Source organism: Pseudomonas sp. 05N36, from assembly GCF_056397385.1.
On the sequence record NZ_JBFTNH010000012.1, the window covers coordinates 286567 to 336985 of the forward strand.

At 59.1% G+C, this 50419-nt stretch carries 48 protein-coding genes (1 of these 48 cut by a window edge); 16 read left to right on the forward strand and 32 right to left on the reverse strand.

Annotated features, from left to right (window positions below; all coding sequences use genetic code 11):
* The 3 genes in view from AC1DIH_RS17240 to AC1DIH_RS17250 are tightly spaced (at most 10 nt apart) and all read left to right on the forward strand, a layout consistent with a single transcriptional unit that may run on beyond the window.
* Positions 1 to 93, forward strand: partial view of an FUSC family protein gene (locus tag AC1DIH_RS17240; protein ID WP_477772586.1) — the end only. Its footprint begins 2094 nt before the window's first position; only the last 93 of its 2187 coding nucleotides appear in the window; its start codon lies off the left edge, out of view; it ends in the stop codon at positions 91 to 93.
* Positions 83 to 283 carry a DUF1656 domain-containing protein gene (locus AC1DIH_RS17245; RefSeq protein WP_019691945.1) on the forward strand — a complete coding sequence of 67 codons (201 nt, stop codon included), beginning with the start codon at positions 83 to 85 and terminating at the stop codon, positions 281 to 283. Before AC1DIH_RS17240 ends, AC1DIH_RS17245 begins: the two co-directional genes overlap by 11 nt.
* A 10-nt stretch (positions 284 to 293) precedes the next feature.
* Positions 294 to 1157, forward strand: a complete 864-nt coding sequence (locus tag AC1DIH_RS17250; RefSeq protein ID WP_477772587.1) for an efflux RND transporter periplasmic adaptor subunit — start codon at positions 294 to 296, stop codon at positions 1155 to 1157.
* A 294-nt stretch (positions 1158 to 1451) separates the two neighbouring features.
* Here AC1DIH_RS17250 and AC1DIH_RS17255 read toward each other — a convergent pair whose 3' ends face one another.
* Genes AC1DIH_RS17255 through AC1DIH_RS17265 form a run of 3 tightly spaced genes read right to left on the reverse strand, consistent with a single transcriptional unit; the run spans position 1452 to position 3215 of the window.
* The gene (locus AC1DIH_RS17255; RefSeq protein ID WP_477772588.1) at positions 1452 to 1850 is read right to left on the reverse strand and encodes a DUF4440 domain-containing protein; all 399 of its coding nucleotides are present in this window, start codon (positions 1848 to 1850) and stop codon (positions 1452 to 1454) included.
* 36 nt (positions 1851 to 1886) lie between these two features.
* The gene (locus tag AC1DIH_RS17260) at positions 1887 to 2711 is read right to left on the reverse strand and encodes an SDR family oxidoreductase (protein ID WP_477772589.1); all 825 of its coding nucleotides are present in this window, start codon (positions 2709 to 2711) and stop codon (positions 1887 to 1889) included.
* A gap of 39 nt (positions 2712 to 2750) precedes the next feature.
* Positions 2751 to 3215, reverse strand: coding sequence for a multidrug transporter (locus AC1DIH_RS17265; RefSeq protein ID WP_477772590.1), 465 nt, complete (start codon positions 3213 to 3215; stop codon positions 2751 to 2753).
* Positions 3216 to 4023: 808 nt separating this feature from the next.
* On the opposite strand from AC1DIH_RS17265, the gene AC1DIH_RS17270 reads away from it, so the two are divergent.
* Positions 4024 to 4239 carry a hypothetical protein gene (locus tag AC1DIH_RS17270; RefSeq protein WP_477772591.1) on the forward strand — a complete coding sequence of 72 codons (216 nt, stop codon included), beginning with the start codon at positions 4024 to 4026 and terminating at the stop codon, positions 4237 to 4239.
* Between the two features lie 866 nt (positions 4240 to 5105).
* On the opposite strand, the gene AC1DIH_RS17275 is transcribed toward AC1DIH_RS17270, so the two are convergent.
* The 13 genes from AC1DIH_RS17275 to yaaA form a co-directional block, all read right to left on the reverse strand.
* Complete coding sequence (locus tag AC1DIH_RS17275; protein WP_477772592.1) at positions 5106 to 6557, reverse strand: mannose-1-phosphate guanylyltransferase/mannose-6-phosphate isomerase; 1452 nt, start codon at positions 6555 to 6557, stop codon at positions 5106 to 5108.
* Positions 6558 to 6770: 213 nt separating this feature from the next.
* A complete protein-coding gene (locus AC1DIH_RS17280; RefSeq protein ID WP_477772593.1) occupies positions 6771 to 7424 on the reverse strand; it encodes an alginate O-acetyltransferase AlgF in 654 nt (217 codons plus the stop codon).
* 14 nt (positions 7425 to 7438) lie between these two features.
* Entirely contained in the window at positions 7439 to 8614 is a 1176-nt protein-coding gene (locus AC1DIH_RS17285; protein WP_477772594.1) for an alginate O-acetyltransferase, read from the reverse strand.
* Between the two features lie 11 nt (positions 8615 to 8625).
* The gene (locus AC1DIH_RS17290; RefSeq protein WP_477772595.1) at positions 8626 to 10104 is read right to left on the reverse strand and encodes an MBOAT family O-acyltransferase; all 1479 of its coding nucleotides are present in this window, start codon (positions 10102 to 10104) and stop codon (positions 8626 to 8628) included.
* A gap of 211 nt (positions 10105 to 10315) precedes the next feature.
* Complete coding sequence (locus AC1DIH_RS17295) at positions 10316 to 11440, reverse strand: mannuronate-specific alginate lyase (RefSeq protein WP_477772596.1); 1125 nt, start codon at positions 11438 to 11440, stop codon at positions 10316 to 10318.
* An 8-nt stretch (positions 11441 to 11448) separates the two neighbouring features.
* Complete coding sequence (locus AC1DIH_RS17300) at positions 11449 to 12897, reverse strand: alginate O-acetyltransferase (protein WP_477772597.1); 1449 nt, start codon at positions 12895 to 12897, stop codon at positions 11449 to 11451.
* An 11-nt stretch (positions 12898 to 12908) separates the two neighbouring features.
* On the reverse strand, positions 12909 to 14501 hold the full coding sequence (algG, locus tag AC1DIH_RS17305; protein ID WP_477772598.1) for a mannuronan 5-epimerase AlgG: 1593 nt from the start codon (positions 14499 to 14501) through the stop codon (positions 12909 to 12911).
* Between the two features lie 26 nt (positions 14502 to 14527).
* Entirely contained in the window at positions 14528 to 16012 is a 1485-nt protein-coding gene (locus AC1DIH_RS17310) for an alginate export family protein (RefSeq protein WP_477772599.1), read from the reverse strand.
* Entirely contained in the window at positions 16009 to 17508 is a 1500-nt protein-coding gene (algK, locus tag AC1DIH_RS17315) for an alginate biosynthesis TPR repeat lipoprotein AlgK (RefSeq protein ID WP_477772631.1), read from the reverse strand. The genes AC1DIH_RS17310 and algK overlap by 4 nt, the downstream gene beginning before the upstream one ends.
* Before the next feature lie 18 nt (positions 17509 to 17526).
* On the reverse strand, positions 17527 to 18696 hold the full coding sequence (locus AC1DIH_RS17320) for a PilZ domain-containing protein (RefSeq protein ID WP_477772600.1): 1170 nt from the start codon (positions 18694 to 18696) through the stop codon (positions 17527 to 17529).
* A 35-nt stretch (positions 18697 to 18731) separates the two neighbouring features.
* Entirely contained in the window at positions 18732 to 20213 is a 1482-nt protein-coding gene (alg8, locus tag AC1DIH_RS17325; RefSeq protein WP_477772601.1) for a mannuronan synthase, read from the reverse strand.
* A gap of 75 nt (positions 20214 to 20288) precedes the next feature.
* Complete coding sequence (locus AC1DIH_RS17330) at positions 20289 to 21605, reverse strand: nucleotide sugar dehydrogenase (RefSeq protein ID WP_477772602.1); 1317 nt, start codon at positions 21603 to 21605, stop codon at positions 20289 to 20291.
* An 803-nt stretch (positions 21606 to 22408) separates the two neighbouring features.
* Complete coding sequence (gene yaaA / locus AC1DIH_RS17335) at positions 22409 to 23188, reverse strand: peroxide stress protein YaaA (protein ID WP_054593903.1); 780 nt, start codon at positions 23186 to 23188, stop codon at positions 22409 to 22411.
* A 305-nt stretch (positions 23189 to 23493) separates the two neighbouring features.
* On the opposite strand from yaaA, the gene AC1DIH_RS17340 reads away from it, so the two are divergent.
* From AC1DIH_RS17340 to AC1DIH_RS17365, 6 genes are all read left to right on the forward strand, one after another.
* Complete coding sequence (locus AC1DIH_RS17340) at positions 23494 to 24618, forward strand: polysaccharide deacetylase family protein (RefSeq protein WP_477772603.1); 1125 nt, start codon at positions 23494 to 23496, stop codon at positions 24616 to 24618.
* A gap of 362 nt (positions 24619 to 24980) precedes the next feature.
* Positions 24981 to 26372, forward strand: a complete 1392-nt coding sequence (locus AC1DIH_RS17345; protein ID WP_054593901.1) for a PhoH family protein — start codon at positions 24981 to 24983, stop codon at positions 26370 to 26372.
* Positions 26373 to 26662: 290 nt separating this feature from the next.
* Positions 26663 to 27136 (forward strand): cyclic pyranopterin monophosphate synthase MoaC, encoded by a 474-nt coding sequence (gene moaC, locus AC1DIH_RS17350; RefSeq protein WP_054593900.1) that lies wholly within the window; start codon positions 26663 to 26665, stop codon positions 27134 to 27136.
* Positions 27133 to 27375: a MoaD/ThiS family protein gene (locus AC1DIH_RS17355; protein WP_347927945.1), complete on the forward strand. Its 243-nt coding sequence runs from the start codon at positions 27133 to 27135 to the stop codon at positions 27373 to 27375. The genes moaC and AC1DIH_RS17355 overlap by 4 nt, the downstream gene beginning before the upstream one ends.
* 3 nt (positions 27376 to 27378) lie before the next feature.
* Complete coding sequence (gene moaE / locus AC1DIH_RS17360; RefSeq protein ID WP_071551749.1) at positions 27379 to 27828, forward strand: molybdopterin synthase catalytic subunit MoaE; 450 nt, start codon at positions 27379 to 27381, stop codon at positions 27826 to 27828.
* 319 nt (positions 27829 to 28147) lie between these two features.
* On the forward strand, positions 28148 to 28924 hold the full coding sequence (locus AC1DIH_RS17365) for an ABC transporter substrate-binding protein (RefSeq protein WP_477772604.1): 777 nt from the start codon (positions 28148 to 28150) through the stop codon (positions 28922 to 28924).
* A gap of 153 nt (positions 28925 to 29077) precedes the next feature.
* On the opposite strand, the gene AC1DIH_RS17370 is transcribed toward AC1DIH_RS17365, so the two are convergent.
* The 5 genes from AC1DIH_RS17370 to AC1DIH_RS17390 all read right to left on the reverse strand — a co-directional run bounded on the left by AC1DIH_RS17370 (position 29078) and on the right by AC1DIH_RS17390 (position 34392).
* The gene (locus tag AC1DIH_RS17370) at positions 29078 to 29704 is read right to left on the reverse strand and encodes a helix-turn-helix transcriptional regulator (protein ID WP_477772605.1); all 627 of its coding nucleotides are present in this window, start codon (positions 29702 to 29704) and stop codon (positions 29078 to 29080) included.
* Positions 29705 to 29793: 89 nt separating this feature from the next.
* Positions 29794 to 30921: an NAD(P)/FAD-dependent oxidoreductase gene (locus tag AC1DIH_RS17375; protein WP_477772606.1), complete on the reverse strand. Its 1128-nt coding sequence runs from the start codon at positions 30919 to 30921 to the stop codon at positions 29794 to 29796.
* A 149-nt stretch (positions 30922 to 31070) separates the two neighbouring features.
* Positions 31071 to 32024 (reverse strand): ornithine cyclodeaminase family protein, encoded by a 954-nt coding sequence (locus AC1DIH_RS17380; protein WP_477772607.1) that lies wholly within the window; start codon positions 32022 to 32024, stop codon positions 31071 to 31073.
* 139 nt (positions 32025 to 32163) lie between these two features.
* Positions 32164 to 33639 carry an ATP-dependent RNA helicase RhlB gene (rhlB, locus tag AC1DIH_RS17385; RefSeq protein WP_477772608.1) on the reverse strand — a complete coding sequence of 492 codons (1476 nt, stop codon included), beginning with the start codon at positions 33637 to 33639 and terminating at the stop codon, positions 32164 to 32166.
* Between the two features lie 96 nt (positions 33640 to 33735).
* Complete coding sequence (locus AC1DIH_RS17390; RefSeq protein WP_477772609.1) at positions 33736 to 34392, reverse strand: alpha/beta hydrolase; 657 nt, start codon at positions 34390 to 34392, stop codon at positions 33736 to 33738.
* 466 nt (positions 34393 to 34858) lie between these two features.
* Between AC1DIH_RS17390 and AC1DIH_RS17395 the strand changes: the two genes are divergently transcribed.
* The 4 genes from AC1DIH_RS17395 (at position 34859) to AC1DIH_RS17410 (ending at position 39021) form a co-directional block, all read left to right on the forward strand.
* On the forward strand, positions 34859 to 35890 hold the full coding sequence (locus AC1DIH_RS17395) for an amino acid ABC transporter substrate-binding protein (protein ID WP_216745018.1): 1032 nt from the start codon (positions 34859 to 34861) through the stop codon (positions 35888 to 35890).
* Positions 35891 to 35955: 65 nt separating this feature from the next.
* Positions 35956 to 37137 (forward strand): amino acid ABC transporter permease, encoded by a 1182-nt coding sequence (locus tag AC1DIH_RS17400; protein ID WP_477772610.1) that lies wholly within the window; start codon positions 35956 to 35958, stop codon positions 37135 to 37137.
* Between the two features lie 10 nt (positions 37138 to 37147).
* A complete protein-coding gene (locus AC1DIH_RS17405) occupies positions 37148 to 38245 on the forward strand; it encodes an amino acid ABC transporter permease (protein WP_477772611.1) in 1098 nt (365 codons plus the stop codon).
* 11 nt (positions 38246 to 38256) lie between these two features.
* Positions 38257 to 39021: an amino acid ABC transporter ATP-binding protein gene (locus AC1DIH_RS17410; protein ID WP_003171943.1), complete on the forward strand. Its 765-nt coding sequence runs from the start codon at positions 38257 to 38259 to the stop codon at positions 39019 to 39021.
* A 56-nt stretch (positions 39022 to 39077) separates the two neighbouring features.
* Here AC1DIH_RS17410 and AC1DIH_RS17415 read toward each other — a convergent pair whose 3' ends face one another.
* The gene (locus AC1DIH_RS17415) at positions 39078 to 39560 is read right to left on the reverse strand and encodes a type II toxin-antitoxin system MqsA family antitoxin (protein ID WP_477772612.1); all 483 of its coding nucleotides are present in this window, start codon (positions 39558 to 39560) and stop codon (positions 39078 to 39080) included.
* Positions 39557 to 39868, reverse strand: a complete 312-nt coding sequence (locus AC1DIH_RS17420; protein ID WP_477772613.1) for a type II toxin-antitoxin system MqsR family toxin — start codon at positions 39866 to 39868, stop codon at positions 39557 to 39559. The genes AC1DIH_RS17415 and AC1DIH_RS17420 overlap by 4 nt, the downstream gene beginning before the upstream one ends.
* 167 nt (positions 39869 to 40035) lie before the next feature.
* Here AC1DIH_RS17420 and AC1DIH_RS17425 point away from each other — a divergent pair, with 167 nt between their 5' ends.
* Entirely contained in the window at positions 40036 to 40695 is a 660-nt protein-coding gene (locus AC1DIH_RS17425; protein WP_477772614.1) for a FadR/GntR family transcriptional regulator, read from the forward strand.
* Complete coding sequence (locus AC1DIH_RS17430) at positions 40685 to 42001, forward strand: CynX/NimT family MFS transporter (RefSeq protein ID WP_477772615.1); 1317 nt, start codon at positions 40685 to 40687, stop codon at positions 41999 to 42001. The genes AC1DIH_RS17425 and AC1DIH_RS17430 overlap by 11 nt, the downstream gene beginning before the upstream one ends.
* Here AC1DIH_RS17430 and AC1DIH_RS17435 read toward each other — a convergent pair whose 3' ends face one another.
* From AC1DIH_RS17435 to AC1DIH_RS17475, 9 genes are all read right to left on the reverse strand, one after another.
* A complete protein-coding gene (locus tag AC1DIH_RS17435) occupies positions 42002 to 42652 on the reverse strand; it encodes a DUF1120 domain-containing protein (RefSeq protein WP_477772616.1) in 651 nt (216 codons plus the stop codon).
* Between the two features lie 76 nt (positions 42653 to 42728).
* Complete coding sequence (locus AC1DIH_RS17440) at positions 42729 to 43346, reverse strand: DUF1120 domain-containing protein (RefSeq protein ID WP_477772617.1); 618 nt, start codon at positions 43344 to 43346, stop codon at positions 42729 to 42731.
* 78 nt (positions 43347 to 43424) lie between these two features.
* Entirely contained in the window at positions 43425 to 44048 is a 624-nt protein-coding gene (locus AC1DIH_RS17445; RefSeq protein WP_477772618.1) for a DUF1120 domain-containing protein, read from the reverse strand.
* Positions 44049 to 44137: 89 nt separating this feature from the next.
* Positions 44138 to 44761, reverse strand: a complete 624-nt coding sequence (locus AC1DIH_RS17450) for a DUF1120 domain-containing protein (protein ID WP_477772619.1) — start codon at positions 44759 to 44761, stop codon at positions 44138 to 44140.
* Positions 44762 to 44845: 84 nt separating this feature from the next.
* Positions 44846 to 45976 (reverse strand): DUF1120 domain-containing protein, encoded by a 1131-nt coding sequence (locus AC1DIH_RS17455; protein ID WP_477772620.1) that lies wholly within the window; start codon positions 45974 to 45976, stop codon positions 44846 to 44848.
* Between the two features lie 10 nt (positions 45977 to 45986).
* Entirely contained in the window at positions 45987 to 48452 is a 2466-nt protein-coding gene (locus AC1DIH_RS17460; protein WP_477772621.1) for a fimbria/pilus outer membrane usher protein, read from the reverse strand.
* 132 nt (positions 48453 to 48584) lie between these two features.
* Positions 48585 to 49301: a fimbria/pilus chaperone family protein gene (locus tag AC1DIH_RS17465; RefSeq protein WP_477772622.1), complete on the reverse strand. Its 717-nt coding sequence runs from the start codon at positions 49299 to 49301 to the stop codon at positions 48585 to 48587.
* 55 nt (positions 49302 to 49356) lie between these two features.
* On the reverse strand, positions 49357 to 49977 hold the full coding sequence (locus AC1DIH_RS17470; RefSeq protein ID WP_477772623.1) for a DUF1120 domain-containing protein: 621 nt from the start codon (positions 49975 to 49977) through the stop codon (positions 49357 to 49359).
* Positions 49978 to 50043: 66 nt separating this feature from the next.
* Positions 50044 to 50419 (reverse strand): DUF1120 domain-containing protein (locus tag AC1DIH_RS17475; protein WP_477772624.1); only part of this gene is annotated, 376 nt, incomplete at its 5' end.

Consider the following 50419-nt stretch of genomic DNA (forward strand, 5'->3'; position numbering starts at 1 on the left):
AGCTACCTGCATTTCATCCGCACCTCGTTGCTCGATCCGCAATCACCGTTGGCAGCGCTCGCTGCCCCGCAAGGACCTGACCATGCCTCGTGAAATCGCCTTCCACGGCGTGTACATGCCGACCATGACCCTGATGTTTTTCATCGCTGCGGCAGTGGCCTGGGCACTCGACCGGTTTTTGTCCGGGTTTGATCTGTACCGCTTCTTCTGGCACCCGGCGCTGCTGCGCCTGAGCCTCTTCACCTGTTTGTTCGGCGCCCTCGCGCTGACTGTTTATCCTTGAGACCGATTCGATGAAAAAACTTTTCAGCCTGCTCGCGACCTTGTTGGTACTGGCCCTCGCGCTGTGGATCGGCCGGACCCTCTGGGTGCATTACATGGACACCCCGTGGACCCGCGATGGCCGGGTGCGCGCCGACATCATCAACGTCGCCGCCGACGTCACCGGCGAAGTGGTCGACGTGCCGGTGCGTGACAACCAGTTGGTAAAAAAGGGTGACCTGCTGATGCAGATCGATCCCGAGCACTACCAGATCGCGGTGAAACAGGCGCAATCGCTGGTAGCTTCGCGCAAAGCCACCTGGGAGATGCGCAAGGTCAATGCACACCGCCGCGCCGACCTCGACAACCTGGTGATCTCCAAGGAAAACCGCGACGACGCCAGCAACATCGCCGACTCGGCGCTGGCCGATTATCAACAGGCCCAGGCTCAGCTTGAGGCGGCAGAGCTGAACCTCAAACGCACCAAAGTGCTGGCGGCGGTGGACGGTTATGTCACCAACCTCAACGTCCATCGCGGCGACTACGCGCGCATCGGCGAAGCGAAAATGGCCGTGGTCGACATGAACTCGTTCTGGGTCTACGGCTTCTTCGAAGAAACCAAGTTGCCGCATGTGAAGGTCGGCGATAAGGCCGACATGCAATTGATGAGCGGTGAAGTGCTCAAGGGCCATGTCGAAAGTGTTTCGCGCGGTATCTACGACCGCGATAACCCCGAAAGTCGCGAGCTGATTGCTGACGTGAATCCGACCTTTAACTGGGTGCGTTTGGCACAACGGGTGCCGGTGCGGATTCACATTGATGAAGTGCCGGACGGGGTGCTGTTGGCGGCGGGGATTACGTGCACGGTGGTGGTGAAGCAGGACGGCGTGGAGTAACCCTGTGGCGAGGGAGCTTGCCCTAATGCCTGTCAGTTAACTGAAATCTATCGCCGGGTGATCGATTGTGGCGAGGGAGCTTGCTCCCGCTGGGTCGCGAAGCGGCCCCAAAAGGTCGCAACTCCATTCTGTCAGTTACAACGCGTACCCAGGTTTACGACGGCTTCGCCGCCGAACGGGAGCAAGCTCCCTCGTCACAAAAGTTTGTTGATCGTTCCCACGCGCAGCAAAGGAATGCATCGTGCTACCACGCAGACGGTTCGACGGTTCGACGTGGGAGCGATCCTGCCTTGTTCAACCCTGGCAATATGTCTCATGCAAATGCCGCCACTGCAACGCACCTGACGGCAGCTTTTCAATCACCGCCGTCGCCCGCCGATCGTTCAGCACGCCGCTCGCATCGGACTGCACTTCTCGGTAGCTGACGGTGGCGCCGCCGGCGTGTTGGTCAATCCCGCGCCATTCGCTCAGGCCGATTTTCAAGCCCGGGCGGGCGCCGCCGAGTTTATCGAACAGTTCGCTCAAACCCGGATAATCCAGCACATTGCCGCCGGGCACGATCATCGAAAACTGCGGCGAGAAACGTGCCAGCAACTGCGTCAGTAGGCCTTTGTCGGCGGTGCCGCAAAACCATTGCTCGATGTCGACGAGGGTCTGGGTCACTTCGTTGAAGTAGAGGGTGTAGTCGGTCATATTCGCTCCTTGAAGTATCACTGTTATTTCTATTGATTAAAGGTGCACAGTCAGGCCAAACCGCTTCATCAGCCCGCTTTCCAGCAACCCCTTGGGCAGCAACCCCGCCAGCAATGGCAACGCCCGACTGCCATTGCCCAGACGCAGCAGTCGTGGCGGTTTGCTTTTCTGCACGGCTTTGAGCAGATCCCCGGCAAACGTGCTCGCCGGGGTCGGGTTGTTCTGAGAGGCCTTGGCCCGGGCACGAATTCCCTCGCGCAGCGGCCACCAGGGTGATTGTTCGCTGATCAACAGCTCGGCTTCAACGCCTGCGTTCTTGGCAAAACTGGAGGCAATGGCGCCGGGCTGGACTTCCATCACCCGGATGCCGAACGGCGCCAGTTCCATGCGCAGGGCGTCGCTCAAGGCATGCACGGCGGCTTTCGAGGCGCAATAGGCGCCGGCGAACGGCGTGACCAAAACGCCGGAGACGCTGCCGATATTAATCACTAATCCCTTGGCGCGACGCAGCACGGGAAACAGCGCACGGGTCACACCGACCACGGCGAACACGTTGGTTTCGAATTGACGTTGCATCGCCGCGACACCGCCGTCGAGCAGCGGCCCCATGGCACCGTAACCGGCGTTGTTGATCAGGATGTCGAGGCCGCCGTATTGCTGGTTGATCCGCTCACTCAATTGTTCGAGCGCCGGTTCATCGTTGACGTCCAGTTGCACCGCAGTGAACCCGGCTGCGGCGAGTATCGCCACATCCTCAGCCTTGCGCGCGGTGGCCAGGACCTCGAACCCGGCGTTTTTGAAGGCGTCAGCCAGGGCGCGGCCAATGCCGCTAGAGCAACCGGTGATTAACGCGACGGGCATGGCGCGGTCCTTGTGCAAGTAGAAGGGGGGAGGGAAGGATCAGTCAGAGAAACTACCTTGCAAATGCTCGGCGCGAAACTCCAGGGTTTGCGGGCGATAGCCAGGACGCAGCGGCGGCATCGGCAAGCAGTCTTCCCAATTGGCGCCGGCCTGCAATTCGCCGGGGCCACGGTAGCGTGGCGCGGTGTATTGATTGTCCGCCAGATTGACCGTATCGCCCGGCGCATAGGCGGCGATCCGCCAGCGCAATTCGGTCAGTGGTACGTCGTTGCCGTTGTTCAGCTTCAGTTCCAGCGGACGATCCGCCGGGCAGTGTTCCGGTGCGTAGGTGATGCGCAATTCCAGCCGCGCCAGTTGCTTGGCCTCGCGATTATCCAGCCAGACCACCCACGTCGCTACCATGGCCAATCCGACAGCTGCTGCCAGGGACACCGGCAAGGCTTTGGCCGGGTAGCGCAACAGCAGGAACAGCCAGGTAATGACCAGCAGGACGCCGATGAACATGAAGCGAAACCTCGGGAAGGGAAGACCGTCATGCTACCTAAGCGTAGATGGGATTGGCGATGGGCGGTTCGGTGTCACAGTATCTGGAAGGAGAGCAGGCGGGTGGGGTAACGAGGAACGCCCTTTCCCGTGCGAAAAAGACCGTTGAGTGCTTCAAAAATAGCCCCGATTACCAGGGCGAACTTCCGTCATTTATGTTCTCAGGTAGTCTTGCCTAAGGCATTGCTGACTCTTCCCGGAAAAATACTGCCCCAACCTTCGAGATGGTACATCGTTCCGATGTTTGCTCCAGGCTACAAGGTGCCCTTGATTTTAGTAATTGGATTCGTAACATCTGCTTTAATAAATGGGTGTGTCGGCTATAAATTTGCAGTGGGTGATTTTTATTTAAAAAAGATTTTAGCTTTTGCTATGCAATAGTGATAATTATTTTTGTATTGCCGTTCTCGTTGTTTATGGTTCTAAATATCCGTGGAGTATGATTTGTCGCAGATGGAATCTGCCTGCCTACACAGTGTTTAGTGTGTTGCATCCATCGGCTGAATCGACAGCCGAAAGGGAAACTATTCAGTAGCGCCCCTCGTGTCACCATGAAGGGTTGGTAGGGCTAGCCACTAAAGCCCCATAAATAAAGGCTTCCAGAGTCTCATCCAGTGTCCTGTCCCTCTTTCGTACCAATGCTATTCACATCGCTCTCAGATCCCAGCTTCCGACCTTCGATATAGAAAATTTTAAGCAACCTCCTTCAGGTTCTAGCTGTGGGCACTGTCAATGCTATGCTTGAGTTTTTTCGAAAGGAGGCGACACCATGCCGAACGAATATTCCTTATCGGACTTGCTGAAAAGGATCTATGACAACCAACTGGCTCTGGAAGCGGCCGTGATGGAGCTGACGCTATGGGTAGAACAGCGGGATTCGGCGGACGTGGGTGACAATGTGCGCGAAGCACTTCACATGCTTGAGGAAAATTCAGGTCATATCAATCAGGGCCTGGCTCGACTGAAGCGACTTGACATCGACTAACTGATTTCGCGTCAAACGTCGTTGGCGGCTATGACAGGTTATTAGGAATTTATGAAACCATTTCGTCCCCCCGCTCAAGGCAGTTATCGGCTACAAGCGGAAGCTTGAGGGCGACTTCGGCCTTGATGACCTTGAGTGTTACATCTACGGTGCTATTGCGTGATTCGAATCAATTTAGTCAACCTCCATTATCTAGATGGAAGGCAAAGTAACTGCAAGGGTTTGTTTAAGTATGCGCGCGGCAATCTGATTGTTGGGTTGGCAAGTATGCTGGGTAAAGGCTATTTGAGTTAGTTGGGGGCTGAGCAAACATGGTGATTACTTGGCAAGGTACCTCGATGGGGATGATGTTGGATAACTGGAAGATGATCTAAAATCTAAGCGTGGAAATTATGGATCTATTCAGGGCTTGACTAGGTTTGTGGGGGCGAAAAACAGGGGGGCAAGTTTCAGTAGTAAAGATTTTTGCGCGGAAAAACAAACATCAATTGCCGATCTAATTTTTAGAGCTGAAGAAAAATATCACGAAAATATAAAGGTGAGGTGTGGAAGATGGCTGTCGACCAGTGCTAGCTGGTAATTTTAAAAGAGTTACGCGGCGGAGCTTTCAAGTGGTAAGTATTCTGTACGTAAATCTTTTGGAAAGTATGCTGATGATGAATATGGTCGGAAGTCTATTGGTCGAGTAAGTAAGGCAGGGTGGAGTAGCTACAAGCCAAAAAAAGGCTTTGGGTGTCGCTTCGTTATCCAGTTGATAGTTGTTACGGGAGAGGTGGCAATCAATATTTTGGAAAAAGCCCCCGCCCAACCCACTGCGGATGGGGAGCGCAGCAGGCTGGACGGGGGCTTCTTGTGTTACCGGTTAATCACTGCGCAATAGTCTTCACCGACACCCCTCTTTCAATCGGTGTGGACCGACCATAAATATCCTCAAACCGCTCGATATCGTCCTCACCCAAATAGCTGCCCGATTGCACTTCAATAATTTCCAACGGAATCTTCCCCGGATTACGCAAGCGATGGACCGAGGCGATCGGAATGTAGGTCGACTGGTTTTCACAGAGCAGGAACACGTTTTCGTCGCAGGTCACTTCGGCGGTGCCGCTGACCACGATCCAGTGTTCGGCGCGGTGGTGGTGCATCTGCAATGACAGGCACGCGCCCGGTTTGACCGAGATGTGCTTGACCTGGAAGCGCCCGCCCATGTCCACCGAGTCGTAGGAGCCCCACGGACGGTAGACCTCGCAGTGGTTCTGGGTTTCGCTGCGGCCCTGTTCGTTGAGGGTGTTGACCATCTGCTTGACGCCTTGGACCTTGTCCTTGTGGGCGATCATCATGGCGTCCTTGGTCTCGACCACGACGATGTTCTCAAGGCCGATCACCGACACCAGTTTGCCGTTGCCGTGGATCATGCAGTTGCGACTGTCCTGGATCACCACGTCGCCTTTAGTGACGTTGCCGTTGGCGTCTTTTTCATGCACGTCCCACAGCGACGACCAGCAACCGACATCGCTCCAGCCAGCGGACAGCGGCACTACGCAGGCGCGTCGGGTTTTTTCCATGACCGCGTAGTCGATGGAGTTGTCCGGGCAGCAGGCGAAGGTGGCTTCGTCGAAGGTGATGGTGTCGGCATCCTGTTCACTGCGTTCCAGGGTCAGCAGGCAGGTGTCGTAGATGTCCGGGTCGTGCTTTTTCAGCTCTTCGAGGAAGCGGCTGGCGCGGAACAGGAACATGCCGCTGTTCCAGAAATAACCGCCGGCCTCGACGAACTCGGTGGCGCGTTTCACGTCGGGTTTTTCGACGAAGTGCGAGACCCGGCTGACGCCTTCGGGCAGCAAGGTATCGTTGGTGGACTTGATGTAGCCGTACCCGGTTTCCGGTTTGGTTGCCGGTACGCCGAACAGCACCATTTCACCGCGCTCGGCGGCGATGGTAGCCAAGGCCAGGGCGCGTTGCAGGGCTTTCTGGTCTTCCAGCACGTGGTCGGCCGGCAGCACCAGCATCAGTTCGTCACGACCTTCATTGACCAGCATCATCGCGGTCATGGCCACCGCCGGCGCGGTGTTACGGCCGAAGGGTTCCATGAGGATGCGCTGGGCTTCCAGTTTACGGTTGCTCAGTTGCTCGTTGACGATGAAACGGTGGTCTTTGTTGCAGACCACGATCGGGCTGTCCATGCCGTCGAACACCAGGCGTTCGAGGGTTTGCTGGAACAGTGTTTGTTCCCCCGTCAGGGCGAGGAATTGCTTGGGGAACTGTTTGCGCGAAAGCGGCCAAAGACGTGAGCCGCTACCACCTGACAAGATCACTGGAATCATGGTGTTACTCCTTCAAAATCGTAATGGGTTAGAGCGACGAGGTTTTGTCGTTTCACTCTTGTTCTTATTTCGTGTCCGAATTGACGCATCGGTCCATTGTGGGAGCGAGCCTGCTCGCGATGACGGAGTGCCAGTCAACATCGATGTTGGATGTCAGACCGCAATCGCGAGCAGGCTCGCTCCCACAGGGAATGCGTCAATCTGGAAAATTAATTAGCGCGTCGAGACCGGGCGTTTTACCCAGACTGGCGACAGGCTGCTGCCGTTGCCGGTGACGTAGAGCACTGCCGCTTCACCGCGCTCCAGGGCGACCGGTTTCACGTCGCTGACTTTCTTGTCGCCATCGAACAGCGCCAGGCTGACTTTCACCGGGTTGATTTCACGCTCGCCACGGCTCTTGGCAGCGACGGCCTGGACCACTTCGGTCTTGCCGTCGGCAGTCTTCAGGGTCAGTGCCTTGTCGCTGAGGTTCTGCACGCGGACCAGGGATTTCTGCTTGTTCTTGAACGGTGGTTCTTCGATCAGTAGCGGCTGGCCGCTGGCGTTGTTGACCAGGGTGTAATAGTGGTCGGCGGCGAGTTTCAGCGGCAGGCTCTGGCTACCGACCTTGGCGCTGTAGTCGCCACCGGGCATGAAGCTGAAGTCACTGCTGCCCAGTGGCGCGACATCGCTGATAGCGGTGCTGCCGACACTGGCGCTGACTTCGGCATTACTGGCGTTGTAGATGCGCACAAAGGTTGAGCCTTTCGGCGCGACTGGGCCGTAGAGCGCCGCGTCGCCACCGGCGAAGGCCTGGGACAGCAGACCCATACCGGCTACGAGGACGAAGGTCTTGGCGAGACGACGAGGAGTTTTGGTGAAAGTCATAGGAGTTACCTCTTTCAGTTTTGCGCCCGGTCGGGCGTCTCGGATTTGCGGTTAATTGCTACGTTTTGCTGGCGAGCACCGGCTTGCTTGAGCTCTGCGACCCACTGCGGGTCGGCGTCGCCGATTTCGTTGTTCACAGGCAGATAGCGTTCAGGAAACTCCCAGATCAGCACTTGTGGCGGGCTGTTCTTGAAGGCGTCGCTGTTCAGGTAGCTGAGCATCGGCAGGATCGGGCCATGGCCGTCTTCGGCGTAATTGACCACGTCGCTGTGCAGCGCTTGCTTGAGTGCGCCGACGAAGTTCCAGTTCGGGTTGGCGCTGTAGCTGGTGCCGATCAGCGCCACCGGCACTTCGTTGTTGGCGAACAGCGCGTCGTCACCGGCTGGCGGGTTCTCAACCACGTGGGTGTTGCGCTTTTGCAGGGGCTCTGGCGCCGGCATCAGGTTTTCGAACAGCGGGTCCAGCGGCAGGAACAACCTCAGGTCGCCCTTGTGGATGACTTGCTCTGCCGGCTCGGTGACAAAGCGCTGCGGCTGGCCACTGAGCGGAGTTTTGTCGGCGATGGTTTTGGCCAATTGCTCGGCGGCAATTTGCGCGCCTTCTGGCGTCCAGTGCGTGTCAGTGCGCAGGAACACTTGCTGGCCGTTCTGCTTGGCTTTCTGCAGCGGGCCGAGCAGGTCGGGGGCGAGGATTTTGTCGGCGGCGACACGGGCGTGAAAATCCTTGTAGAGGTCGGCGTGAATGCGCGCCGGTTTCACTTCACCCAGGTGTTCCGGGTACAGGCGAGTCTTGGCCGGGACAATCGCCATCACCAGTTGCACGCCCTTGGCCTTCAAGGTTTGGCGTACGCCTTCGACCAGCGCGTAGTTGCCTTGCAGGTTCAGTTCTTCGTTGACCACCGGGTTGAATTCTTCATCGCTGTACAACCACTGATCGCGACCGAGCACCACGCCCGGACGACCTTCGTTGAACAGTTTGAAATCAAGTAGCGCCCAGAGGTTGGTGCCCAGGCGTTTGATCGGGAAGTGGTCGTCGTAGTGAGTCTCCACAGCTTTGCTCCAGCGACCGTTGAGCACGGTTGCGTCGGCGTTGGTGTTGAAACCAAAGAAGCTGCGCATCGACCACAGGCCCAGGACCAACAGGGTCACCAGGAACAGGGCGATGTAGAACAGACGTAATGAGCGGGTCATGGTCAGATCCCTCAGAACTGGAAGTAAAGGAATGGCGAGAAGCTTTGCGCCGAGAGTTTCAGGATCGACGCGATGAACAGCAGCAGCACCAGCGCACGCGTGGCATAACGCGGCCAGTCCGCGACCCAACTGGTCGCCAACACCTGGGCATCGCCGCTGACAGGGTTGTTCGCCGTTACATCGATCCGCGCCGCAGGCCGGTTGCGGTAAAAGTCCCGCAGGCCGAAGAACGCCAGCGTGACGTACGCCACTGCCAGGGTCGCGACTTGCAGACCGGTGAGGCTGGCGCGGTTGAGTTCCGACAGCGACCACTCGCTGAAGCTGAACATCGCGCCATACATGCGGCCGGCAACGTGCAGGTTTTCCGCACGGAAAATCACCCAGCCCATCACCACCAGCAGGAAGGTCAGCGCCCAGCGGATCGGGTTGAAGCTGCGTGGCGAGGTGTTCAGGCCGATGGCTTTTTCAATCGCCAGCCACATGCCGTGCCACGCACCCCAGACGATGTAGGTGATGTTCGCGCCGTGCCACAGGCCACCGAGCAGCATGGTCAGGAACAGGTTGCGGTAGGTGATCAGCGTACCTTTGCGGTTACCGCCCAAGGTGATGTAGAGGTAGTCGCGCAGCCAGGTCGACAGGCTGATGTGCCAGCGGCGCCAGAACTCGGTGATCGACTGGCTGATGTACGGCTGCTTGAAGTTCTCCATGAAGCGAAACCCCATCATCAGGCCCAAACCAATGGCCATGTCGCTGTAGCCGGAGAAGTCGAAATACAGCTGCGCGGTGTAGGCGAGAGCACCGAGCCAGGCATCGCCGGTGGTCGGGTTTTGCAGGGCGAAGCAATGGTCGGCGACCACCGCCAGGGTGTCGGCGATAAAGACCTTCTTGATGAAACCCTGCATGAACCGCGTCGCGCCCTCGGAGAATTTGTCGAGGGTGTGGGTGCGGTTGTTGAACTGATCGGCCAGGTCGCGAAAGCGCAACACGGGACCGGCGATCAGGTGCGGGAAGATCGCCACGAACGCCGCGAAGTCGATCAGGTTGCGGGTCGCCGGGGTATCGCCGCGGTAGACGTCGATGATGTAGCTGATGGACTCGAAGATGTAGAACGAGATACCGATCGGCAACAGCACGTGGGTCAGGATGAACGGCGACAGGCCCATGGAGGTCATGATCGCGTTGAGGCTGTCGACCCCGAAGTTGGCGTACTTGAAGTAGCCGAGGATGCACAGGTCCACCGCTACGCCGAGCAACAGCCAGCGCTGCGCCGGTTGGGTCCGAACGCCGGCGGCACCGACTTTCAGGCCGATCCAGTAGTTCCACAACGTGACGCCGGCGAACAGTGCCAGGAAGTCCACGCGCCACCAGGCATAAAACACATAGCTGGCGATCAGCAGTAGCAGGTTGCGATAGCGTTGCCCGCTCAAGTAGTACAAGCCGAGAAAGATCGGCAAGAACAAAAACAGGAACACATTGGATGAAAACACCATCCTGATCTCTCCTTGTGTAACCAACAGTCAAGGGCCAACGGCCCCCCCAAACCCCCCGTGAAACTCTGGGGGCATATCACTCGACTCACGTCTTGCACCGAACCTGTGGGAGCGAGCCTGCTCGCGATTGCGGTTCAACATTCAGCGTCGATGTCGACTGACACTCAGTCATCGCGAGCAGGCTCGCTCCCACAGGGGATTTGTGTTCGGCTTATGAACCTTTGTTGCCTTTCTCATGGCTCGGGTCGTAGACCTTGGTCAAATCCCCACCCAGTCGAAAGCTCTTGAACGGCTGCATCGCATGCTTGCGTTCCAGCACATCCGCCGGGCAGGTGTAGAGCGTGCAGAAGGGTTCGAGCCAGGCGAATTTCGAGTCGACTTTGAGGTCGGTCATGTCCTGTTCCTTGCCGTTCTTCTGCTCGAACGTTTGCGGGTCTTTCACCCCGGCGAGCACCCGGTCAGCGAGGCGTTTCAGCGCGCCGTTGTTTTCCTGGCGCAAGTCGACACCGTTGACCTGAGCAAAACTGGCGATCATCGCCAGCGGTGGCAGGGCGTAGTTGTGATAGGCCAGCGCCCGTTGCTGGCGCTTGAGTTCGTTGGGCAAGAAGCCCTGGGCGTCGACCTGATTGGCGCCGACCTTGTATTCCTTCACCGCCCAGTCGAACAGGTCGCGGCGGTTGGTCGCGACCGACGTCGCCATCACCGACCAGGCAGCCCAGTACGAATGGTTGTTGGTTTGCTCAAGCGGCAGGTTGTCCCARTCGCTGACCACCTGATCGGCCATCTTGCTGAACCAGGCCTCGATCACTTGGGCTTCCTGCTGATGCGTTGCCAGCGGATGAGAGTCGGAGAACTTCAGGCGGATGTAGGCCGAGGCCATGCTGCCCAGCGCCCATTTGCGCATCGACTTGCCGGTGTGGTTGAAGTCCCTGGACATCAACGCATCGGCCCTGGCCCAGGCGGTGAGCCAGTTGAGCGTGCATTCCAGCTGTTCCGGGCGACCGTCGCGCATGAACTGCATCACCCGTTTGCTGGTGCCGCGTTCGAGCGTGGTGATGTCGGCGGTGGTGTCGCGAAAGGCTTTTTCCGATGCGACGTTCAGGGTCGACCGGGACTTGTCGGAGCCTTCGTATTTGCTGCGAAATTGCAGGGCGCCGGTGTACGGCGTCGGCGTCGCATCGCAGCCTTCGCTGTTGTCGCCGTTCTTGAATTTATCCACAGGCGCAAAATAACCCTGCGGCGGGCGCAACGGCGTGGCGGCGTGGGTCGCCCCGGCGAACATCGCCAGGCTCAAGAGCGTGGGGGCAAGCAGGGTTTTCAGTTTCTGATTTCGCATAACAGACCTCATTGTCCGACCTGAGCGGTACGTTGCTCGGCGCCCGGGAACACGTTGCGTTTGCAGATTTTCGCTTCGACTTTTTGTGGCGCAGCACCCGCTTCCGGGCCCTGGATTTCGACCGCCAGCAGGTTCTGCGTGGCCCAGTCTTCATCGGTGCGCAACTCAAAGGCGAAACGCCCGTCGGTATCTGCGGTGTGGGGTTTGTCGATCTTGATGTCTTCGTGGCGACCGTTCATGTACCAGAGGGTGGCTTGCAGGGTTTTCACCGAGGGATCGGCGAAACGGATGTCGACCTGATGGTCGCTGTTGCGCAGGTCGATGTTCTTGCTGTTGACCATCAACTCGTTTTTTCCCGGCTTCAACGTGGTGCTGCCGGACATCCGTGCCTCTTTGCCTTCGCAGCCGTTATCGAGCAGCGCCATCATCTGGCGGTAGATGGTTTGCTGGTCGAGGCGATAGAGCGGCGAGAATTCCCAGATGAGGATTTTCGGCGGCTTCTTCTGGAAGTCTTCACTGCCCAGGTACTGCAGCATCGAGCCTTCCAGGCCTCCGCCGGGGAAAGCGACGTTGAGAATGTCAGCGCCGATGGCCTCTTCGAGGAACCCGGCGAAGTTGTAGTTCTTGCCACTGTGGCTGGTGCCGACCAGGGTGATTTGCGGGTTGCCGGAATCGCCGAACAGGTCGCCGTCTGCTGCTTCACCCTTAGGCTCGGTGGTGAACTGGTCCATGTACTGGATCGCGTAACTGGTACCGCAGAGCTGCCCGGCCATGTTGTGCAGGGTGCCGGTCTTGCCCATGCGCCCGGACCTTTTGGTCTCGAATTCGCGCTTGGGAATGCCGGCGAAGGCCGGGAGCTGCTTGACCTTCTCGGCAACGATTTTCGCCGTGCGCTGGGCACCGTAAGGCGTCCAGTGCTGGTCGCCACGGAAGTAGAAATCGTGGGCGGGCAGGGTGTCCGGCAGCGATTCGTTGGTCAGCGGCGACAGGTCCGGCACCACGTAACCCATTTCGGCGAAACGCCCAAGCATGCCCTGGTAGTTTTTAAGCGCCTTGTCGTAGTCGAACGCGGCTTTCTCTTGCGGGTTGAGCTTGTTGCGGTTCACCAGGCCACGGGTCGGCTGATACACCACCACCAGTTCAACACCTTTGCTCTTGAACGCGTCGTGCAACTGCTTGAGCCGGCGATAGCCTTCGGGTGTGGTGTTGAACTCGGTGCGCAAGTCTTCCTGGGTGCGGAATAGCCAGTCGCCTTGCGCTTGCACCAGGGTGGTGAAGTTTTGCTGATAACGTGTGGTGTAGTTCTTCGCGTCGTGCGCTTCCGGGCACAGGTTGCAGCAGGGTTCGGCGCTGAAGCTCGGTGCCTTGGCGTCGTCTGCACTCGCCGTAAAGCTTGCGGCAGACATCGCGGCAGTCAAGCCGGCGAGGCTGAACAGTTTGATCAAATGGGCTTTCATGAAAGTCATCCTCAGTCGCGCATTTCGGTCTGGCGTTCGACGGGGTCGATCAGCACGGCTTTCTGTTGGCGCACCAGCAGGTCGAGGATTTCGTCCTGGCGTTCGCCAAGGATCCCCGAGAAGCTGATGCCGCTGGATTTGGTCGGGGCGAGCATCGACACCCGGTACAGCTCGACGCTCAATGGCGAGTCGATGGACAGCGGTCCACTGCCATTGGCCGCCAGTTCGCCACCGACGACGATCAGCGAGACCTCGGCATCGAACGGGTCGAGCTTGATGTCGCGGTCGGTGTCGGTGAGGTCCTTGATGTGCCCGTAGACCCCGGTCAGGCCGTTGTTCATGGCGACGTTTTCGTAGAGGCGAATGTTCACGCTGTTACGAATGCGGATGCCGTGGCGCTGGTTGCTGATCACCTTGTTGCCCCACAACAGGTTGTCGGCACTCTCGTAGAGGGTGATGCCGTCGGTGTGGTTGCGGTAGATCTCGTTGTAGGCGATCAGGTTGTTGACGCTGTTACGGTCGATCACCAGCCCCGAGAGGTGGTTGTCGTAGCTGCGGTTGTTGAAGATGAAGCTGTCGTTCACTTCGCGGGAAATGATGATGCCGTGCTTCTTCTTCGTTCCATGCACCGTGTTGTCGGCGATGATCAAGCCGTGGGAACGGTCGTGGGGGTCGATGCCGTAGACGATGTTGTCGCGGTAGGTGTTGCCCTTGACCACGAAGTCGCGGGTTTCATAACAGTAGAAGCCGTACCACATGTCCGAGAACTCGGAGCCGATGATCCAGCCGGTCGGTTCCGGGCGCTTGAGTACCTTGGCCATGTTCGGCGTGTACTGGGAAACACTCACCCCGTAGGACTTACTGTTGGAGTAACCGAAACTGGCCAGCCTGCTGTTGACGATGTAGGTCTGGGTACCGCCCCAGGACAGCAGGAACGGACGGAAGTCCTTGGGCGAACGGAAGGTTGCCGGGCCATTGTCCTTCTCGCGCCAGCCGGTGATTTTGCTGTCACGCACAAACAGCTGGCCGTCGTTGACCATGAACGAACCGGCCTCTTCGGACAGACGCAACTCTTGCGTCTGTTGGTCGATTTCGAGGATGCCTTTTTGCCCGACCACGATCGGCAGCCTGGCGAGGAACACACCCGGTGAGGTCTCGCTGAAGTATTGCTTGGGCAGCTTCTGAGTCAGGTCCTTGAGGTTGACGTAACCGTCGTCGATGAAGATCGCCTGGGGAATGCCGTGTTGACGTACCACCCATTCAGCCATCTTGTTATCGCCGCCGATGAAGTCCTTCAAGGCGTCTTCCTGCATCATCCGGCGCACGCTGACCTTGCCGGCCTTGCTGCGCACGATCTTCGCCGCGACGGCTTGCGCGGTGTAGCCGGACAGGTCGGGCAGTTTTGGTGCCACCAGTTCCAGTGATGCGGTCGGCGCGCTGCTGACGGTGTAGGTCTTGGCCTGTTGCAGTCCTTTGGCCACAGTCGCTTGCGGCCCTTTTGGCACCGGTGCTGGCGGCTCGACGTTGGCAAACACCGCTGAGCTCGCCAGCAGCATCGCGCCGACCAACAGGCTGAGCGAGCCTTTGAGCGCTGGGTGGTTCATCTGGGGCACTCCCTTGGCGGCTCGCATCAGAAGCGCCAGATCACGTCGATGAACGCGCGGTGCATGTACGAGTCGACCTGTTTGCCGTAGGCATCGCCCGGCTTGAACACGCCGCCACGAAAGCGCACCAGCGCCGAGGGCTCATCGATCGACTGACTCAAACCGGCCGGCAGCAGGCCTTGCTTGAAGTATTTGGTGACCACCAGATCCACTTCCTGGCCGAGGTCGGTCTTGCCATCCACCAATGGTAACGAGGTGCTGGACAGCAGCGCGCCGGTGACGTCGTCGTAGTTGTTCTCGACTGCATTAATGCCGTTGCTGCCGACCGGTTTGTTGCCGTCGACGCGCCAGAACTTGTGGTAGACCAGGCTGGCGTCGTAATCGTCCTGCAGCATCCAGGAGCCGAACAGCGTGGCGCTCTGCATGTTGTTCATGTCACTACGGAAGGCCTCGCCAAAACGGTGAACCCGCGAGCGCGTACCGGTGTAGTTCGAGCGGTTGCTTTGCAGGCCGTTTTGCTCGTAGTCCGCGCTGGCACGGGCGTAGGCCGCGCCGATTTGCCATTGCGGATCGAGGCGCAGACGCACGCCCAGGTCGGTGGCCCAGCCGCTGACGTCGCCGTTTTTCGAGGCATCGATCGGGCGGCTGCCATCGGCATTCAATGGATTGACGGTGTCACGGTTGCCGCTCATGCCGGTGAGGCTGGCCCAGTAGTTGACGGTGTTGGTGTTGCGCCAGTTGTAGGCGTCACTGTTGGCTTCGACACCGAGCCAGCTCAGGTCGCCGTTCTGTTTCTTGGCGAGCGAGTCGGGGGCTTCGCCGGGTGTCGGGAAGTCGAGCTTGCCGTCATCATGGGTGTGATGGGCACGCAGGCCAACCCACTGACCGGGCGTCCATTGGGTTGCGATATCGCCGAACACGTGCAGGCGATCCTTGTCCTTGGGCGCGAGTTCGGTGAGGTCGGTGCGGTACTCGCTGAAGCGTTCGGCGACGCCGACGTTGGCCCGCAACAGGGTGGTGTCGAAGGTCCAGTTCAACGCTTCGATGTTGGTGTCGCGCCATTGGCCATCGTCGTTGCGCAGGCGTTGGCGACCGAGTTTCAGCTGCTCGCCGGGGTAGGGCGTCAGGCCGCTGTAGCCGATCCAGAACTCACGCATCGCCAGGTAGTTTTTCTTGCTCTGGCGACCGTTGTTGCCGCTGCTCTGGGCGCCTTGCGTATCGGACTGCAAGGTGTCGGTTTCGATGATGTCGGTCGCGGTCACGGCCTGGCCCATCGCGTAGGCACTCCAGTTGCCGCTTTCACCGTAGACCCATGGACGCAGGTCCAGGGCAACGCCATTGACGTCGCCGCCGGGCTTGGTGCCGAGGTCGCTGTCGTCTTCTGACTGGCCGGTGACTTTCACTTCCAGGCCGTAGTTCCTGGTGTCAGTCATCGCGGCCAGTGTCGGGCAGGACCACAACAGGGTGAAGGTCAGGCCGATTCCGGCTTGAACGAATGGATTGAGCTTCATAGGGATTCCTCGCCGTCTTTTTCTTGCAGGGCCTCGACTTGCAACGTGCTATGGCTCAAGGCGCCACGTGTGGCCTGTTCCTGTTTCAACAGGCGTTGGGCCTCGGCCAGTTGCGCAGGCGGCAATTGGGCTTCGAGTGTTTGCGCCAGCTCAGTGGCTTGCGGGGTGTTTTGTGTCTTGGCCAATTGGCTGAAGACATAGGCGTTGAGCGGGTTGGGCTGGGTGCCCTTGCCTTGGGAAAACAACTGGGCGATGGCGAAGTCGGCACTGTTCTGGCCATTGCGCGCAGCGGTCAGCAAGTGGTCCAGGGCTTTTTGCGAATAGACCTTGCCCAGGTAGCCACGGCGGTAGATCTGGCCGAGGTAGTAATCGGCGGCGACTTCCTTGCCCACGGCTTTCTGGAAATGTGCTTCGGCGACCTTGGCGTCGGCCGGCACCCACTTGCCTTCGTAGTAGAGCTTGCCCAGCAACAGTTCGGCGCGCGGTTGATCGGCGGCGCGGCCGTTTTCGAGGTATTCCATCATCTTGGCGACGTCACCCAGTTCGGGGAAGTCGTAGAGCAACTGCGCCAGGCTGACCCAGGACGCCGGGTAGCCGGGGGCGATCTGCTCGAGCATGGCTTGCGCGGTTTTTTCGTCCGGTTTGCCAAGGCTGGCATCGCCGAGCACGCGGGCCACGCTGTCCATGCGTTGGGCTGATACCTTGCCAAGGCTGTAGCTTGCTTGCAGTTGCTTGAGCAGTTGCGCCTGTTGCTCCGGTTGGGCACGTTTCTGATAGACCGTGGCCAACTCGACGTAGCAGATGTCGGTGGTGTTCAGCGACGCTTTGCAGATGCGCTCGACGTCATCCAGGTGCTGGTCGTAAGTACCTTGCGTGCGATACAGCAGCACTTGCGCCAGACCGGCTTCCGGATAGCGGGCGGCGCGCCATTGGTTGATCTGCTGCTGGGCGTTGATGTTCGGGAAACTGTGGGGATATTGCAGGTACAGCATGGCCAACGGGATCAGCGTGTTGCCCTCGCCATTGGCAAAGGCTTTCTTCAGCAGGCCTTCGGCCTCGTGTTGCTCGGCTTCGGTCGATCCCGGTTTGGCCACCAGCAGACGACCCAGGCGCGCTTGCGCTCGCGGCGAGGTATCGGCGGCGGCACGGTAGGTGGCTTCGGCGGCTTTGATCTGCACCGGGTCGCGGCTTTCCACCTGGATATCGGCCAGCCCGACCTGTGCTTCGCTGTAACCCAGGTCGGCCAGTTGCTTGTAGTTCTGCTGCGCGAGCGCGGTGTCGCCGCGCTTCAGGGCTTCATTGGCCAGACGCTGGTCGGGCAGGCCGGCGCAACCGGCCAGGCTCACCGCAAGGGCGACTGCGCACAGTGTTCCCATGTGGGAGCGAGCCTGCTCGCGATGCGGGCGACTCAGTGCATCAGGCAGACCGCGCTGGTCCCATCGCGAGCAGGCTCGCTCCCACAGGGTAGGCGGTGTATTGAGGAGAGGTGGAGTGATCACAGGCATGTCCTCCGCTTAAAGACCCGCGGCCATGGCTTTGTCGATCAGCCAGTTCAAGGACGGGCCGCGGTTGCTGCTGACTTCTGCCGGGCGACCGGCGAAGGTGCTGTCCAGCGGCGCATCAGGTTTGATCTGCACGCGGATGTCGGACGACAGGTCTTCGCTTTTCAGGCTGGTGCTGCTGACGATGGTGCCGGTGCGCGCAACGTCTTCGCCGGTGATCTGGAAGCTCACTTTCGTACCGGGACGCACGTCAGCGAACTGGCGATAGGAGAAGCGTGCTTCGACACTGGCCTGGCTGCCCTGCGGCACCAGTTTGAAGATCACGTCGCCTTTGCTGGCGTACTGACCGTCGGCGACCATTTGTTGGGCCACGGTGCAATCGCAGGGCGAGGTGAGGGTGCCGGTCATCTGCTTGCCGAACAGCTCTTCAACTTTGGCTGGCTGCAACTGGTTTTCGTCCAGATGCCCTTTGAGCACGTCGAGCATGCTGGTGCTGAACGTCGCCAGTGGCGCGCCCTTGGCTGCAACGCCATCGGTTTTGATCAGGCTTTGCACGGTGCCGTCGCGGGGCATGGTGACGTTCATGCCGGAAACGCTGACCAGACCGGCCTGGGCGTGGCTGACGAAGTACATGCCGTACACCGATTTGAGAACGAAGCCGAACGCTGCGAGGCCGACGACGAAAATCCCCAGGCTGAAGGTCACTGCCCGCAAGCGCCCGAAAGCAGTCATGCCGTGACCGCCGTCCTTGACCTTGCGCGCCTTGGTGAAGTTGTCCCGTTGCAGGGTCGCCAGCACATCGCCCATGGTCACGATGTCACCGGACAGGTGCGACGTGATCAGCTGGCGCAGGGTCGAGATGTCTTGCGGTTCAAGGTTCTGGAACTGGCAACCGGTGCGGCCGGTCTGGCGGTCGAACGAGCGAATCTGTATCTCGACGTCCATGGCCAGGCCGAGGTTGTCGATCAAGAATTGCAGCCGGCCCTTGTGCACGTCGCCGACCTTGAGTGGTATCTGCCCGGCATTGAAGCTCAGGCCACCGGCGGACAGGTCGATGAGCCGTGCGTCCACGGGCGTACGGTCGGGTCCGAAGAAGCGCAGCTTGGCCGGGATTTTCACGCGGGCGTGTTGGCGTTGGGCTTCGGATTCATGCACTACGTTGATGTTCGCGGCGGTATTCATAGGGGGTATTTCCTCGTTAATTCAGGCAAGGCAGGTCAGACCATCAACAGCAGCACGGCGACGAAAATGCTGCCGGCGGAGAAGGTCATGGTCCGAGACGACCAGGTGTTGAACAAACGCTGTGCGCTTTCCAGATCACGGGTCAATTTGGTGTCCTGACGGGTCCAGGACTGTTGGTCGAGGCGGAAGAACACGTAGATCTTCACCAGCGCGCCAACGATCTGGTTGTAATAAAGAATCGCCGGGTAGGCCGGGCCGATCCTGTGTCCCGAGCAGGAGAGCAACAGGGTCAGAATCAGGCGGGTGATGCCGATCCACAGCAGGTACACGAGGATGAACGCAGTGCCGTATTTGAAGCTGGCGATCAGCGCCACGGTCAGGCCCAACAGCGAGGTCCACATCGACACGCGTTGGTCGAACAGCACCACCGAGGTGAACAGGCCCAGGCGTTTCATCCCCAGGCCCAGTGCCCGGGAGTTCTGCCGCAGGTTGTTGCCGTACCAGCGGAACATCAGCTTGCGGCTGGCCTTGATGAAGCTCTTTTCCGGCGGGTGTTCAACGGTGTTGATCGCCGCGTCCGGCACGTAGAAGGTGTCGTAACCCAGGCGCATCAGGCTGAACCAGCTGGACTTGTCGTCGCCGGTGAGAAACTTGAAGCGGCCCAGGCGCCAGTGTTGCAGCGAGTCGCTTTCGACGTCGGCGATGAAGTCCGGGTCGGTGACCACGCTGGCGCGAAACACCGACATGCGCCCGGTCATGGTCAGCACGCGCTTGGACAGGGCCATCGAGCACATGTTGATGTGGCGCTGGGCGAAGCGCAGCTTGTGCCATTCGCTCATGATGTAGCCGCCGCGCACTTCGCAAAATTCGTTGGTGGTCAGGCCGCCGACATTGCCGAACAGCTGGAACCACGGCACGGTTTTGCGCACCACGCCTTCGGCGAGCACGGTGTCGCCATCGATCACCGCCACGACCGCGCGGTCGTCCGGCAGGTGGCGCGAGATGGCGCGGAAACCGAAGGCCAGGCCATCGCGTTTGCCGGTGCCGGGGATGCGCACGAAGTCGAGCTTGACCCGCTCCGGCGGGTTCATTTTGGCCCAGAGGCTTTTCACCAGCAGCTCATCGGACATTTCCACGATCGAGCAGACCACGGTGGTCGGGAGCTCGCACTCGATCGCTTCGCGAATCACCGAGCTGTAGACCTGGGCGGTGGTCAGCGCGTCGATACGAAAACTGGTGACCATCAAAAAGACGTGGGACGGGTCTGCCGCCTTGCCGAGCTTGCGCACTTTGCGCCGCAGGTGCGGGTAGACCACGTAGAGAAACAGCATGCCGCGCAGAAAGTGCGTGGCCCCCATCGAATAGCGCCAGATACCGACGACGCCAATCAGGAAAATGAAGTCCTTGGACTGCGAGTCGAAGGTGCTCACAGGCAGCGCCATGGCGATGCCCATCAATAAACTGAGGTAAAACAGCCAACCGGCAGCCTGAAGTAGGCGGTGCTTTAGCCTGTGCATAATCTGCATCCATTGTGTTTCGGCGATGAGCAGTCCGTGGGCGCTGGCGCAGCCTGCGCCCACGGGGAACGGCGGTTACCAGCAGATACCTTCGGTGCGGCCACTGACGCTGGTGGCTTTGGACATGAAGCCGACCAGGTCGACCACTTGCTTGCCGTGCGGCGCGGTCTCGGCCAGAGCGCGGAACTTCTCGTCGCGGTTGCCGAGGATGATCACGTCGGAGTTGTTGATCACCGAGTCGAAGTCCGAGTTGAGCAAGGACGAGACGTGAGGGATCTTCGATTCGATGTAGTCCTTGTTCGCACCGTGGACGCGGGCGTATTCGACGTTGCTGTCGTAGATGCTCAGGTCGTAACCCTTGCCGATCAGCATTTCCGCCAGCTCCACCAGCGGGCTTTCGCGCAGGTCATCGGTGCCGGCCTTGAAGCTCAGGCCGAGCAGGGCGACTTTGCGTTTGTCGTGGCTGGAAACGATGTCGAAGGCGTTCTGCACCTGGGATTCGTTACTGCGCATCAGCGAGTTGAGCAGCGGTGCTTCGATGTCCAGGGAGCTTGCGCGGTAGGTCAGGGCGCGCACGTCCTTTGGCAGGCACGAGCCACCAAATGCGAAGCCCGGGCGCATGTAGTACTGGGACAGGTTGAGGGTCTTGTCCTGGCAGACCACTTCCATCACTTCGCGACCATCGACACCGACCGCCTTGGCGATGTTGCCGATCTCGTTGGCGAAGGTCACTTTGGTGGCGTGCCAGACGTTGCAGGTGTACTTGATCATCTCGGCGACTTCGATGTCCTTGCGGATGATCGGCGCGTCGAGTTCTTCGTACAGCGATTGCAGAACGTCACCGCTGGCCTTGTCGAACTCGCCGATGACTGTCATTGGTGGCAGGTCGTAGTCCTTGATCGCGGTGCTTTCACGCAGGAACTCGGGGTTCACGGCAACGCCGAAGTCGATGCCGGCCTTTTTGCCCGAGCAGTCTTCGAGGATCGGGATTACCACGTTCTTCACGGTGCCCGGCAACACGGTGCTGCGGACCACGATGGTGTGGCGGGTGGTTTTGTCACGCAGGACAAAGCCGATCTCGCGGCACACCGATTCGATGTAGTTGAGTTCCAGGTCGCCGTTCTTCTTGCTCGGCGTACCGACGCAGATCATCGACAGGTCGGTGTCACGGATGGCTTCTGCGAAGTGGGTGGTGCCGCGCAGACGACCGGTCTGAATGCCCTGGGTCAGCAGCTCGCCCAGACCCGGTTCAACGATCGGAGAACGACCTGCATTGATCAGGTCGATCTTGTCTTTGGAAATGTCCACGCCAACCACGTCGTGGCCTCGTGCAGACAGGCAACCGGCACAGACTGCGCCGACGTAACCCAAACCAAATATGCTGATGCGCATCGCAATTACCTCTGTATTGATCACGCCATTAAAGGCGCGAAGTTAATAGTGTTCAGCGGTCGAAGTGCACTCGGAAGTGTGGATGGCAGGCGCCACAATACCGTGTGCAGGCATACTCAATTCCGAGTGTCTAAATAAGTGCACTCAAGGTGTGCGAAACTTGGCCTGACAGTGAAGGCGTGCCCTGAACTGCAGCCGGCATTTCTTTTGAATACCGTGGTGCAAAAGGCTGGTGGTACTTGAAAGTTGGCGTAAAGCCAGCAATATCAAGCACTCAGGTGCTCGGGTGAGCACGTTTACAGGGGGGCAGCCTTGGCCTTGTAGGGGATAGTAATGGTGCGTTATCTCCTGCTTCTCCAAATAAGTAACCTGAAAGCCAAGTTGAATATGACAACTTGGCGATAGGGCCTGCACGCTGTGTAAGTTATCTCGTACACGCTCGGAGATAATCGTTGCCGGTGGTATGAGCGGTGTATTTTCAGATAGTTCATGGCGGCTTATCCCGATTTTTGAAATTTCCTGAAATATTGCAAAAGATGGCACTGCTCTCATATTGATAGCACTTGCCGTTTCGACCTTTATTAATGGGGAGTTAATTAACGTGAATAGTTTTTTGCCACTACGCTTGAAAAAAATGCGTGCCACTACTGAAAAAATTCACGCTTGTCGAGTGAAAGAAATTTCATAAATGGAATTTATGTGTTTTTGGCGCCAGAAAAATGACGAATTAGGCGGGGGAGATGCAGGGGGAAACCACGTTTCGGCGCACGCACATGATCAATGTCGTGCGCCATCGTGATGCGTTATTCGGGGGCGTGGTCGCGCAGGAAAACCAGGTTGTCGGGTTTCGACTGTTCGGCGCTGTAGCGGTAACCCTGCACGTCAAATTGCTTGAGCGCAGCCGGGTCGTTGATGCGTTCCTGGATCACGAAACGGCTCATCATCCCGCGGGCTTTCTTCGCGTAGAAGCTGATGATCTTGTACTGGCCGTTCTTCAGGTCCTTGAACTCGGTGTTGATGATCCGGGCGTTCAAGGCGCTGCGTTTGACCGCCGAGAAGTACTCGTTGGAGGCCAGGTTGAGCAGCACGTCATCGCCTTGCTCTGCCAGGGCTTCGTTCAGCCATTCGCTGATTTGCGTGCCCCAGAAGGCATACAGATCCTTGCCGCGGGCATTGGCCAGTTTGGTGCCCATCTCCAGCCGATACGGTTGCATCAGGTCCAGCGGGCGCAGCAGGCCGTAGAGGCCCGAGAGCATGCGCAAGTGTTGCTGGGCATAGTCGAAATCGGCTTCGCTGAAGGTCTGGGCATTCATGCCGGTGTACACGTCACCCTTGAACGCCAGCAGCGCCTGCTTGGCGTTGGCTGGCGTGAACGCCGGGGTCCAGCTGCCGAAGCGTGCAGCGTTGAGGCCGCCGATCTTGTCGGAAACGTGCATCAACTCGCTGATCTGTGCCGGGCTCAGCTCGCGCAATTGCAGGATCAGCTCCTGGGAATGGTCCAGGTATTGCGGTTGAGTGAAACGCTGGGTGGCCGGCGGTGTTTCGTAATCGAGGGTCTTGGCGGGGGAAATCACCATCAGCATGAAGTCGTCTCCTTTGATCGTGCGGGGATTCTAGGGGGTTGTCCCGGTTGACTCCAGCTATGGAAGTGATAGCTGATCGGTGGTGTCGAGTCCTTTGTGGCGAGGGAGCTTGCTCCCGTTGGGCTGCGAAGCGGCCCTGAAGTTTGCAACTTCATCATGTCAGGCAAATCGTGGTCGCTGGCTTTGCGACCGCTTCGCGATCGAGCGGGAGCAAGCTCCCTCGCCACATTGGGTACGCAGGCGCAGCAGGGAGGGTCGCAAGATCAGCTATAGTGCCGCGCGGGTTTTGTTATGGAGACATCCCTTTGCGTATCGCTTTACTGTTTTGTGCCTGGTTGTTCAGCGTGAGTGCCTATGCCGCGCCCAATGACCTCGCCACGCTGGACCGCAGCACCTGGCCAGAGCAACTCGGCAACCCGACGCTGTTCGATGTCGCTTCACGCGCGGAAATCCTCACCTTCGCCCGGGCCTTGCTCGCCAGTGAAGCGCTGGATGAGGCAGCTTTAAAGCAGCGCCTGGGGTTGCGGATGATCAACCTCGAGTCGATCAACACGCTGCGCGCGCGCATGTGGCAACGCTTGCTTGCCAACTATAATTTTGCCCAGCGCAGCTGCGATCAGGATGCGTCCTTCTGTTTTCTGGTCGAAGACATGGACACTCTGCGCGAGCAGGCCGCCAAGTTCGAACTCGGCGAAGATTCCTATTACACCCGATGGGCCGCGCCGAGCCGGCGTTTTCACGAGCGCTATCTGGACGAACAATTGCGCAAGGCCGCACTGTTTCCGCAGACCAGCAGCGAAGTCGAACTGTTCGGCGACTACGAGCGTAACGGTGATGAGCTCAACGATCGGCTGTTTGTGCTGAGCTTCGACAGCGCCGCCAACCTTGCGCCGGACAACACCGCGTGGCTGGCCGAGTACCTGCGCAAGGCGAACCTGAGCGGAACCTTCTTTGTGCTGGGCAGCGATATCCAGAACCGCCTGGCACAGCACTCGGTGGCCGAGTTGCAAGGGTTGTACTCAAAGCAATGCATTGGCGTGCAGGGCTGGGAATTCCGCTCCCACAGCCATTGGCAGGATTGGCAGTATTCAGTGACTCGCAGCGTCGAACTGGTGAAGAGCAAACTGCCGGAGAACTTCGTGCCGTTGTTCCGCCCACCGAATGGCCAGCGTCGCGCCGATGCGCAGGGTTTCTTCAAGGCTCAGGGGTTGCAGGTGGCGCTGTGGGATATCGATCCTGCGGACGGCAGTCGTCAGCTCACGGCTGAGCAGAGCGCGCAGCGGGTGCTGACATTGATGCTGTTGTGGCGCCACGGGGTGATTAATTTCAACGCCAAACAGGACGTGGTGAAAACGGCGCTGCCCTGGCTGTTGACGCACACTGCGCAAAGCGGGATCGGCTGGGAAGATTGTCAGGATGCTTTTCGCTGAAACGCGCCTTTCCCCAAAAAAAAGCCGGAAACACTGGGGCAGGGGGAATTTCAGGAGGGATTTCGATACAGACGGACTTCCGACTTTAACGGTGCCGGCGCGGCGCGCCAAGGGCTTTTCGTCACTCTGAAAAATAAACTTCAAAAAAGCGTCAAAGTGCTTTTTTCTGTCATGGGTTTTGGAGTATTACGAAGACAGACCGCCGAAACCTGCAACACAGGTGGCGTCTTCCAAGACCCCGTGTGTGCAGTTCACTTGAGTCGTGCAGTTCATTTCAGTACGGCAGGTGAATTCGGTGGCCACTTCGAGGCGCAGCACCGTCATGGTATTGCGTCGACTGGCTCCCACAAAGGTGACCGAGTATGGATGATCACGGACGTAGCCCCTCCAACCTGCCAATCCTTTATGTACTCGATACCAACGTATTGATCCACGATCCAAACGCGCTCCTGAACTTCGAAGAACACCACGTTGCCATCCCGATGACCGTCCTTGAAGAGCTGGACAAGCTCAAGAGCGGCCATCACAGCGTTGCGGCCGAATGTCGCCAGGCCATTCGCCTGATCGACAACACGCTGGGCGATGCCTCTCCCGAAGACGTTGAACAGGGTGTGCCGATCCAGCGTGGAAAAAGCGGGCCCAAGGGTTTGCTGTCGATTCTGATGAGCAAACGCACCGAGCCGAACATTGTTCTGCCCGAACACCTGAACGACAACATCATCATCAACCAGTTGATCGACCTGCACGCGCGTGACAAGGAATTGCGTGTGGTGCTGGTGACCAAAGACATCAACATGCGCCTCAAGGCCCGGGCCTGCGGGATTGCGGCCGAGGACTACAGCACTGACCAGTTGGTTGACGACGTGTCGTTGCTGCCCAACGGGTATCACAACATGACGGGCTCGTTCTGGGACCGTGTGAGCAAGGTCGAAACCCGTCAGGACCATGGGCGCACCTGGCACCAGGTGCAACTGATCGATAACCTGCCAGCCGTGCATATCAACGAGTTCATCATCGACGAACAGGGTTTTGTCGGCTGGATCAAGGAAATCCAGGTCGATAAGCTGCTGATCCTCGACCTGCATCAGGAACCCCTGTTGCACCAGGAAGCCTGGGGCCTGAAACCACGCGACATCTATCAGAGCCTGGCGCTGTACGCCTTGCTCGACCCGGACATCCACCTGGTCAACCTGTCGGGTGCTGCGGGTTCGGGTAAAACCATCCTGGCGCTGGCTGCGGCAATCGAGCAGACCATGGTCAGCAAGCGCTACAGGCGCATCATCGCCACTCGTAGCGTGCAGGGCCTGGACCAGGAGATCGGTTTCCTGCCGGGCACCGAAGCGGAAAAAATGGAGCCTTGGCTGGGCGCCATCACCGACAACCTCGAAGCCTTGCACATGGATGACGAAAGCACCCATGGCAGCGTCGACTACATCCTCAGCAAAGTGCCGTTGCAGTTCAAATCCCTCAACTACATCCGGGGCCGCAGCTTCCAGCAAAGCCTGATCCTGATCGACGAATGCCAGAACCTCACGCCGCACCAGATGAAAACCATCATCACCCGTGCCGGCGCCGGTTCCAAAGTGGTGTGCCTGGGCAACCTGGCGCAGATCGACACCCCTTACCTGTCCGCGACCAGCTCCGGGCTGACTTACCTGACTGAACGCTTCAAGGACTTCCCCAACGGGGTGCACATCACCCTGCAAGGGGTGCCACGTTCGATTCTGGCCGAATACGCCGAATCTCATTTGTAACCTTCACCCAAACCGGGCGGCCCCAAAGCCGCCCGGTTTTTTATTGCACAGCGAATTCCCCTGTAGCAGCTGGCGAAGCCTGCGTTCGAGCGCGCAGCGGTCGCCATCCGGAACACCCGTTGTTTCTGAAGGAACGCAGCGACTGATTCACGACTGCTGCGCCCGAACGCGGACCGAGCCGAACGCAGGCTTCGCCAGCTGCTACGAGTACGTGGACGGCCTTAATAATCAAACTCGCGAAAATTTGACCCACGGGTTTACAATCGGTGCTCCTGATCAGGAGTAAGGCTGTGCTGACTCATCTCGATTCCCAAGGTCGCGCCAATATGGTCGACGTCACCGAAAAAGCCGTGACGTTCCGTGAAGCCACGGCCGAAGCGCTTGTGCGTATGCTCCCTGAAACCCTGCAGATGATTGTCAGCGGTGGTCACCCCAAAGGTGATGTATTCGCTGTGGCGCGCATCGCCGGCATTCAGGCGGCGAAGAAAACCTCTGATTTGATCCCGCTGTGCCATCCGCTGATGCTCACCAGCGTCAAGGTCGAGCTCAGTGCCGAAGGCCTCGATGCGGTGCGCATCGTGGCACGCTGCAAACTGTCCGGGCAGACCGGGGTGGAAATGGAAGCACTGACCGCGGCCAGTGTCGCCGCATTGACGATCTACGACATGTGCAAGGCCGTGGACCGAGGCATGGTCATCGAAACCGTGCGCCTGCTGGAGAAGCTCGGCGGTAAGAGCGGGCACTATCAGGTGGCCGATCAATGAAGCTGACCGTGAAGTTTTTTGCCCGTTACCGCGAGGCGCTGGGTGTTGATTCGTTGAGCGTCGAAGGTGATTTCGCTTCGGTCGACGATGTGCGTTTGCTGCTGGCGCAACGCGAGGGCGCCGAGGTGCTGAGCGAGCAGAACCTGATGTGCGCGCGTAATGAAGACTTGTGCCAGCTCGACGAGCCGCTCGTCGATGGCGATGAAGTGGCGTTTTTCCCCACCGTTACCGGAGGCTGATCCATGGCGATTCGCGTGCAGTCCACGGCGTTCGACCCCGGCGCTGAAGTCAATGCGATGCACGCGGCGAATGTCGGCGTCGGTGCGGTGGTGAGTTTTGTCGGTTATGTCCGTGACTTCAACGACGGGCTCGATGTGGCCGGGATGTTTCTTGAACACTACCCGGGCATGACCGAAAAGGCTCTCGGCAAGATTGCCGTCGAGGCCGAGCAACGCTGGCCGTTGCTCAAACTGGAAGTGCTGCATCGCATCGGCGCATTGGAGCCGGGCGAGCCGATCGTCTTCGTCGGTGCGGCAAGTGCCCATCGCCAGGCAGCATTCGACGCCTGCGCCTTTGTCATGGACTACCTGAAAACCCGTGCACCGTTCTGGAAAAAAGAAAACACCAGCGACGGCCCGCGTTGGGTGGAAGGGCGCGACAGCGATCACGCGGCGGCGGATCGCTGGAAGTAGTCAGTCGCCTGCTGTTTTTTTGTTGGCTGTCCGTCCGCTATCGCGAGCAGGCTCGCTCCCACAGTTGATCTCGATCAGATACAGATGTTGTGTATGACGAAGATTCACTGTGGGAGCGAGCCTGCTCGCGATAGGGCCATCAACAACACCGAATTTCCTCCAGATTCACCTCACCGACCAGAGGCTGAAAGAACTGTGCGCGCCCGATTGACGGGAAATACATAAAAGTCCAGTATGGAATTATAAGTACAAAAAAGCTGTTTCCCGTTTCACTTTCTTCTGTCTTGCCAAACCAACAACAACCCGCGAGAAAATGAACATGAAGAAGCTCCCCCTGATCGGTGGCCTGGCCCTGAGCCTGTTGGCGTGCAGCAGTCTGTTTGCCGCCGAGAAAACCCTGCGCATCGGTATCGAAGCGGCGTATCCGCCGTTTGCCTCCAAGACTGCGGATGGAAAAATCACCGGTTTCGACTACGACATCGGCAACGCGTTGTGCGCGCAGATGAAGGTCAAGTGCGAGTGGGTCGAGGGTGAGTTCGACGGTTTGATTCCTTCGCTCAAGGTGAAGAAAATCGACGCCGCGCTGTCGTCCATGACTATTAACGAAGACCGTAAAAAGTCGGTGGATTTCACCCACAAGTACTACTTCACCTCATCGCGGCTGGTGATGAAGGACGGTGCGGTGGTTGATGACCAGTACGCAAGCCTCAAGGGCAAGACCATTGGTGTGCAACGGGCAACCACCACCGACCGTTACGCCACGGAAGTCTTCGAGCCCAAGGGCATCAAGGTGGCGCGTTACGGCAACAATGAAGAAATCTACATGGACCTGGCCGCCGGGCGTCTGGACGGCGTTTTCGCCGATACCATTCCGCTGAGCGACTTCCTGTCGATGCCGCGCGGCAAGGGCTACGCGTTTGTCGGACCGGAGCTCAAGGACCCGAAATACGTGGGCGAGGGCGCCGGGATTGCGGTGCGCAAGGGCAATACTGAATTGGTTAGCCAACTGAACAATGCCATCGACGGCATTCGCGCCAACGGCGAATACCAGAAGATCGAAGCCAAGTACTTCAAGTCGGATATCTACGGCGATTGATTGATCGCCATCGTCGGAACGCCGCCCGGAGCAGGCTCGCTCCCACATTTGATCTCCACAAGACACAGATTTTGTGATCGATACAGAACCAGTGTGGGAGCGAGCCTGCTCGCGATGAGGCCCTACCAGCCAACACATCTCTCAGGTCAGGTTTCAGCCTTTCAATTCTTTCAAATGCTTGTACACCGTCGCCCGTCCCATGTTCAGCACATTGGCCACATAGTTGGAGGCGCTTTTACCCTTGAAGGCCCCTTCGGCGTGCAACGCCAACACCAGCTCGCGTTTGTGCTCGCGAGTCAGCATATTCAGGCCCAGTTGCCGCTCTCGCAGCCAGTTATGCAGGAAGGTGTTGATGCGCTCCTGCCAGTCGTCGCGAAACAGCGCGTCAGGTTGCGGGATCAACTTGCTCGGTGAGAGAAACAGATCCAGCGCCGCCTTGGCGTTTTCAAACAGCGAAATATTCAGGTTGATGCACAGCACGGCAATCGGACGCCCTTCGCTGTCGCGCAGCACGCTGCTGAGGCTGCGGATCTTTTGCCCGTCCCAATTGAGCTTTTCGTACGGACCGATATTCCGCTCGCTGATTTCTTCGCTGAGCATGTCTTCCAGCGCGGCATCGTCACCGACTTCACGTTTGGACAGGTTGTTGGCGATGTAGTCGATTTTCTGCGTGCGCAGGTCGTGCAGCACCACCTCGGCGTGGGGGAAAAACAGCGTGGCAATGGCGTCGGCGATCGCCCGGAAGTTATCCAGTGCAGGATCTTGAAGAGGTGGGGTCATGGGTGTTGCTCCAGGCAATCAGCGCCCTGTAGAAAAAGGGCGCTGGGAGTTTGCCGTAATCGGGCGCAGACGTCACCCCGCAGGCAGGTTCAGCCAAGGCGGGAAGGGGAGAGCACCGCTGCGCTGAGGCCAAAGTGGCTGAGTTGCTCCGGCAAGGCTTCGCCACGTACCAGCGCAGCACTGGCCTGGCCCATGGCGGGCGAGGTCTGAATGCCGTAACCACCCTGCGCGGCCACCCAGAACAGACCCGGCACGTGTGGATCGAAGCCGCTGATCAGATCACCGTCGCCGACAAAACTGCGCAAACCCGCCCAGGTGCGGGTCGGTCGGCGGATGGTCAGGGTGGTGGCTTCTTCGATCTGGTAAATGCCCATGGCGATGTCCAGCTCTTCGGGCTGCACGTCATGCGGCTCGACCGGGTCGGCGTTGGCTGGCGAACCGAGGAACATTCCGGCATCGGGCTTCATGTAGAACGATTCGTCGAGGCTGACCAGCATCGGCCAGTCGTGGGTGTCCACGCCTTCGGGGCCGGCGAAGATGAAGGCGGCGCGACGCTTGGGGACCAGGCCCAGAGGCTTGGCGCCGGCCATTTCACCGAGTTGGTCGGCCCAGGCGCCGGCTGCATTGATGATGATCGGTGCGCTGAAGGTCTGCTGGGCGGTTTTCACTTGCCAGAGATTGTCGGCATCGCGCGTCAGGCTCAGGACTTCGCTGTCGGTATGCACTTCGCCCTGGTTGCGGCGGATGCCGCGCAGGTAGCCTTGATGCAGGGCATCAGTGTCGATGTCCGTGGCGGTAGGGTCGTAGATCGCTCCGTGAACTTTCTCGCGACGCAGGATCGGGATGCGGGCACAGGCTTCTTCGGCGCTGAGCAGTTGCATCTGCGGCACGGTCGCCTTGGCGCTCAGGTACTGATTGTTCAACTCGTCCGGGTCGCCAGTGAAGTCGACCGTCATCTCGCCACGCGGGGTCAGCAGCGGGTGTTCGCAGAAACCGGCAGGCGGCGCATCGAAGAAATCCCGGCTGGCCTGGGTCAGCGCGCGTACTTGCGGCGTGCCATAAGCGGCGGAGTACAAAGCGGCCGAACGCCCGGTGGAGTGATAGGCCGGGTGGGATTCGCGTTCGAGCACGATGACCCGACCGTGTTGTGACAGCCAAAAACCGCTGGAAGCACCGGCAATGCCACCGCCGATAATGATGAAGTCTGCCTGGGTCATGAACGTCTCCTGATGGGCGTAAATGCCGAAGTTGTAGAGGTCCCCTGTGGGAGCGAGCCTGCTCGCGATGCAGGCGCCGCAATCCGTCAGGCAAACAGCGGTGACGCAATCGCGAGCAGGCTCGCTCCCACAAGGGAAAGCGTTTCGTTTCAGTTCTGCTGTTGCAACTGATAAAGGGCATTGGCCAGGGCGATGTCTTCCAGGCCCAGACCGATGGAACGGAAGAACACATGGCGATCATAAGCCGGACGTGGCGTCTGTTCGCTCAACAGTTCGGCCAGGTCGCCGGCAATCGAGTTTTTGTCCCAGCCGTGTTGCTCGCTGGCGATCAGCATTTCGCCGGCAGAACCTGGAGTGGTCAGGCGATAGTCGCAATAGACCTGCATCTCGCTGAGCGTTGCAGGCGGCACCTCGTGAGCCCGCACTGCGTTGGTGCTGATGGAGGTGATCAGTGTCGGTTTGCTCAAGGTCCGTGGATCGATAACGGGGCCGGCGGACGAGGTGCAGAGCATGATCACATCGGCGTCCTGGATCGCGGCTTCGCGGCTATCGAACACCTTCAGGCGCGAGTCGATGGCCGTCAGTTGTGCGAGCAATTGCGGATCCCGGCTCGCCAGGTTCGGCGAATAGAGGCTGATGCTTTGCCATTCCCGTACGTTCCTCGCGTAATGCAGGTGAGCCTGGGCAACCGGGCCGCTACCGATGATTGCCAGGCGCGAGGCCTGCGGCAGGGCAAGGGCATCAATAGCAACGGCAGTGGTCGCGGCGGTGCGCGCGGTGGTCAGTTCACCGGCATCGCAGAGCAATAGCGGCTGGCCGGTTTGCATCGACATCAGCAGCGTCCAGGCGGTCACCAGCGGACCGTCCTGGCGCACGATGTAGGGCGAGGTTTTCACACCGTATACACCGTCTTCGGCCAACACCCCGAGGTAGTTGATGAAGTCACCGGCGCCTTGCGGAAACTCCACCCATTGCTGGGCCGGTTGCACGGCCTGACCCGCGGCCAGATCGCGGAACAGCTTGCGCAGGATCTTCGGCACGTCGACCTGCTCAAGCAGTTCGCGGGCCTGGGGTTTGGCGATCACATAAGGTGTGCTGGGCATGCGGATGCTCCATGGATTTGCAAGTAAACTAATTTGTCCATTGTGGACTTATTGTTCTGTTTGGCAATATCCAGGCGTAAAAAAAGCGCAGTCCGTTTCCGGCTGCGCCTTCTTTTGGGGAGAGCTGTGTGGCCGAAAATTACGGACGCTTGCGCTCTACAGGGCGTAGCAGATGAGTCGGCGGGGTTTCGCAACTGATCTTGCGACCCAGCAATGCCTCGATGGACGGTAGCTGGTAGGAGTCATCTTCACCGGCGAAGCTGATGGACACGCCATCGGCACCCGCGCGACCGGTACGACCAATGCGGTGGACATAGTCGTCCGGCACTTCCGGCAGGGTGAAGTTGATCACGTGGCTGATGCCGTCGATGTGAATCCCGCGACCGGCGACATCGGTGGCCACCAGCACGCGGATCTTGCCTTCACGGAATCCTTCCAGGGTCTTGATGCGCTTGTGCTGCGGAACGTCACCCGACAACTGGGCTGCGTTGACGCCATCACGCACCAGGCGTTCTTCGATGCGCCGCACTTCGTCCTTGCGGTTGGCGAAGACCATCACCCGCTCCCAGCCGTTGTCGGTGACCAGGTTGTAGAGCAGCTTGTATTTATCGGCACCGGCAACGGCGTAGATGTGCTGTTCGACGTTTTCGCTGGCAACGTTCTCGGATTCGATTTCAACGATGGACGGGTCGGTGGTCCATTGTTTGGCCAGGTTCATCACGTCTTCAGTGAAGGTGGCGGAGAACAGCAGGGTCTGACGTTCGCTTTTCGGTGGGGTCTGGCGAATGATCTGACGCACTTGTGGGATGAACCCCATGTCGAGCATCCGGTCGGCTTCGTCGAGCACCATCACTTCGACCATGTCCAGATGCACGTCACCGCGCTGGTTGAAGTCCAGCAGGCGGCCCGGGGTCGCAACGAGGATGTCGCAGTGGCGGGCTTCGAGGTGCTTGAGTTGCTTGTCGAAGTCCATGCCGCCAACGAAGGTCATGACGTTGAGGCCGGTGTACTTGGTCAGGTTGGCCGCGTCCTTGGCGATCTGCACCACCAGTTCACGGGTCGGTGCAATGATCAGCGCCCGAGGCTCGCCCATGTAGCGCTCTTTCGGCGGCGGGGTTTGCAGCAGTTGGGTGATGATCGAGATCAGGAACGCGGCGGTTTTGCCGGTGCCGGTCTGGGCACGACCGATGGCGTCTTTGCCGGCCAGGGTGAAACCCAATACCTGTGCCTGGATCGGCGTGCAGTACGGGAAACCCAGGTCCTGGATGGCGTGCATCAGTTCCGGGGCCAGTTTGAAATCGTGGAAGCGGGTTTTACCTTCCTTGGGTTCGACGACGAAGTCTTCGAGTTTCCAGGCTTTGAGCGGCGGTTTCGGCGCGCGTTCGCGGCGCGGTTGCGCAGGTTTTGGCGTCTCGCTGCGCGGTTTGTCCGCAACAGGCTCGGTGGCCGCGGTGTTCACAGGCTCTTGTTTCGGTGCCGCGACAGCTGCGGTCCGGCCAGGCTGATGACCGTCGGTGCGGCTGCTGGGTGTGTGGGAAGGTGCGCTGGAGCTGGGCGCGAGCTGCTCAGCCTCGCTTTTACCGAACATTTTCTTGAGTGCTTTGAGCACGGTCATCTCATCAATTGGTTAAGGAATGTACGCCGGCCAGTGTAATGCAAGAAACCGGCGCGGCGTAGTGTGTTGCTCATACAGCTACAGGAAGTTTCCGTATTAGCGCAAGCGGTCCGCGAGCCAGACGCCAATATCGCGGATTTCTTCGGGTAACACTTCGTGACCCATTGGGTATTCCTGCCATGTCACGGTGACACCACGGGTCTTCAAATGCTCGTACGCACTGCGTCCCATGGAGTTCTGCACCACATCGTCGTATTGGCCATGCAGGCACAACACCGGGATCCGCTGCTGGCTGGCTGAAAGCTCCAGTTCATCGCTGAACGTCGGCGCGTAGGTGGAGAGGGCAAGCACGCCCCCCAGCGGTCCCTGCCATCTCAGGAAAGCGCTGTGCAGTACGACTGCGCCGCCCTGGGAAAAACCCGCAAGAAAAATCCGCGAGGCGTCTATTCCGCTGGCTCGCTGCTCTTCGATCAGCGTTATGACGGTTTGGGCCGACACCTCCAGCTCTTCGTGACTGATGCTCCGGGCGGGGCTCATGGCCTTGATGTCGTACCAGCTTGGCATTTCGTAACCACCATTGATGGTCACTGCGCGAGTCGGCGCCTGGGGCAGGACGAAGCGGGTGGTCAACAGGCTTTCCTGCAGGGCTTCGGCCACCGGCAGGAAGTCATAGCGGTCGGCGCCCAGGCCGTGCAGCCATATAACGCAGGCATCGACAGGCTTGCTGGGCTGAAGAATCAAGGGCTCGGTCATGGTTGCTCCATTGTGGTGCGCGTACTCCCGTGCGGTGCGAGAAGATGGGGCGCGACTGGTTTATTGGTTAATAAAATGTCGTGAATCTATAAGTTTTTCTATTGACCCATGGCTGAAACGCTTAAGCCGCAACTGTGGTACGGGCCTTGCTATGGGGAAGACGAGTGATTGCTCTCAGCCACGGCGGTAACACTATCAGTCACTGTCGGCTGTGGGATAGCAAGAATCCGGTGATGGATGTTCGCCAGTGGCCGTTACGGGCTTCGCGAACGTAAAAGGGGCTACAGCCCGTTCGGCCGATTGGTGAGAAGTGAGTTTTCCATTATGTGGATTTTCTCCTACTAGACTCATAGCTAAGGTCTTACGCCGCTTGACCCAAAGAAATGCCAACTCGGGTCAACAGCGCCTCATAAGGGTGCGGCAGGACTCAAGCTCCGACACAACAAGAGCAAAACTGGAGGTTTGAATGAAGATGTTGAAATCCACCCTGGCAGTCGTGACTGCGGCCGCAGTACTCGGTGTCAGTGGGTTCGCTCAGGCGGGTGCAACCCTGGATGCGGTACAGAAGAAAGGCTTTGTGCAATGTGGCGTGAGCGACGGTTTGCCAGGTTTTTCGGTTCCGGACTCCACCGGCAAGATCGTCGGTATCGATGCTGATTACTGCCGCGCCGTTGCCGCTGCCGTATTCGGCGACGCGACCAAGGTAAAATTCAGCCAGTTGAATGCCAAGGAGCGTTTCACCGCGCTTCAATCCGGCGAAATCGACATGCTGTCGCGTAACTCCACCATGACCAGTTCCCGTGATGCGGGCATGGGCCTGAAGTTTCCTGGCTTCATTACTTATTACGACGGCGTAGGCTTCCTGGCCAACAGCAAGCTGGGCGTGAAAAGTGCCAAGGAACTGGATGGTGCGACCATCTGTATTCAAGCCGGTACCACCACCGAGCTGAACGTGTCCGACTACTTCCGTGCCAACGGCCTGAAGTACACCCCGATTACTTTCGACACCTCCGATGAAAGCGCCAAGTCGCTGGAATCCGGTCGTTGCGACGTGCTGACCTCCGACAAGTCCCAGTTGTATGCACAACGCAGCAAACTGGCTTCGCCTAAAGATTATGTGGTACTGCCAGAAACCATTTCCAAAGAGCCTCTGGGTCCAGTCGTGCGTAATGGCGACGATGAGTGGCTGGCGATCGTTCGTTGGGTTGGCTACGCCATGCTCAACGCCGAAGAGGCTGGTATCACGTCGAAAAACGTCGAAACAGAAGCCAAGTCGACCAAGAACCCGGACGTCGCCCGTCTGCTGGGCTCTGACGGTGAGTACGGCAAGGATCTGAAGCTGCCGAAAGACTGGGTGGTGAAAATCGTCAAGCAGGTCGGTAACTACGGCGAAGTCTTCGAGAAAAACCTCGGCAAGAGCACTCCGCTGGAAATCGACCGTGGCCTGAACGCGCTGTGGACCAACGGCGGCATTCAATACGCACCACCAGTGCGCTGATGGTTCTATCACCCGGTGGGCCAACCACCGGGTGATGTTCTGTTCCATTATTTCTGGGGCACTTCATGCAAAATTCAATCGGCGCACCAAAGCAGAGGCTCAGCCTCAGCGATCCGCGAGTGCGTGCGTGGCTGTTTCAGATCATCACGGTTATCGCGGTGATCTCGATGGGTTGGTACCTGTTCAACAACACTCAAACCAACTTGCAACACCGGGGCATTACCTCCGGTTTCAGCTTTCTGGAGCGCAGCGCCGGGTTCGGCATCGCGCAACACCTGATCGACTACACCGAATCGGACAGCTATGCCCGGGTGTTTGTCATCGGTTTGCTCAACACCTTGCTGGTGACCTTTATCGGCGTGATCCTGGCGACGATTCTGGGGTTCATCGTTGGCGTGGCACGGCTGTCGAAGAACTGGATCATCAACAAGCTGGCAACCGTTTACGTTGAGACTTTCCGTAACATTCCGCCGCTGCTGCAAATCCTGTTCTGGTACTTCGCGGTGTTCCTGACCATGCCAGGGCCACGCAATAGCCATAACTTCGCCGACACCTTCTTTGTCAGCAGCCGTGGCCTGAACATGCCGGCCGCGCAGATGGCCAGCGGGTTCTGGGCGTTTGTGATCAGCATCGTGGTGGCAATCGTCGCTATCGTGCTGATGTGCCGTTGGGCCAACAAGCGTTTCGAAGCGACCGGCGAGCCGTTCCACAAGTTCTGGGTCGGCCTGGCGCTGTTTCTGGTGATTCCAGCCTTGTGCGCGCTGATCTTCGGTGTGCCACTGCATTGGGAAATGCCGAAGCTGCAAGGCTTCAACTTTGTCGGTGGCTGGGTGCTGATTCCGGAACTGCTGGCCCTGACCCTGGCCCTGACGGTGTACACCGCGGCGTTCATCGCCGAGATCGTGCGTTCCGGGATCAACTCGGTCAGCCATGGTCAGACCGAAGCGGCCCGTTCGCTTGGACTGCGCAACGGCCCAACCCTGCGCAAGGTCATCATCCCGCAAGCCTTGCGGGTGATCATTCCGCCACTGACCAGCCAATACCTGAACCTGGCGAAGAACTCCTCGCTGGCCGCCGGTATCGGTTATCCGGAAATGGTTTCGCTGTTTGCCGGCACGGTGCTGAACCAGACCGGGCAAGCGATCGAAGTCATTGCCATCACCATGAGCGTGTACCTGGCGATCAGTATCAGCATTTCCCTGCTGATGAACTGGTACAACAAGCGCATTGCGCTGATCGAGCGGTGAGGAAACGCGCATGACGACTCATATTTTCAAACCTGACATGCCACCGCCGGGTACCAGAATCGGTATCTTGGCGTGGATGCGCGAGCACATGTTCTCCAGTTGGATCAACACGCTGCTCACGCTGTTCGCGTTCTACCTGATTTATCTGGTAGTGCCGCCGATCCTGCACTGGGCGATTCTGGATGCCAACTGGGTGGGCACCACGCGCGCCGACTGCACCAAGGAAGGCGCTTGCTGGGTTTTCATTCAGCAGCGTTTTGGCCAGTTCATGTACGGGTATTACCCGCCCGAACTGCGCTGGCGTGTCGACCTGACCGTGTGGCTGGCGATCATCGGCGTGGCACCGTTGTTCATCTCGCGCTTCCCGCGTAAAGCGGTGTACGGGCTGAGCTTTCTGGTGCTTTATCCGATTGTTGCCTACATCCTGCTGCACGGTGACATTCTTGGCCTGACCAACGTTGCGACCAGTCAATGGGGCGGCCTGATGCTGACCCTGGTGATCGCCACGGTCGGTATTGTCGGTGCGTTGCCGCTGGGGATCATGCTGGCCCTGGGGCGTCGCTCGAACATGCCGGCGATTCGTGTGGTCTGCGTGACCTTCATCGAGTTCTGGCGCGGCGTGCCGTTGATCACGGTGCTGTTCATGTCTTCGGTGATGCTGCCGTTGTTCCTGCCTGAAGGCATGAACTTCGACAAGTTGCTGCGGGCCTTGATCGGGGTGATCCTGTTCCAGTCGGCCTACGTCGCCGAAGTGGTGCGCGGTGGTCTGCAAGCGATTCCCAAAGGTCAGTACGAAGCCGCAGCAGCGATGGGCCTCGGTTACTGGCGCAGCATGGGCCTGGTGATTCTGCCGCAAGCCCTGAAGCTGGTGATTCCGGGTATCGTCAACACCTTCATTGCGCTGTTCAAGGACACGAGCCTGGTGATCATCATCGGCTTGTTCGACTTGCTCAACAGCGTCAAGCAAGCAGCCGCCGACCCGAAATGGCTGGGCATGGCTACCGAAGGCTATGTGTTTGCGGCCCTGGTGTTCTGGATTTTCTGTTTTGGTATGTCCCGCTATTCCATGCATTTGGAACGCAAGCTGGACACAGGCCACAAGCGTTAGGAGCGTAGTTTATGAGTGAAGCGATCAAACAGCCTGTGAGCCCTGAAGGCATTATTCAGATGCAGGGCGTGAACAAGTGGTACGGCCAGTTCCACGTACTGAAAGACATCAACCTGAACGTCAAGCAAGGCGAGCGTATCGTTTTGTGCGGGCCGTCGGGTTCCGGCAAGTCGACCACCATTCGCTGTCTCAACCGTCTGGAGGAGCACCAGCAGGGCCGCATCGTGGTCGATGGCGTGGAGCTGACCAACGACCTGAAACAGATCGAGGCGATTCGTCGCGAAGTCGGCATGGTGTTCCAGCACTTCAACCTGTTCCCGCACCTGACCATCCTGCAGAACTGCACACTGGCACCGATGTGGGTGCGCAAGATGCCCAAGCGCAAGGCGGAAGAAATTGCCATGCATTACCTGGAGCGCGTACGCATTCCAGAGCAGGCGCACAAGTTTCCGGGGCAATTGTCCGGTGGTCAGCAACAGCGTGTGGCGATTGCCCGCGCGCTGTGCATGAAGCCGAAAATCATGCTGTTCGACGAACCGACTTCGGCACTCGATCCAGAGATGGTGAAAGAGGTTCTGGACACCATGATCGGCTTGGCCGAAGACGGCATGACCATGCTCTGCGTAACCCACGAAATGGGCTTTGCCCGGACCGTGGCCAACCGCGTGATCTTCATGGACAAGGGCGAAATCGTCGAACAGGCTGCGCCGAACGACTTCTTCGACAACCCGCAGAATGATCGCACCAAGCTGTTCCTGAGCCAGATCCTGCATTGATGCCGGGCTGACTCGCAAAAAAGAAACCCGGCCTCGTGCCGGGTTTGTTTTTTTGATCAGGAAACCGTGAGGGTTTCGAGCTCCTTGTGCACGGTATGCTTGAAGCTCCTCAAGTCTGCTTCTTCACCCAGTGACTTCGCATCGGCGAGCAAATACGGATAGCGATCAAGCAGGCGCATCAGCAGTATCAATGGCTTTGGCGGGAGTATTTCTCCACGCTCATAACGGGAAAACGCGTTGTGTCCACCGCCGGACAACAATTGCACGGCTTCTTTTTGCGATAGATGCAGTTTGCGGCGGATACGCTTCATCTCGGTGCCTATCATCTGCCTTGCTGCCATGACCAGTTCGTCACCCGCAGCCGAATGACGCTCTGAACAACCGGGATCGAACTCGACTTCGCCGCATATCTGACATTCCCAGCCAGATAGATCATCTACGCGGCGCTCCATTCCTTTGACGCTCATGGTTTCGCCGCGACCTTCGAAATGTCGCATTCCTTCCCGCGCTCCGCAGCTGAAACACTGCTGGGTTTTCATTGGGATTTCTCCTTGAAGGAGATTACTGGTGGGCCACCGCCGGGGCGATATGTCACTTTGATGTAAATCTCCAGACCGTATGAGTTGATGTGATAGACGTCTTGCCAGACGCGATGATCGTCATAGGTGGTCATCGACTTGAACAACATCTGTCGTTGGAGCTCGAAGATGACCTCTTGCATTTCCACAACGCTTAAGCCGAGTATCCAGCCGCCGCTTTTTGCAGTGCTAGTGAATGCCTTGCCCCCAAGCCGTCTGACATCCGCCTTAATCACCGCTAAGTCGTAATGGGGTGTGCTCTTTTCCATAAGAAACCACGAACCCTGTCTCTGAAACTACCCTTACAGGGTAATTTTGACTAATCGAAAATCCCGCTCCTTTTCCAGCTTTGTAACCCTAGCCCGTTGCCCTCTCGGACGAAGCTGACTAACATGTCAGAAAATTCATCCTATGATTGGATGAAAGGGCGAATTCAATGACAGACACATCCCCACTGGTGAAGCGTTCTCTGGTCGATCAGACCCTTGAACAGTTGCGCCTGCGCATCAACAACGGCACCTGGTCAGTCGGCCAACGCCTGCCCACTGAACCTGAACTGGCGACCGAGCTGGGTATCAGCCGCAACACCGTGCGCGAAGCCATGCGAGTGTTGGCGTTTTCCGGTCTGATCGAGATCCGGCAGGGCGACGGCAGTTACCTGCGGGCGGTCGTCGACCCGCTCGACACGATGAAAGCCTTGTCCCGTTGTTCCCACGAACAGGCCCGGGAAACCCGGCACATCCTCGAGGTCGAGGCCATCGGTCTGGCGGCGTTGCGTCGTACCGATGAAGACCTCATCGCACTGCGTGAAGCCTTGGGTGTCAGCGGCAGCCACTACCACGGTGATCTCGACAGCTACATTGCCTGCGACCTGGTGTTCCATCGTCGTTTGGTGGACGCTGCGCATAACCCGACGCTCAGCGAGTTGTATCGCTATTTCTCCAGCATCATCGGCGCGCAACTGCGCCAGACCCTCAACATCACTCCCAGACGTCAAGAGGTGTTCGACCTGCATATCGAACTGCTCGATGCCGTCGAGCAGCGCGATCCGGAGCGGGCCAAAGCCATTTCCCGGCAGTTGATCAATGAACCTTGAAACCGAGAACCTCATGTCCAGCCAGCAGGCGAATACCCACAGCACGACCCCACTCAAACGCACGGCTGAGCTCGAAGAGCTGTTGATCGATGCCGAGGCCGATGACGAACAGGTCCAGCAAAGTCATCCGGTTTTGCGTCGCCCGTGGTTGTTGCTGCTGGGGCTGATTCTGGTGGCGCTGAACTTGCGCCCGGCGCTGTCGAGCATGGCGCCGCTGCTTAGCGAGGTGTCGAAAAGCCTCGGGCTGTCGGCGGCCCAGGCGGGTTTGCTGACCACCTTGCCGGTGCTTTGCCTTGGGCTGTTCGCGCCACTGGCACCGCTGCTGGCGCGGCGCTTTGGCGCGGAGCGGGTGGTGTTGGGAATTTTGCTGGCGCTGGCTGGCGGGATCATTCTGCGCAGTTCGTTCGGTGAGATCGGCCTGTTTGCCGGCAGCGTTCTGGCCGGCGCGAGCATTGGTGTGATTGGCGTGTTGCTACCGGGCATCGTCAAACGTGATTTTGCCAAACACGCGGGCACCATGACCGGCGTTTACACCATGGCCCTGTGCCTGGGCGCAGCCATGGCGGCGGGTGCGACGGTGCCCTTGAGCCAGCATTTCGACGAAAGCTGGGCGCTCGGCCTGGGCTTTTGGGTGATTCCGGCGCTGGTCGCCGCGCTGTTCTGGTTGCCGCAAGTCGGTCAGAAACACGGCGCGCACAATGTGGCGTATCGGGTGCGCGGTTTGCTGCGTGATCCGCTGGCCTGGCAAGTGACCTTGTACATGGGCCTGCAATCCTCGCTGGCCTACATCGTCTTCGGCTGGTTGCCGTCGATCCTGATCGGTCGTGGCCTGACCCCGACCCAGGCCGGGCTGGTGCTGTCCGGTTCGGTGATCATCCAGTTGGCCAGCTCATTGGCCGCGCCGTGGCTGGCGACGCGCGGCAAGGATCAGCGACTGGCAATCGTCATCGTCATGCTCCTGACCCTCGGCGGTCTGTTCGGCTGCCTCTATGCACCGATCGAAGGGCTGTGGGGCTGGGCGATTCTGCTCGGGCTGGGGCAGGGCGGTACGTTCAGCCTGGCGCTGACCCTGATCGTACTGCGTTCGCGCGATGCCCATGTGGCGGCCAATCTGTCGAGCATGGCCCAGGGGTTCGGTTATACGTTGGCCTCAATGGGGCCGTTTGCAGTCGGTCTGGTACATGACTGGACCGGCGGCTGGACTGCGCTGGGCTGGATCTTCGGGGTTATTGGCCTCGGCGCGATCATCGCCGGTCTCGGTGCCGGGCGTTCGCTGTACGTACAGGTGGTCAGCGAAAAGGTCTGACTACAGGTAAACAACGTCCAGTGTCGCCGAGCCGTCGAGTGGCACCTCGGTGCTCAAGTCCAGTTCGGAAGTTGGCGAGATGACCGTTTCAAGGGTGACCCGGCTTGTCAGGCTCTGGATGGCAATCGGGCCGGCGTTGCTACCGGCCACGTTGGTAAACCCCAGGTAACTTCTGGCGCCAATCGGGATGGAGCGGCTGTTCGATGAACTCCAGGCTATGCCACCGGTGGTGGAGTCCGTGCGAAAGACCTGCGGCAGATCGTCCACCACCGTGGTGGCCGGATCGAAGTTCAATGAATACAGGCCGACTTTATTGCCGCTGCTGTCGCGATTCAGCCCGTAGTAAATCTCGCTGTTGACGATCGCCGAGCCGTCGCGGTTGTCGCGCATCAGCAGGGCGAAACGCGCGGGCGCATTGCACTGGATGTTGAGGTCGAGTGTCCGGTCGCGCAGTCGCGTGCGCTTGTCGACGCTGAGGTCTTGCCGGGAGATTTTGGCGAAATCGATGAGGCCGTTGTTGGACAGACTGGGCGTGCAAGACACCGGGGTGATGAGGCCGGTTACTGTCAGCTCAGTACTCGAAGCGGCGAAGGTGAAGGGTGAAGTCAGGACGATGAGCGCCATCGCCAACACGTGTGGATTCTTCTTCATAGATGGGTTCGTTATGGAAGGATAGAGAAATAAGTCCTTGCCCGAAGCATGACTCTGGACAGGATCGACTTCAGCATTACAGGTATTCCACCTGGATGGTTGCATGACCGTAGAGTGGCACTTCATCTGTCAGGGTCAGGCTGTCTGCGCGGTAGATAAATCCTACTACCTCGAGATTCGTCGAATAGTTTTGGCTAGAGATCGGCACGCTGTGGTCGGCAATGCTGCTCGGTGCATACAGCCAGTGGCGAAAGAAGGCGAGGGATTTCCTCCAGCTCTGTCCATTGTCTGCCGAATCGCTCATTTGCACCTGAATACCGTCGACAACAGTGTTGGAAAAGAGAACGGCGGCGTAGCCGATATTTTCATTGGCCGGTGTTTTGCCCAATCCCATGTTTGAGAAGGTGTCGTCGTTGGGATTGTGATCAATGAGCCTGAGCGCCATGGGTGTTGTTGCCTCGCAATCCACCTTCAATTGCAATATGGCGCGTGGGAGGACGGTTGTGCTGGTTTGCTTCAAATCCCGGGCTGGAATCTTGCCGTATTCAACGGTCCCGCCAGTGGGCAGACTGGGTGTGCATGCCGCAGGTGTGATCGTGCCGGTGACGGTCAGGTCAGTGCTTGATGCGGCGAAGGCGAGCGGTGAAGTCAGGACGATGAGCGCCATCGTCAGGGCGTGTGGCAATTTTTTCATGGGGCAGGTTTCGCTATGGTTGGTCAGCGGAAAAAGTCCTTGCCCGGAGCATGACTCCGGGCAAGGTCGTCTACGGCCTTACAGGTAATGCATTTCAAATGTCGCGGAGCCGTCGATGGCGACGTCGTTGGTTAGCGTCAGCTCATCGGCACGGTGGATCAGGGTGCGGACCTGCAGGTCCAGGACAACGTCCTTCCAGGCTCCGGGGGTCGGTGGGGAGTAAGTTGGGCTGAGCGCTATGAGATATCCAGGCTCTATGACGTCTGAACGGTTCCATGTGTCCCCATTGTTGAAGGATTCAATCGTCAACCCTTTCTGACCGTCTGCTGTAGCGTGCTTGATTTCGATCTCGACGCGGCCCAGCTTTTCGCCCGCGTCGGTCAATCCCAGGCCGAACTGGGCCGGCCTGTCTGAAGTGTCGGGTCTGTTGTCGATAGCGTTCAATGCGAATTGAGTGGCTGCATCGCAGGACACCGTCAACTGCAATGGATGAGTGCCTATCTCAGTGAATCGATTCTGGTTGAGATTGCTGGCCGATACTTTTCCGTGGGCGATCATCCCGCCGTTGGACAGCAACGGTGTGCAAGCACTGGGCGTGATCGTGCCGGTGACGGTCAGGTCGGTGCTCGACGCCGCCAGCGCATAAGGTGCCAGGCTGATCAGGGCAGTGGTCGAGAGCGCCGCAACATACGTTTTCATCATTGAATGCTCATTCATTTGAGTGGGTGTTCTCCTTGTTGGCACTGAACCGCTCGCGCGAGTTGAGTGGCGAGCAGTTCAGCGTCATGGGCTTACAGGTAATTCAGTTCATACGTTGCGGAGCCGTCGATAGCGGTATCGTCGGTCAAGGTAAGACGGTCGGCACGAGTAATTACGGTGCCGATCCTTAAATCAACGGCGAGATCTTGCACGGCAATTGGAGTGGAGGTATCCGTTGGGGACGCGACGGACATTAACCAGTTCGGTCGATAGTGATGATGCGCCGCCCAGGTTGCCCCGTTGTTAGTCGATATGATTGTCCTTACGGGTTGTGAGTCAGCCACCGGGTTATGGAGTGTCGTAACGGTAAAACCCAGCCGTTCTCCCGCGTCAGTCATTCCGATGCCGAACCAGTCATTATTGGAGGTTGTGCCGGGTTTATTGTCGATGGCCTTCAATTGAAACGATGCCGGAGCATTACAGCTCACCGTTAACTGCAGATTGTGGGTGGTTAATAGTGTATTGCCCGTCAGGTTGAGGTCTTTCACCAGGATCTTGCCGTGGTCAACGACACCTCCGTCCGACAAACTCGGTGTGCAAGCATTGGGCGTGATTGTGCCGGTGACAGTCAGGTCGGTGCTCGACGCCGCCAGCGCATAAGGCGCAACGCCAATCAGTACGGTGGCGGAGAGTGCTGATAAGTATTTTTTAATCATTGTTTACTCACTTCTAGGGTTGTGTGTCCTGACTGCCCCGAGGTGCTCAAGTGCGCCGCGGATCCAGCAGGATCGGGTTGGGGGTTACAGGTAAATAATCTCGATCGTCCCCGAACCATCGAGGTCGATGGCGCTGCTCAAATCCAGGCTGTTGGTAGGGGCGATGACCGCGTCGACGGTCACCGTGGTGCTGAGGTTCTGGATCAGCGCCGGGCCGTTGGAACTCGCGTTGTCGGTGAAGCCCAGGTAACTGGTTTTGCCGATGGGAATCGGGCTGGCGCTGGGCGTGCTCCAGGCCATGCCGGCGGTAGTGGAATCAATTCGATAGAGACGGGCGTAGTCGTCGGCGCTGGCGTCGGTCGGGTCGATGTTCAGTGAGAACAGCCCGATTTTGTTATTGCGGTTGTCCGTGCCCAGTCCGTAGTAAATCTCGCTGTTGATCGTCGCCGAGCCTGAGCGGTTGTCATGCATGACCAGCGCGAACGAAGTGGGTGCGTCGCAGCCCACCCTCAATGTCAACGACCTGGGCGGCAGGTGGGTGCTCTTGTCGGCGTTCAGATCGTTTTTCGACAGGGTGCCGAAATCGACCACGCCGCCGTTGGACAGCATCGGTTCGCAGGCCGCTGGCGCGAAGCGGGCGCGCAAGGTCGCCTCGCGGGTGCGCCCGGCAGCCACGGCGTCGAACACGCCAGTGGCTTCCCAGGTAACCGCGTCACGCACTTGCATGCCTTGCTCTTGAACCCAGGCGGTCAGCTCAAGTTGTGCCGAAAAACTGCGACCCTGCCGCGGCACGCCGGCCTGTACCGGAACGACGCCGTGCGCCGGTCGCCAGATCAGGCTCGACGCCGTCTCCGCAGGCGGTTGGCCGACGCCGGCAATCAACCCGATTTCTACCGATTGACCATCAAGTACCGCGTCACGAATGCGTACCCGGTAGCTGCCGCGCTCGGCAAAGTGAAAGCGTTCAGCCGTCGCCGGCATCGCGCGATAAAACACGCTCATGTCGGTGGGTTGCGAGCAGCTCAGGCTCAGGCTCAGCTGACGTTCGCCGAGGTTTCGTTCGGGGGCTGAGTCGGGACGTATCGCCCGGTTCATCAGCCCGTAATCAAGCACAGGCTGGCTAAGATTGAGCTGGCATTCATCCGCAGACGACCAGGCGAACGGTGTGAAAGTGCTCAGCGCCAGGGGCAGCAGAAAATAGCGGGACAGGTTCATGAAGGCATCCTCAGAGGGCTCGGCACTTGGCGGGGGCGGTTTCGTAATACGCGTTGGTGTCGGCGTCCGCCGGCAGCTCGAAACGCAGTTCGCAGCGCTCCAGCCCCGGTGCGGTGATCCACAGCGCACGGGGGGCGAGGACGTTGGGCAGAAACACCAGGCCGCCGTCCTGCACCAGGGTGACGAACTCGCCATCCTCGGTGTTCACTGCCGCGCCGCGAGGCAGGGGGGCACCGTTGGCGGTGGTGGCCTTGAGCAGGGCACGGCGGGTCAGGGTGAGGCCGAACTCGATGTTGTCGACGGCGCCACGCCCGGCCGAAATCACCGCCAGGCCGTTGTGAATGTCGGCATTGCGCGGCAGGGTTTTGGTGTCGACTTCCACCGCGCTACGGCCGTAAGCCGCCACTTGCGGGACCACCGCCTGACCTTGCCAGTCGGTCCACACCGGGCCGCTGGGGGTCGAGACCTTGATGGAACCCATATCGCCCACTGACAGCAGCGCAAAGGTGTCGCTCACCGGATAAGGCGACAGCGTCACGCCGCTGCCGTGCAGCACCGCGCCGCCTCTGGCGCTGGCCTGATAACTGGAACGTTCGGCGTCGGCGCGGGTGTAGTTCAGGTCCAGTTGGGTGTAGCGCGGCAGCAGCGAAACGCCGGTCGTGGACTGCACTTCTTTATCGCGAGTGTCGTGCTCAACGCCGACCCGGTAAGCCAGTTGATCGTTGATCTGCTCACTCAAACCCATCCCGCTGCGGTACTCGCCGCCAGCGCTACGCACCCAGGTGCGTGCCCGGCGGTTCTCGCCCAGGGGAATGCTGAGGTTCAGGTAGACGCTATCGTCGCCGCGGCTCGCGCCGCTGACCTGCCATTCAGCCGTCGCCGAAACCGACACACCACCGATGCTGGTGCCCCAGGACGCAAGGGCGCGGCTGCTGCTTTGGCCGTCGAACGAGCTTGATCGGCTGAAGCCGCCGCTGAACGCGCCGAGCCAAGGGTGGGACCAGGACAAGGCAGCGCTTTGCTGGTCGCGGTAGCGGGATTTACTGTTGTCGGAGGTGTTGTCGAACACCGCGTCTTGCAGTTCACGGTAGCCAAGGGTCCGGTAAGAACTGCCTGCATTGAGCGCCCACTGCTCGCTTAAGCGGTGCGATACGCTCAAGTCAGCCTGAAGCCCCTGGCTGGCTTGCCGGCCACCGGCGTCGGCACCGGTGAGCGTGGCTTGAACCTGGGTAACGGGCGATGGCAGCAGGCCGACGCTGGCACCCGTCACGCGATAATCGGCGGCGCCGGTCAGGCCTGCACTGAGCAACACTTGCGGCGTAAGGGCGCCGCTCCAGCCGCCGCTGATCACCCACGGATCGCCACCCTGTTCGTCTCTGGTACTGCGCACCTTGCCGGCCGCCAGCGAATAACCGGGCGCTGGCAAACCGACGCCGAGCATTGCCGCAGGTACGGTAAAGCTGCGCTCGCTGCCATCGGCTTCCTTGATCGTGACTTCGACGTCGGAGCGGCTGTTTAGGCGGCGTACGTTGGTCAGGGAAAACGGCCCGGCGGGCACCACGGTGGAATGGATCAGCACACCGTTCTGCCGAACTTCGACCTGCGCCTGACTGTTGGCAATGCCTTCAATGACCGCGCTTTGGCCTTCGACCTGCAGCGCTTCCTCGTTCAACACTTGCACGCCGGTGATCTGCGCGCCGGCCAGTACCGGGTTGTACAGATTGATCTGGCCCGCTTGCAGCACCGCTTCGTGACTGGCAAAAGTACGTTGGGCGTAGGCGGCGATGTGCGTGGTGCGGGAAGCATTGTCCTGCCAGGTCTGCACCTGGCGACTGCGCACGATCCAGTCACCGGCGTTGAAGCCTGCTTCGGTATTGGCCGAGGCGAAGCGACTGGAGTGATCGCCATAACGGCTGTGCAAACCGGTGACGTCGTAATTGAGCATGCCGGCGATGCCCCCGGTTTGATAACCCGAGTAATCCCGTGCCGTGGGGCGAATTGCATCGGTGGGCACGATCAGCGACACGGCCAGGTTTGCCGGGTCCGGGTCTATGACGGTCTGTGGCGAAGTGCCCAGAAAATCGTGGCACTGGCCATCGTCCAGCAGGCGATCGGGGACCTTCAGATTGGCCGCATCAAGCAGAGTGCGATCGAAGCACAGTGCGCCTTCGCGATTGAACGTGACGTCGACCCGGCCATGGCGTTGACCATTGACCGTGAGCGTGACGGGGTGCCGTCCTGCCGAGAATCGCGGTGCTTGCATCAGCACCGTCGCCAGCGCCGGATCGATGCCACGCTGAAGCAGTGTGTTTTTGTCAAACGATGCCGGCACGGGCGCATTCCCGTGGGCGTCGACCATCATCAGCGTATTGCTCAGCAGCAACGCTACCGTGGTCCGCCGCCCTGTGCGAGAGCGAGCGACGGTCTGAACAGCGGGCACGGCTTCGCCATCACGGTAAATCAATACTGTGTTCATTGGGTTCACTTGAGTTATGCCGGCGTGCTGACCGATTCTCTGTGGATCAGATACGCCGTTGACGACGGCTGAAGGGCCGTGGCCTCGAAACAGGAGCTCACTGTTCCTTTATGAGCGTTCTCAGGGTGGGGTTCAGGATTTGATCGGGGCCTCGTAATGCGGCACCGCGAAACCGTAGACAGTCGCCGGTTGAAAACGCACTTGTGTCGCTGCCCCCTCAGGCGCCTTGACGCTGATGTGCTCACCGGGCAACACATAGGTTTTCGGCAACATCGCGCCGCCCGCCGAAGGTAACAATTGCACTTCCTGTCCCAGGCGTACGACGTAAGGCGTGTCGTTGCGCACGGTCAGTTGACCGTCCTGCAGTGACCATTGCAGGTCGGTCCATGGCGTGCGGTTGGGCGCCAGCCCCTTGGGATGAAGAATCAACGGCAGATTCTGACGCACCGTCACGCCTACGCGGGCATGCCCGGCGTCGACGGCGGGTTTTCCCTCAGGGATACCTTCGAAGATCACCCGCTTCAAACGCTGGGTAAGCAACGGTTTTTCGGTTTGAAGAATGAAGCGCACCAATTGGGTTTTCGAGGCTTCGACGCGTGCCAGCGGAGGTGTCACAAACACCAGGGATTCGCTGTCCTCGGCAATGTCCTCGATAGTGACGTGCATCAACGCGAGGTTGGCATCGGTGTTGGTCACCGTCACGGAAGCTTCGCCATCAGCCTCGTTGACGATGACCACCGAGGTGTTCGGGACCATTCCGTCAGCCTGGGCGTGGGAGGCCAGCAGAAGGGCGAGCACGCCGATGCCGGAATGCAGCAGATGGCGTGTGTGGAATAAAAACATCGTCATGACGTGTCTCGTTGAGTGTTCGGAAAAAAAGCGGCCGGCAATACCGGCCGGTCGGTCAGTAGTTCAGTTGCACGGTGATGTGCCCGTCGATGGGGACTTCATCGGTCAGGGTCAGGTCATTCGCGCGCACGATGGTGGTAAAGGCCGTCAGTCTGGCGTGCAGGTCTTTGATGGCGATCGGTGTGCTCAGATCGGTCAATGCCGCAAACGCGGTCAGGCCGGCATGCCCCAGGTAGGACGACACCCGCCAGCTGGCACCGTCGTTATTGGACATGATGGTTCTCACCGGGTTGCCGTCTGCTACCGTGTCGAACAGGCCTAACGCGACACTGCCGAGGTTCTGGTCATCGTTGACCACACCCAGACCGTGGTGGGCCGGGTGGATGGCGGACGAGCCTTCGCGGTTGTCGAGGGTCGTCAGGGTAAACAGCGTGGCGGCCTCACAATTCACGTTCAGGAACAACGTGCCGGTAGGCAGCCGGGTGGGCTGCTCCCCATTGAGATCCTTCACCGTCACTTTGCCGTGGTCGACGAGGCCGCCACCGGACAGGTCGGGTGTACAGGCGCTGGGAGTGATCAGGCCGGTGACGCTCAGGTGGGTGCTGCTGGCGGCCAGGGCTGAAGGTGCGCAGGCGAGCAATAGCGGAGCCAATAAAGCAAGGGAGCATCGTTCCATGATGGGGCGTCCTTTGAGTGAGCGGGCAATGTCGGGTGACTGGCGTTGCCCGTTAATGAGGAAGAGTTACAGGTACTTGATTTGCAGGGTCGCGGAACCGTCGAGTTTTACTTCGTCGGTCAGGGTCAGGCTGTTGGTGGGGGCGATGACGGTGTTAAGCGACATGTCGACTGTGACGTTCTGAACGAATTCAGGTGTCCAGGTGCCACTGGTATTGTTACCAAATGCGATCCAATCGTTCGGTTCTTTCGACACGTCATCGTCAAACCTATCCCAGGTGTCGCCCGCGTTATGTGAGTACATAACGTGCACCGGAACGTCCGCGACCTGGTTTTTGAAACCCAACTGGTAGTAACCCAGCTTTTCAGTCCCATTGATCAGGCCCAGCCCCATCTGACCAACCTGGCTTGATGTGCCTGGCCGGTTGTCGACAGTACTGATC

What these genes read in the sequence shown, in the direction of transcription:
- AC1DIH_RS17455 (WP_477772620.1), bottom strand. Translation starts at nt 45,976, where the DNA reads ATGAACCTGTCCCGCTATTTTCTGCTGCCCCTGGCGCTGAGCACTTTC.
- rhlB (WP_477772608.1), bottom strand. Translation starts at nt 33,639, where the DNA reads ATGACCGTGCTCAAAGCACTCAAGAAAATGTTCGGTAAAAGCGAGGCT.
- AC1DIH_RS17285 (WP_477772594.1), bottom strand. Translation starts at nt 8,614, where the DNA reads ATGACCCGCTCATTACGTCTGTTCTACATCGCCCTGTTCCTGGTGACC.
- AC1DIH_RS17290 (WP_477772595.1), bottom strand. Translation starts at nt 10,104, where the DNA reads ATGGTGTTTTCATCCAATGTGTTCCTGTTTTTGTTCTTGCCGATCTTT.
- AC1DIH_RS17435 (WP_477772616.1), bottom strand. Translation starts at nt 42,652, where the DNA reads ATGAAGAAGAATCCACACGTGTTGGCGATGGCGCTCATCGTCCTGACT.
- AC1DIH_RS17265 (WP_477772590.1), bottom strand. Translation starts at nt 3,215, where the DNA reads ATGTTCATCGGCGTCCTGCTGGTCATTACCTGGCTGTTCCTGCTGTTG.
- AC1DIH_RS17355 (WP_347927945.1), top strand. Translation starts at nt 27,133, where the DNA reads ATGAAGCTGACCGTGAAGTTTTTTGCCCGTTACCGCGAGGCGCTGGGT.
- AC1DIH_RS17300 (WP_477772597.1), bottom strand. Translation starts at nt 12,897, where the DNA reads ATGAAAGCCCATTTGATCAAACTGTTCAGCCTCGCCGGCTTGACTGCC.
- alg8 (WP_477772601.1), bottom strand. Translation starts at nt 20,213, where the DNA reads ATGCACAGGCTAAAGCACCGCCTACTTCAGGCTGCCGGTTGGCTGTTT.
- AC1DIH_RS17310 (WP_477772599.1), bottom strand. Translation starts at nt 16,012, where the DNA reads ATGAAGCTCAATCCATTCGTTCAAGCCGGAATCGGCCTGACCTTCACC.
- AC1DIH_RS17450 (WP_477772619.1), bottom strand. Translation starts at nt 44,761, where the DNA reads ATGATTAAAAAATACTTATCAGCACTCTCCGCCACCGTACTGATTGGC.
- AC1DIH_RS17405 (WP_477772611.1), top strand. Translation starts at nt 37,148, where the DNA reads ATGACGACTCATATTTTCAAACCTGACATGCCACCGCCGGGTACCAGA.
- AC1DIH_RS17470 (WP_477772623.1), bottom strand. Translation starts at nt 49,977, where the DNA reads ATGGAACGATGCTCCCTTGCTTTATTGGCTCCGCTATTGCTCGCCTGC.
- AC1DIH_RS17330 (WP_477772602.1), bottom strand. Translation starts at nt 21,605, where the DNA reads ATGCGCATCAGCATATTTGGTTTGGGTTACGTCGGCGCAGTCTGTGCC.
- AC1DIH_RS17245 (WP_019691945.1), top strand. Translation starts at nt 83, where the DNA reads ATGCCTCGTGAAATCGCCTTCCACGGCGTGTACATGCCGACCATGACC.
- AC1DIH_RS17375 (WP_477772606.1), bottom strand. Translation starts at nt 30,921, where the DNA reads ATGACCCAGGCAGACTTCATCATTATCGGCGGTGGCATTGCCGGTGCT.
- AC1DIH_RS17370 (WP_477772605.1), bottom strand. Translation starts at nt 29,704, where the DNA reads ATGACCCCACCTCTTCAAGATCCTGCACTGGATAACTTCCGGGCGATC.
- AC1DIH_RS17415 (WP_477772612.1), bottom strand. Translation starts at nt 39,560, where the DNA reads ATGAAAACCCAGCAGTGTTTCAGCTGCGGAGCGCGGGAAGGAATGCGA.
- AC1DIH_RS17395 (WP_216745018.1), top strand. Translation starts at nt 34,859, where the DNA reads ATGAAGATGTTGAAATCCACCCTGGCAGTCGTGACTGCGGCCGCAGTA.
- AC1DIH_RS17250 (WP_477772587.1), top strand. Translation starts at nt 294, where the DNA reads ATGAAAAAACTTTTCAGCCTGCTCGCGACCTTGTTGGTACTGGCCCTC.
- AC1DIH_RS17255 (WP_477772588.1), bottom strand. Translation starts at nt 1,850, where the DNA reads ATGACCGACTACACCCTCTACTTCAACGAAGTGACCCAGACCCTCGTC.
- AC1DIH_RS17270 (WP_477772591.1), top strand. Translation starts at nt 4,024, where the DNA reads ATGCCGAACGAATATTCCTTATCGGACTTGCTGAAAAGGATCTATGAC.
- AC1DIH_RS17460 (WP_477772621.1), bottom strand. Translation starts at nt 48,452, where the DNA reads ATGAACACAGTATTGATTTACCGTGATGGCGAAGCCGTGCCCGCTGTT.
- AC1DIH_RS17445 (WP_477772618.1), bottom strand. Translation starts at nt 44,048, where the DNA reads ATGATGAAAACGTATGTTGCGGCGCTCTCGACCACTGCCCTGATCAGC.
- AC1DIH_RS17425 (WP_477772614.1), top strand. Translation starts at nt 40,036, where the DNA reads ATGACAGACACATCCCCACTGGTGAAGCGTTCTCTGGTCGATCAGACC.
- AC1DIH_RS17260 (WP_477772589.1), bottom strand. Translation starts at nt 2,711, where the DNA reads ATGCCCGTCGCGTTAATCACCGGTTGCTCTAGCGGCATTGGCCGCGCC.
- moaE (WP_071551749.1), top strand. Translation starts at nt 27,379, where the DNA reads ATGGCGATTCGCGTGCAGTCCACGGCGTTCGACCCCGGCGCTGAAGTC.
- AC1DIH_RS17400 (WP_477772610.1), top strand. Translation starts at nt 35,956, where the DNA reads ATGCAAAATTCAATCGGCGCACCAAAGCAGAGGCTCAGCCTCAGCGAT.
- AC1DIH_RS17320 (WP_477772600.1), bottom strand. Translation starts at nt 18,696, where the DNA reads ATGAATACCGCCGCGAACATCAACGTAGTGCATGAATCCGAAGCCCAA.
- AC1DIH_RS17440 (WP_477772617.1), bottom strand. Translation starts at nt 43,346, where the DNA reads ATGAAAAAATTGCCACACGCCCTGACGATGGCGCTCATCGTCCTGACT.
- AC1DIH_RS17410 (WP_003171943.1), top strand. Translation starts at nt 38,257, where the DNA reads ATGAGTGAAGCGATCAAACAGCCTGTGAGCCCTGAAGGCATTATTCAG.
- AC1DIH_RS17465 (WP_477772622.1), bottom strand. Translation starts at nt 49,301, where the DNA reads ATGACGATGTTTTTATTCCACACACGCCATCTGCTGCATTCCGGCATC.
- AC1DIH_RS17420 (WP_477772613.1), bottom strand. Translation starts at nt 39,868, where the DNA reads ATGGAAAAGAGCACACCCCATTACGACTTAGCGGTGATTAAGGCGGAT.
- yaaA (WP_054593903.1), bottom strand. Translation starts at nt 23,188, where the DNA reads ATGCTGATGGTGATTTCCCCCGCCAAGACCCTCGATTACGAAACACCG.
- AC1DIH_RS17365 (WP_477772604.1), top strand. Translation starts at nt 28,148, where the DNA reads ATGAAGAAGCTCCCCCTGATCGGTGGCCTGGCCCTGAGCCTGTTGGCG.
- AC1DIH_RS17430 (WP_477772615.1), top strand. Translation starts at nt 40,685, where the DNA reads ATGAACCTTGAAACCGAGAACCTCATGTCCAGCCAGCAGGCGAATACC.
- AC1DIH_RS17345 (WP_054593901.1), top strand. Translation starts at nt 24,981, where the DNA reads ATGGATGATCACGGACGTAGCCCCTCCAACCTGCCAATCCTTTATGTA.
- AC1DIH_RS17390 (WP_477772609.1), bottom strand. Translation starts at nt 34,392, where the DNA reads ATGACCGAGCCCTTGATTCTTCAGCCCAGCAAGCCTGTCGATGCCTGC.
- AC1DIH_RS17275 (WP_477772592.1), bottom strand. Translation starts at nt 6,557, where the DNA reads ATGATTCCAGTGATCTTGTCAGGTGGTAGCGGCTCACGTCTTTGGCCG.
- algG (WP_477772598.1), bottom strand. Translation starts at nt 14,501, where the DNA reads ATGAACCACCCAGCGCTCAAAGGCTCGCTCAGCCTGTTGGTCGGCGCG.
- AC1DIH_RS17380 (WP_477772607.1), bottom strand. Translation starts at nt 32,024, where the DNA reads ATGCCCAGCACACCTTATGTGATCGCCAAACCCCAGGCCCGCGAACTG.
- AC1DIH_RS17280 (WP_477772593.1), bottom strand. Translation starts at nt 7,424, where the DNA reads ATGACTTTCACCAAAACTCCTCGTCGTCTCGCCAAGACCTTCGTCCTC.